Origin of the sequence: Streptomyces odontomachi (genome assembly GCF_024435355.1) — a bacterium.
GTDB lineage: Bacteria > Actinomycetota > Actinomycetes > Streptomycetales > Streptomycetaceae > Streptomyces > Streptomyces odontomachi.
The window spans coordinates 1-57,671 of record NZ_JAMJWG010000032.1; the positions used below are offsets into that span (position 1 = coordinate 1).

Sequence of the window (57,671 nt, forward strand, 5' to 3'; positions counted from 1 at the left end):
TCCAAATCGCCCTGCACCGGCTCCTGGAACACTGGGGCGTACAACCCGACCACCTCATCGGGCACTCCATCGGCGAGCTGACCGCCGCCCACTTGGCCGGCGTGCTCTCCCTGGAGGACGCCTGCACGCTCGTCGCCGCCCGCGGACGGCTCATGCAGGCCGCACCAACCGGCGGCGCCATGATCGCCATCCAGGCCACCGAAGACGAAGTCCGCACCACCCTCACCGACGACGACCGCCTCTGCATCGCCACCATCAACGGCCCACAAGCCGTCGTCATCGCCGGCGACGAGGACCGGGCCCTGGAACTCGCCGACCACTGGCGCGCCCAGGGCCGCAAAACCACCCGCCTCACCGTCAGCCACGCCTTCCACTCCCCCCACATGGACACCGTCCTGGAAGAGTTCCAGCAGATCGCCGAAGGCCTCACCTACCACGCCCCCCGCATCCCCGTCGTCTCCAACGTCACCGGAACCACGGCAACCGCCGAACAACTCACCTCCCCCCAGTACTGGACCGACCACATCCGCAACGCCGTCCGATTCCACGACGGCATCACCCACCTCCACGAGGCGCTCCGTACCACCGTGTTCCTCGAAGTGGGTCCCAGCACCACGCTGACCGCGCTCGTCGCCCAGTCGTTGCCCGCGGACGCCCCGGTGGCCGCCGCGGCGGTGCTGCGGCGGGGGCGGCCGGAGGTGGGGATGCTGGTGCAGGCCGTGCTCACCGCGCACGCGCACGGGGTGAGCCCGGTCTGGTCGGCGTTCCTGGGCGAGGGCGACCGCAGTGGTGGCCGGGTGGACCTGCCGACGTATCCGTTCCAGCGTGAGACGTACTGGATCGATGCGGTGTCCGGCGCCGCTGACGCGCTGTCCGCGGGGCTCGACGAGGCGGGGCACCCGCTGCTGGGGGCGGCGGTGGACCTGCCGGACGGGCGGGGCGTCGTCTTGACGGGGCGGCTGTCGCTGCGCACCCAGCCGTGGCTGGCCGACCACGCCGTGCTGGACACGGTGGTGGTACCGGCGGCGGTCTTCGCCGATCTGGTGCTGCACGCGGGCGCCCGGGCCGGCTGGGACCGCGTGGCGCGGCTGACGCTGGACGAGCCGCTGGTGGTGCCGGAGGAGGGCGCCCTCCAGATCCGGGTCACCGTCTCGGGTCGCGGCGACGGCGACGGTGGAGGTGGCGACGTGCGGCCGGCCGTCACGGTGCACGCACGCCAGGAGAGTGCGGAGGGCGCGGCCTGGGAGCGGTACGCCACGGGTGAGTTGGCTGCCGGCGTCGAGGCTCCGGGCGGCTCCGGGGAACCGGTGAGCTGGCCGCCCGCGGGGGCCACGGCGGTGGACGTGGACGGCGTCTACGAAGGGCTGGTGCGCGCGGGTGTCGGGCACGGTCCCGTCTTCCAGGGGGTTGATGCGGCGTGGCGGCGCGGTGACGAGGTGTTCGCCGCGCTGGAGCTGCCGGACGACGTGTCCGCCGCCGGGTTCGGGGTGCATCCGGCACTGCTGGACGCGGTGCTGCACCCGGTGCTGGTGGGCGCCGCGGGTGAGCGGCCCGGGCCGCGCCTGGCGGGCGAGGTGTCCGGGCTCACCGTGCACGCCACGGGTGCGTCGAAGGTGCGGGCCCAGCTGAGCCCGGCCGGTGCCGATGCGTTCGCCGTGCGGATCACGGACGAGTCGGGCGCGCTCGTGGCGAGTGTCGACGAGGTGCGGGTGGTGCCCGTGTCGGCGGAGCGGGTGCGGCGTGGCCGGGAGCGGCAGGACGCCCGGTTCCACCTGGAGTGGCTGCCGGTCACCGGGCCGGCCGACGCGTCCGGGGAGGCTGCTTCGGCCGGTTGGGCGGTGCTGGGGGACGACGGTGCGGGGGCCGGGTCCGGCCCGGACGTGCCGGTGTACGCGGATGTGGCGGCGCTGCGGGCCGCGCTGGACGCGGGCGCGCCGCCGCCCGCATGGGTGCTGCTGCCGTGGGACGGCGCGCACGCCGCCGACCCGGCAGCCGCCGCGCACACCGCCGCCCGTCAGGTGCTGGCGGCGCTTCAGGACTGGCTGGCGGACGACCGGTTGACGACGGCTCGGCTCGTGGTGCGCACCGCGGGTGCGGTCGCTGTCGCCGCCGGGGAGGACGTGGCCGACCTGGGCGGCGCGGCGGTCTGGGGGCTGGTGCGTTCGGCGCAGTCGGAGCACCCGGAGCGATTCGTGCTCGTGGACGTCGAAGACGCTGCCGATGCGGTCAAGGCGGCCGACGCGGGCGCAGGTGAGGTGCTGCACGCGGCGCTGTCCTGCGGGGAGCCGCAGGTCGCGGTGCGGGGCGGGGCGCTGCTGGCGCCGCGTCTGGTGCGGGCGCAGGCGCAGGGCGGGGAGCCGGTGCGGTTCGACCCGGAGGGGACGGTGCTGATCACCGGCGGCACCGGGCTGCTGGGCGGCCTCGTCGCGCGGCACCTGGTCGCCGAGTACGGGGTGCGGCATCTGCTGCTGACCAGCCGGCGCGGTCCCGACAGCCCGGCGGCGCAGCGGATCACCGCGGAACTGTCGGAGCTGGGCGCCGAGGTGGCGGTCGCGGCGTGTGACGCCGCGGACCGTGCGGCGCTGGAGAAGCTGCTGGCCGGGGTGCCGGGCGCGCATCCGCTGACGGCGGTGGTGCACTCGGCTGGGGTGCTCGACGACGCGGTGGTCACCTCGCTGACGCCCGAGCGTCTCGACGCGGTGCTGCGTCCGAAGGTGGACGCGGCCTGGAACCTGCACGAGCTGACCCGCGGTCTCGACCTTGCCGCCTTCGTGCTGTTCTCGTCGGCCGCCGGCACCCTGGGCAACCCTGGCCAGGCCAACTACGCCGCCGCCAACACCTTCCTGGACGCCCTCGCCCACCACCGGCACGCGGCGAAGCTGCCGGCGACGTCGCTGGCGTGGGGGCTGTGGGAGTCGGACGACGGCGGCGCGGCCACCGGGGCCGGTATGTCCGGGGAGCTGGACGGGGCCGCACGGGAGCGGATGGTGCGCGGCGGGATCGTGCCGCTCGGCGCCGACGAGGGCCTCGCGCTGTTCGGTGCGGCCCTGTCCGGTGGCCGGCCGCTGCTGCTGCCGGTGCGGCTGGACGTCACCGCGGTGGCTGCCGCGCTGCACGCGCAGGGCGGCGAGGCGCCGGTGCCGGCGCTGCTGCGCTCCCTGGTGCGGGTGCCGGCGCGGCGGGCCGGTGCCGGGGGGCCGTCGCTGGCGCGCCGGCTGGCCGGGCGGTCCGTGGACGAGCAGCGGGCGATGCTGCTGGAGCTGGTGTGCGGGCAGGTCGCCGCGGTGCTGGGGCATGCGTCGGCCTCGGCCGTCGACCCGGAGCGCGCCTTCAAGGAGCTGGGCTTCGACTCGCTGATCGCGGTGCAGCTGCGTAACCGCCTCGGCGCCGCGACCGGTCTGAAGCTGCCGGCCACGGTCGCCTTCGACTACCCGAACCCGGCCGCGCTGGTGGAATACCTGCTGGTCGAGGTCGCCCCCGCCGAGGACGCGGCGACCGAGGGCATGCTGGCCGGACTCGACGGCCTCGAGGACACCCTGCTGGCGCTCTCCCCCGACGACGAGGCGTATGGAAAGGTCACCGCGCGCCTGCGTCTGATGCTCAGGAAGCTGACCGACGCCGCCGACGCGGCGGCGGGCGGCCCGGTCGGCCACGCCGCTGTCGGCGGTGGCGACGACGATCTGGAATCGGTGACCGACGACGAGCTCTTCGACGTGCTGGACAACGAGCTCGGTATCTCCGGGATGGATGAGGTCCGATGAATGCTGTTTCGGGCGGGCAGGCCGCCACCGTGAACGAGGCGAAGCTGCGCGGCTACCTCAAGCGCGCCACCGCGGACCTCAAGAGGGCGAACCGGCTGCTGCGGGACGCCGAGGCCAGGGAGCACGAGCCGATCGCGATCGTCTCGACGAGCTGCCGCTTCCCGGGCGGCGCCGGATCGCCCGAGGAGCTGTGGCGGCTGCTGGCCGACGGCCGGGACACGATGGGCGCGTTCCCGGCGGAACGCGGCTGGGACACCGAGGCGCTGTACGACGCGGACCCCGAGGCGACCGGCAAGACGTATGCGCGTGAGGGCGCGTTCGTGCCGGACGCGGACTCCTTCGACGCGGAGTTCTTCGGGATCAGCCCGCGCGAGGCGCTCGCCATGGACCCGCAGCAGCGGCTGCTGCTGGAGGCGTCGTGGGAGGCGCTGGAGCGTGCCGGGATCGTGCCGGCGGCTCTCAAGGGCCGCCCGGTCGGCGTGTTCACCGGCACCAACGGGCAGGACTACGCGCGGCTGCTGCTCGGTCAGCTTGAGGCCGTCGAGGGCCACCTGGCGACCGGCAACTCGGCGAGCGTGGTCTCCGGCCGGGTGTCGTACGCGCTGGGCCTGGAAGGTCCCGCCGTCACGCTGGACACTGCCTGCTCGGCGTCGCTGGTGGCGACCCACCTGGCCTGCCAGGCGCTGCGCAGCGGCGAGTGCGAGATGGTGCTGGCGGGCGGTGCGACGGTGATGTCGACGCCGACCATCTTCACCGAGTTCAGCCGGCAGCGCGGGCTCGCCCCGGACGGCCGCATCAAGGCGTTCGCCGCGGCGGCCGACGGCACCGGCTGGGGCGAGGGCGTCGGCATCCTGCTGCTGGAGCGGCTGTCGGACGCCCGCAGGAACGGGCACCCGGTGCTGGCGGTGATCCGTGGCAGCGCCGTCAACCAGGACGGCGCCAGCAACGGCCTGACCGCCCCGAACGGCCCGTCCCAGCAGCGCGTCATCCGTGCCGCGCTGGAAGCGGCCGAGCTGACCACGCTGGACGTGGACGCGGTGGAGGGGCACGGCACCGGCACCACCCTCGGCGACCCGATCGAGGCGCAGGCGCTGCTCGCCACCTACGGCAAGGACCGGCCGGCCGACCGGCCGCTGTGGCTCGGCTCCATCAAGTCCAACATCGGGCACACCCAGGCCGCCGCCGGGGTCGCCGGCATCATCAAGATGGTCGAGGCGATCCGGCACGGCGTGCTGCCGAAGACGTTGCACGTCGACGAGCCGTCCCCGCACGTCGACTGGTCGACGGGCGCGGTGCGGGTGCTTCAGGAGTCCCGGCCGTGGCCGCAGGGCGACCGGCCGCGGTGCGCCGCGGTGTCGTCGTTCGGCATCAGCGGCACCAACGCCCACGTCATCCTCCAGGAGGCGCCGCCGGCGCCGGCGCCGGAGGCCGCCGAGACCGCGGACGGCGAGCCGGCCACCACCGACACCACCGCGGTCGACACGAGCCGGCCGCTCGACGTCGCCCCGGTGGTGCTGTCCGGCCGTACCGAGGAGGCGCTGCGCGCCCAGGCGGCCCGGCTGCGTGACCGGGTTGACGCCCAACTCGACCCGGCCGACCTGGCGTTCTCGCTGGCCACCACCCGTACGCAGTTCGCCCACCGGGCGGTCGTGCTCGCCGACGGGCACGAGGCGCTGCGCTCAGGTCTTGACGCGCTGGCCGCCGGTGAGGGCGCCGCGCACCTGGTGCAGGGCGTCACCGCCACCGCCGGCGGCACCGGTCGCGCGGTGCAGGCGGGCAAGGTCGCGTTCCTGTTCTCCGGGCAGGGCAGCCAGCGCGCCGGCATGGGGCGTGAGCTGTACGCGGCGTTCCCGGTGTTCACCCGCGCGCTCGACGAGGTGTGCGCGCTGCTCGACGGCCACCTCGACCGGCCGCTCAAGCCGCTGATGTTCGCCGAAGCCGGGAGCGCGGACGCGGCGCTGCTGGACCGGACGGTGTACACGCAGGCCGCCCTCTTCGCCTTCGAGACGGCGCTGTTCCGGCTCGTCGAGCACTGGGGCGTCACGCCCGACTACGTCATCGGGCACTCCATCGGCGAGCTGGCCGCCGCCCATGTCGCGGGCGTGCTGTCGCTGGCCGACGCGTGCGCGCTGGTCGCCGCGCGCGGCCGGCTCATGCAGGAGCTGCCCGCGGGCGGCGCGATGGTCTCCGTCCAGGCCACCGAGGCCGAGGTGCGGGCGCACCTGACGGCTGACGCGGCGGGCTGCGCAGGCCGCGTCGACGTCGCCGCGGTGAACGGTCCCGCCGCCACCGTGGTCTCCGGCGACGAGGACGCCGTCGAGGAGCTGGCTGCGCACTTCGCCGCGCAGGGCCGCAAGACCAAGCGGCTGACGGTCAGCCACGCCTTCCACTCGGCCCGCATGGAGCCGATGCTTCAGGAGTTCCGCGCGGTGGCCGCCGGGCTCCGCTTCGAGCAGCCGCGCATCCCCGTCGTCTCCAACCTCACCGGCGCCCTCGCCACCCCCGAGCAGCTGTGCTCGGCCGGCTACTGGGTCGACCACGTTCGGCACGCCGTCCTGTTCCACCAGGGCGTCCGGCAGCTGCCCGGGCTCGGCGTCGCGACCTGCCTGGAGCTGGGCCCGGACGCCACCCTCACCGCGCTCGCCCGCGCCTGCCTGGCCGAGCCGGCGGCCACGGACGAGGACGGCGCCGCGGACGCCGCGCCCGAGGCGGTCCTGCTCCCCGCCTGCCGCCGGGGACGTGACGAGGCCCGCACCCTCGTGGCCGCGCTCGCCGGAGCCCATGTGCGCGGCCACGCCGTCGACTTCGCGGCGCTGCTCGCGGGTGCACGGCCCGTCGAGCCGACCGCGCTGCCCACGTACGCGTTCCAGCGGCGGCGGTTCTGGCCGGACGTCACCTCCGTCGCCGGCGACGTGTCCGCTGCCGGGCTCGGCGCGGCGGGGCATCCGCTGCTGAGCGCCACCCTGTCGCTGGCCGACAGCGACGTGCACCTGCTGACCGGGCGGATCTCGCTGGCCACCCACCCGATGCTGGCCGACCACGTGGTCCTGGACACCGTGCTGCTGCCCGGTACCGCGTTCATCGAGCTGGCCCTGACGGCCGCCCGCCACATCGGCTGCGACGAGCTGGCCGAACTCACCCTCCAGGCCCCGCTGGCGCTGCCCGCAAAGGGTGCCGTGCAGCTCCAGGTGCAGGTGGACGCCCCGGACGAGGACGGCCGCCGCCCCCTCGTCATCCACTCTCGGCCGCACTCCGCGGGCGACGACACCGCCCCGGCGGCATGGACGTGTCACGCCACCGGTGTGCTCGCGCCGGGCGAGCCCGCCGCGCCCGACACCGACTTCGCCGTGTCCTGGCCGCCGGCCGGCGCCGAGCCGCTCGACGTGGCCGGGCTCTACGAGCACTTCGACACCGTCGGCCTCTCCTACGGCCCGTTCTTCCGCGGGCTGCGTGCCGCCTGGCGGCTCGGCGACGACGTGGTGGCCGAGGTGGCGCTCGACGACGACGGCACCGAAGCCGCCCGCTACGGGCTGCACCCCGCGCTGCTGGACGCCGCGCTCCAGGCCGCCGTGCTGCACGAGGACGGCGGCGAGGGGCCCCGCCAGCCGAAGCTGCCGTTCGCCTGGTCCGGGGTGTCCCTGCACGCCACCGGCGCCGGACAGCTGCGGGTACGGATCTCGGCCACCGGTCAGGACGTGGTGGCGCTGGCGGTCGCCGACGCGTACGGCAACCCGGTCGCCACCGTCGGCTCGCTGACCGCACGCCCGGTCAGCGCGGCCCAGCTGGCGTCCGTCAAGGCCACCGGGAACGACTCCCTGCTGCACCTCGACTGGGTCCCGGCACCCGCCTCCGACACCGCCCCCGACGCCCTGCGCTGGGCGGTGCTCGGCGAGGGCACCCCGGCGCCGGCCGGGGTCGCCGCCGACGCGCACCCGGATCTGGCCGGGCTGCGGGAAGCCGTCGCCGCCGGCGCCGACGTCCCGGACGTGGTGCTCGCCGTGCTGCCGTCCTGCGCCGGCGCGGACGACCCCGCCACCGGCGCCCACCTGGCCTCCGTGCGGGCGCTGAGCCTGGTGCAGGAGTGGCTGGGCAGCTCCGAACTGGCCGCTGCCCGGCTCGTCATGGTGACCCGGGGCGCCGTCAGCACCCGCTTCGCCGAGCAGCTCGCGGATCCGGCGAGCGCGTCGGTGTGGGGCCTGCTGCGCTCCACGCAGACCGAGAACCCGGACCGGTTCCTCCTGGTGGACGTCGACGGCGCTGCGACTGCCGGCGCCTCCTACGACGCGCTGCCCGCCGCCGTCGCGGCCGGGGAGCCGCAGTGCACGGTGCGCGACGGCGCGGTGTACGTGCCCCGGCTGGTCAAGGCGGGCACCCCGGCGCTGGTCGTGCCGCGTGACACGGCGCCGTGGCGGGTCGACGTCAGCACGCCCGGCACCGTCGACGCGCTCGCCGTGGTCCCGGTGGCGGAGCTCGACGAGCCGCTCGAGGACGGCGAGGTGCGGATCGCGGTGCGCGCCGCCGGCCTGAACTTCCGCGATGTGCTGATCGCGCTCGGCATGTACCCGGGCAAGGCCCTGATCGGCAGCGAGGCCGCCGGCGTGGTCACCGACATCGGGCCGGGTGTCACCGGCCTGGAGCCGGGCGACCGGGTGATGGGCCTGTTCAGCGGCTGCATGGCCAACGTCGCGGTCACCGACCACCGGATGCTGATCCGTATCCCGGACGGCTGGTCGTACGCGCAGGCCGCCACCACGCCGATCGCGTTCCTGACCGCGTACTACAGCCTCGTCGACCTCGGTGACCTCGGGCCGGGGCAGCGGATCCTCATCCACGCGGCCACCGGCGGCGTCGGCATGGCGGCCACCCAGCTGGCCCGGCACCTGGGCGCCGAGGTGTTCGGCACCGCGTCCACACCCAAGTGGGACGTGCTGCGCACGCTGGGCTACGACGACACCCACATCGCCAACTCCCGCACGCTCGACTTCGAGCCGGAGATCCTGGCCGCCACCGGCGGGCAGGGCGTCGACGTCGTCCTGGACTCGCTGGCGAACGAGTTCGTCGACGCCTCGCTGCGGCTGCTGCCGCGCGGTGGCCGGTTCCTGGAGATGGGCAAGTCCGACATCCGCGACCCCGCCGAGGTGGCGGCCGGTCACCCGGACGTGGCCTACCAGGCGTTCGACCTGATCGAGGCCGGTCCGGACCGGATGCACGAGATGTTCACGGCGCTCGTGGAGCTGTTCGACGCCGGGGTGCTGCGGCCGCTGCCGGTCGCCGCCTTCGACCTGGGGCGCGCACCCGAGGCGTTCAAGTTCATGAGCCAGGCCCGGCACACCGGCAAGCTGGCGCTGACCCTGCCGAAGGCCCTCGACCCCGAGGGGACGGTGCTGGTCACCGGCGGCACCGGCGCGCTGGGGTCCGTGCTGGCCCGGCACCTGGTGGCCCGGCACGGCGTGAAGCACCTGCTGGTGACCAGCCGCCGCGGCCCGGACGCCGCGGGCGCCGCCGAGCTGACCGAGGCGCTCACCGCGCTCGGCGCCGAGGTCACCGTCGCCGCCTGCGACGCGGCCGACCCGGACGCCGTGCGCGCCCTGCTCGACGGCATCCCGGCCGCCCGTCCGCTGACCGCCGTCGTGCACACCGCCGGCGTGCTCGACGACACCGTGGTGGGCGGGCTCACCCCGGAGCGGGTGCACACCGTGCTGCGCCCGAAGGCCGACGCCGCCTGGACGCTGCACCAGGCCACCCGTGGCCTCGACCTCGCCGCGTTCGTGCTGTACTCGTCGATCGCCGGTGTGCTGGGCGCCCCCGGGCAGGCCAACTACGCGGCGGCCAACACCTTCCTGGACGCCCTCGCCCACCACCGGCAGGCCGCGGGCCTGCCGGCGACCTCGCTGGCCTGGGGCCTGTGGGAAGAGGCCGGCGGGATGGCCGGCGGCGAGGACGACGTGATCCGCGAGCGGCTCGGGCGCACCGGTCTGCTGCCACTGCCGACGTCGGAGGCGCTGGCCCTGTTCGACGCGGCGCTGCTCGACCCGCGGCCCGTCCTGGTGCCGGCCGGGCTCGACGTGACCACCCTGCGGTCCGCCGCCGAGGCCGGCTTCCTGCCGCCCACGCTGCGCGCCCTGGCCGGTCCCGCCACGACACGCTCCCGGGGCCGCCGGGGCGCGCGGGGGCAGGCCGGCGCGCTGCACCGCCGGCTGGCCGGGCTCAGCGCCGCCGACCGCGCCCACCACCTGCTCCAGGTCGTCCGGGAGAACATCGCGGACGCCCTCGGGCACAGCACCGCGGACGCGGTTCCGCCGGACCGCCCGTTCCAGGACCTCGGCTTCGACTCGCTCACCGCGATCGAGCTGCGCAACCGGCTCGGCAACGCCACCGGCCTGACGCTCTCCGCCACCATGGTCTTCGACCACCCGACGGCCACCGCGCTCGCCGCGCACCTGGACGAACTGGTCGGGGACGGCGCCGAGACCGCGGCGGCCGGCCCGGTGGCCCGCAAGGTCACCGCGGACGACGGCGAGCCCATCGCGATCGTCGGCATGGCCTGCCACTACCCCGGCGACGTGCACTCCCCCGACGACCTGTGGGAGCTGGTCGCCACCGGCCGGGACGGCATCACGGAGTTCCCCACGGACCGCGGTTGGGATGTCGGCGCGCTGTTCGACCCGGACCCGGACCGCCCCGGCACCACCTATGTGACCAAGGGCGGCTTCCTGCACGACGCGGCCCTGTTCGACGCCGGGTTCTTCGGCATGAGCCCACGTGAGGCGCTGGCCACCGACCCGCAGCAGCGGCTGCTGCTGCAGACCGCGTGGGAGACCCTGGAGGGCGCCGGCATCCCGGCGAGCACCCTGCGCGGCAGCCAGACCGGCGTGTTCGTGGGCATGTCCACCCAGCACTACGCGACGACGCACGCGGGCACCCCGTCCGCCGTCGAGGGCTTCCTGCTGACCGGCACCACCAGCAGCGTCGCCTCCGGCCGCATCGCGTACGCGCTCGGCCTCGAGGGGCCCGCCATCACGGTGGACACGGCCTGCTCGTCGTCGCTGGTGGCGCTGCACTCGGCGGTCCGTGCGCTGCGCGGCGGCGAGTGCGACCTGGCGCTGGCCGGTGGCGCCGCCGTGATGGCGGCGCCGGGCATCTTCGTCGAGTTCAGCCGGCAGCGGGGTCTCGCGCCCGACGGGCGGTGCAAGCCGTTCGGGGCAGGCGCCGACGGCACCGGCTGGGGCGAGGGCGTCGGCCTGGTGCTCGTCGAGCGGCTCTCCGACGCCCAGCGCAACGGGCACCGGATCCTCGCGGTGGTACGCGACTCGGCGGTCAACCAGGACGGCGCCAGCAACGGCCTGACCGCCCCGAACGGCCCGTCCCAGCAGCGCGTCATCACCAAGGCCCTGGCGAACGCCGGACTCACCCCGGCCGACATCGACGTCGTCGAGGCGCACGGCACCGGCACCTCGCTCGGCGACCCCATCGAGGCCCAGGCGCTGCTCGCCACCTACGGGCAGCACCACACGGACGAGCAGCCGCTGTGGCTCGGCTCGATCAAGTCCAACATCGGGCACACCCAGGCCGCCGCGGGTGTCGCCGGCGTGATCAAGATGGTGCAGGCGCTCCGCAAAGGGGTGCTGCCCAAGTCGCTGGGCGCGAGCGAGGTCTCGCCGCACGTCGACTGGTCCGCCGGCGCGGTGCGGGTGCTGGACGAGTCCCAGCCGTGGCCGCAGACCGGCCGCCCGCGCCGGGCCGCCGTCTCCGCGTTCGGCATCAGCGGCACCAACGCCCATCTGCTGCTGGAGCAGGCACCCGACGACGGCACCGGCACCGAGGCGGACGGCGGGGCGCAGGCTCCGGCGGGCGTCGTGCCGTGGACGGTCTCGGCGCGTTCCGAAGAGGCGCTGCGCGCCCAGGCCGAGCGGCTCGCCGCACACGTGGCACGGCACCCGGAGCAGTCCCCCGCGCAGCTGGCGCACGCGCTGGTGACCACCCGGGACACCTTCGAGCACCGGGCCGTGGTGATCGGCGCCGACCGCGAGCAGTTCCTGACCGGTCTGCGGGCGCTGGCCGCCGGCGAGCCCGAGGCGGGCGTGGTGCACGGCACCGTAGCCACCGCGCCGGGCCGTACCGTGTTCGTCTTCCCCGGGCAGGGCTCGCAGTGGCCGCGGATGGCCGTCGACCTGCTGGACGCAGCTGGGCAGTTCCCGACGTTCGCCGAGCACCTGCACGCCTGTGCCGAGGCCATCGGCCGGTACGCCGACTGGGACCTGATCGACGTGCTGCGCGGCACCGAGGGCGCGGCGTCGCTGGAGCGGGTCGACGTGGTGCAGCCCGCGCTGTTCGCCGTGATGACCTCGCTCGCGCACCTGTGGATGGCGCACGGGGTGCGCCCGGACGCGGTGATCGGGCACTCCCAGGGCGAGATCGCCGCCGCCTACGTCGCCGGGGGCCTGACCCTGGACGACGCGGCACGGGTGGTGACGCTGCGCTCCAAGGCGCTGACGGTGCTCGCCGGGACGGGCGCGATGGCGTCGATCCCGCTGGCCGCCGACGACGTCGCCCAGCACATCGAGGGCACCGCCGAGTGGGCCGCCCGGATCAGCATCGGCGTCGTCAACGGCCCCCGTTCCACCGTCGTCTCCGGCGATCCGGACGCGGTGCAGGCCCTGGTGGACCGCTACCAGGCCGATGACGTACGGGCCCGGATGGTGCCGGTGGACTACGCCTCGCACTGCGCCCACATCGAGCCGATCCGCGACGAGCTGCTGGAGCTGCTCGCGCCGATCGCGCCGCGCACCGGCACCGTGCCGTTCTACTCGACGGTCACCGGCGAGGAGCTGGACACCGCCGGGCTCGACGCCGCGTACTGGTACACCAACCTGCGCCAGCCGGTGCAGCTAGCCAAGGCCACCGCCGCGCTGCTGGCGAGCGGGCACCGGCTCTTCATCGAGTCCAGCCCCCACCCGGTGCTCACGTTCGGGCTCGAGCAGAACTTCACCGTCCCCGAGGCGGCCGGCGTGGCAGCGGCGACGATCGGCACGCTGCGGCGCGAGAAGGACGGCCGCGTCGAGTTCCTGGCGGCCCTGGCGGGTGCGCACGTGCACGGCACCGCGGTCGACTGGGCGAGCACGCTCCCGGCCGTGCACCCGCACGCCGCCGCCCTGCCCACGTATCCGTTCCAGCGCAGGCGGTTCTGGCTGGAGGCGGCCGAGGCGGCGGGTGACGTGCGGTCGGCCGGTCTGGTCGGCACCGGGCATCCGCTGCTGGGCGCAGCGCTGCCGCTCGCCGACGGCGAGGGGCACATCCTCACCGGCCGGCTGTCGCTGCGCACCCACCCGTGGCTCGCCGACCACACGGTGCTGGAGACGACCGTCTTCCCGGGCACCGGCTTCGTCGAACTGGCCCTGCACGCCGCCTTCCAGGCCGGCTGCGACGGGCTCGACGACCTCACGTTGCAGACCCCGCTGGTCCTCACCGAGCAGGGCGGGGTACAGCTCCAGGTCGTCGTCGGCGCGCCCGACGGGACGGGGCAGCGCACACTGACCGTCCACTCCCGTCCCGAGGAGGCGTCCGCCGACGTGGCCTGGACCCGGCACGCGACCGGGCTGCTCACCGCGCCCGGCGCCGCGGACGGCGCGCCACGCGACACGGGCGCCGACCTGACGGCCTGGCCACCGCCGGGTGCCACGCCGGTCGACACGAGCGACGTGTACCAGCGGTTCGCGGGGATCGGTCTTGCCTACGGGCCGGTCTTCCAGGGCCTGCGGGCGGCCTGGCGGCAGGACGAGCGGTACTTCGCCGAGATCGACCTGCCCGAGGACACCGAGGTGGACGGCTTCGGGCTGCACCCGGCGCTGCTGGACGCCGCGCTGCACACGGTGGCCCTGTCCGTGGCCGGTTCGGGCGGCGCCGGGGGTGCGCTGCTGCCGTTCTCCTGGAGCGGCATCCGGCTGCACGCCACCGGCGCCCGGACCCTGCGGGTGCGGCTGGAGCAGGTGGGCGCCGCGGGCGACGCCGCGGTGGCGCTGGACGTGGCCGACGAGGCCGGGCGGCCCGTCGCCACGGTGGAAGCGCTGCGGCTGCGGCCCGTGGAGGCCGCCCAGCTGGCGCCCGCCACGCAGGCCGGGACGCTGTTCCGGCTCGACTGGGCCCCGACCGCCGCCGCGCAGGACGCGGCCGGCGACGGTGCCTGGGCGCTGCTCGGCGAGCTGCCCGTCGACCTCGCGACGGCGGGCCCGACCACCACGGTCTGCCCCGACCTGGCCGCCCTGCACAAGGCGGTCGAGGCGGGCGATCCGGCACCGGAGCTGGTGTTCGCCGCGCCCGTGCCGCAGCCGGGCCTCGCACCGGCCGCCGCGGCACGTACCGCGACCGGGGAGATCCTCGCGCTGCTCCAGGACTGGCTCGCCGACGACCTGCTCGCGACCGCCCGGCTCGTCGTCGTCACCCGCGGTGCGATCGTCGCACGGGACGGCGAAGATTCCCCCAGTGCCTCAACGGCCTGGGAGGTGCCCCCAGACCTGGCCGGCGCCGCGGTGTGGGGCCTGGTGCGCAGCGCCCAGTCGGAGAACCCGGACCGCGTCATGCTCCTGGACCTCGACGCCGTGGACGCGACGGACGGCGGCGACGGTCTCGCGGCCTCGCTCGCCGCGCTGCCGGGCGTGCTGTCCGGGGCGTTGGCCGCGGGCGAGCCGCAGCTGGCGCTGCGCGCCGGTCAGGCCTACGCACCGCGCCTCGCCAGGCCGGCCGGTGACGGCGGCACGGCAGGACGGGCCCGCGCGCTCGACCCCAAGGGCACCGTCCTCATCACCGGCGGCACCGGCACCCTCGGCGCCCTGGTGGCACGGCACCTGGTCGCCCGGCACGGCGTCAGGCACCTGCTGCTGACCAGCCGGCGCGGCCCGGGTGCGCCCGGCGCCCAGGAACTCACCGACGCGCTCACCGGGCAGGGCGCCCAGGTCACCGTCACCGCCTGCGACGCCGCGGACGCCGAGGCGCTCCGGCGGGCGCTGGCGAGCGTCCCGGACGCGCATCCGCTGACCGCGGTGATCCACACCGCGGGCGTCCTGGACGACGCGACCGTGCAGGGCCTCACGCCGGCCCGTCTCGACGCCGTGCTGCGGCCGAAGGCGGACGCGGCCTGGCAGCTGCACGAGCTGACGCGGGGGCAGGACCTGGCCGCCTTCGTGCTGTTCTCGTCGATCGCCGGCACCCTCGGCGCGCCGGGCCAGGGCAACTACGCGGCGGCCAACACGTTCCTGGACGCGCTCGCGCAGCACCGCACGGCCCAGGGCCTGCCGGCCACGTCGCTCGCGTGGGGCGTGTGGGAGGAGGGCTCCGGCATGACCGGACACCTCACGGACGCCGACAGCGGCCGGATGAACCGCGGCGGTCTGGTGCCGCTCGCGTCCGACGACGCGCTCGCCCTGCTCGACACGGCGCTGGCGGCGCCCGAAGCACCGCTGCTGCTGCCCGCACAGCTGGACACGGCTGCCCTGCACCGGCAGGCGGGCGCCGGGCTGCTGCCGCCGATCCTGCGCGGCCTGGTGCGCACCCCGGCGCGGCGCGCCGACGCGGGCGGGCCCTCGCTGGCACAGCGCCTGACCGGCCACACCGAGGCCGAGCAGCACCGTGTCGTGCTGGACGCGATCCGCGGCCAGATCGCTGCGGTGCTCGGCCATGACTCGCCGGCCGGCATCGAACCGGGCCGCGCCTTCAAGGAGATGGGCTTCGACTCGCTCATGGCCGTCGAGCTGCGCAACCGCCTGAACGCGGTCACCGGCCTGAAACTGCCGGCGACGCTCGTCTTCGACCACCCCACGGCGGATGCGCTGGCCACCTGGGTACGGGCGGAGATCGCCCCGGCCGAGGCGTCGGCGGCGGCTGCGGTGCTGGCCGACCTCGACCGTCTGGAGGCGGCGTTGGCGGCACTGGCCGACGGCGCGGACGGTGCGGACGGTGCGGCCGGTGAAGGGGAGAATGCGGCGATCGCCCGGCGGTTGCGGGCCCTCACGGCGCGCTTCGACGAGCCCCGGCACACGGTCGGCGGCGACACGGGCGACGTCCGGGAGCAGATCGAGGCGGCCTCGGCCGAGGAGATCTTCGACTTCATCGACAGGGAGTTGGGCGGCAGCTGACGCCACGGCGGACGCCGCTGCCGGGGCCGCACCCGGCCGCGGCGTCCGCACCGGCGACGTACCACCGGCTCACAGGGACTGGGAGAGATGACCAACCAGACGAACGAGCAGAAACTCGTCGACTACCTCAAGCGGGTCACCGCCGAACTGCACGACACCCGGCAGCGCCTCCAGGAGAGCGAGTCGTCCCGCCGCGAGCCCATCGCGATCGTCGGCATGGGCTGCCGCTACCCGGGCGGTGTGCGCAGCCCCGAGGACCTGTGGCGCCTGGTGGCCGAGGGCACCGACGCGGTCTCCGCCTTCCCCGGCGACCGCGGCTGGGACCTCGCGGGCCTCTACCACCCCGACCCGGAGCACCAGGGCACCTCGTACGCACGCGAGGGCGGGTTCCTCTACGACGCCGCCGACTTCGACGCGGAGTTCTTCGGCATCAGCCCCCGCGAGGCGCTGGCGATGGACCCGCAGCAGCGGCTGCTCCTGGAGGTCGCCTGGGAGACCCTGGAGCGCGCCGGCATCGACCCGCAGGCGCTGCGCTCCAGCCCGACGGGCATCTTCACCGGTGTCATGTACGGCGACTACGGCGCCCGGCTGATGTCGGCCGGCGCCGGCGAGTACGAGGGCCTGATCGGCAACGGCAGCGCGGGCAGCATCGCCTCCGGCCGGGTCGCCTACCAGCTGGGCCTCGAAGGACCCGCCGTGACGGTCGACACGGCCTGCTCGTCGTCGCTGGTCACCCTGCACCTGGCCGCCCAGGCGCTGCGTGCCGGGGAGTGCGATCTGGCGCTCGCCGGCGGGGTGACGGTGATGGCGACCCCGACGCTGTTCGTGGAGTTCAGCCGGCAGCGCGGCATGGCCCCGGACGGCCGCTGCAAGTCGTTCTCCGCGCAGGCGGACGGCGCCGGCTGGTCCGAGGGCATCGGACTGCTGGCGCTGGAGCGACTCTCGGACGCCCGGCGCCTCGGCCACCGGGTGCTCGCCGTCGTCAAGGGCTCGGCGGTCAACCAGGACGGCGCCAGCAACGGGCTCACCGCGCCCAACGGCCCGTCCCAGCAGCGGCTGATCCACGACGCCCTGGACGCGGCCCGGCTGGGCCCCGCCGACATCGACGTAGTGGAGGCGCACGGCACCGGCACCTCGCTCGGCGACCCCATCGAGGCGCAGGCGCTGCTCGCCACCTACGGGCAGCACCGCCCCGCCGACCGGCCGGTGCGGCTCGGCTCCGTCAAGTCCAACATCGGGCACGCCCAGGCCGCCGCCGGGGTCGCAGGCGTCATCAAGATGGTGCAGGCCATGCGGCACGGCGTGCTGCCGAAGACGCTGCACGCCGAGCAGCCCTCACCGCACGTCGACTGGAGCGCGGGCGCGGTCAGCCTGCTCACCGAGGCCGCACCCTGGGACGTCGCCGACCGGCCGCGGCGCGCGGCGGTCTCCTCGTTCGGCATCAGCGGCACCAACGCCCACGTCATCCTGGAGGAGCCGCCGGCACCGGACGGCGCCGAGAACGCTGCCGCCGAAACGGCGGGCGCCGACGCGCAGGGCGCCGGCGTGCCCGCACCCTGGGTGGTCTCCGCCGCCACCGCCACGGCGCTACGGGCGCAGGCCGAGCAGCTGACGGCGTTCGTCGCCGCGCACCCGGAGCAGTCCGTCGACGCCATCGGCCAGGCGCTCGCCACCACCCGCGCCGCGCTGCCGCACCGCGCCGTCGTCATCGCCGCCACCCGCGACGAGTTCACCCAGCGCCTCGGCTTCCTGGCCGCCGGCCAGCCCGCCGGCAACGTCGTCACGGGCACCACCGCACCGGGCCGGCTGGCCTTCCTGTTCTCCGGGCAGGGCTCCCAGCACCACGGCATGGGCCAGCAGCTCCACGCGGCGTTCCCGGTGTTCGCGCGCGCCCTCGACGAGGTGTGCGCGCTGCTGGACCCGCAGCTCGACGTCCCCCTCAAGCGGGTGATGTGGCCCGAGCGAGGCACACCCGAGGCGGCGCTGCTGGATGAGACCGCGTACACGCAGGCCGCCCTGTTCGCCGTCGAGGTCGCCCTCTTCCGGCTGCTGGCCCACTACGGCCTCGCACCCGACTACGTGATGGGCCACTCCATCGGCGAGCTGGCCGCCGCCCATGTGGCGGGCGTGCTGTCGCTGCCCGACGCCTGCACCCTGGTCGCCGCGCGCGGCCGGCTGATGCAGCAGCTGCCCGCGGGCGGCGCGATGGTCTCCGTGCAGGCCACCGAGGCCGAGGTGCGGGCCCAGCTCGCCGAGTACGAGACCCGCGTCGCCGTCGCCGCGGTGAACGGCCCGGCCTCCACGGTGCTCTCCGGCGACGAGGACGCCGTGCTCGAACTGGCCGCCGGGTTCGCCGAGCGCGGCCACAAGACGCGGCGGCTGCGGGTCAGCCACGCGTTCCACTCGCCGCGCATGGAGCCGATGCTGGCCGAGTTCGGCGCCGTCGCCGCGCGGCTCGCGCACGCCGCGCCGCGCATCCCCGTCGTGTCGAACCTCACCGGCCGGCTCGCCACCGGCGAGGAGATCACCGACCCGGCGTACTGGGTCGCGCACGCCCGGGACGCCGTCCGGTTCGCCGACGGCGTCGGCACCCTGCGCGCCGAAGGCGTCACGACCTGCCTCGAACTGGGCCCCGACGCCACGCTCACCCCGATGGCCGCCGCCTGTCTCACCGCGGCCGGCGACCAGGGTGTGACGGCGGTCCCGGTGCCCACGCTGAAGGCGCGGCGCCCGGAGACCCAGACGTTCCTCGGTGCGCTGGCCCACGCGCACGCCCAGGGCGTCACCGTCGACTGGGGCGCCTTCTACGGCGAACGGGGCACGGGCCGCGGTACACCGGTCGCGCTGCCGACCTACGCGTTCCAGCACCGCCGTTACTGGCTTGAGGCCCCGGGCCTCGGTACGGCCGACGCACCGGCGGCGACCGGCACGGGCGACGCCGCCGCGCACGGGTTCTGGGCCGCCGTCGAGCAGCAGGACCTCCAGGCGCTGGCCGCCGCCCTGCACCTGGGCGCGGAGGGCAGGGCCGCCCTCCAGACCCTGCTGCCGGCCCTGTCGACCTACCGGCGCCAGGACCGGCTGCACTACCGCACCGTCTTCGAACCCCTGGCTGCGCCCACGCAACGCACCCGCGGCACCTGGCTGCTGGCGTTCCCGGAGGGCACGCCCCCGGCGGACCTGGCCGCCGCCCTGACCGAGCAGGGCCTCCAGGTCGTGCAGCTGCCGGTGCCGACGGGCCCGGGTGACCTCGACAGCATCGCCGTGGACCTGCGCAAACACCTCACCGCCGAGGGCCCGTTCGACGGGGTGCTGGCGTGCCTGGGCACCGCTTCGGGGACCGACGCCGGTGCCGCTCCGGCCGTCACCGCCGCCCTGGCCCTCGTCCAGGCGCTGGACGAGGCGGGCGTCACCGCCCCGTTGTGGCTGGCCACGCGCGCCGCGTACGCGGCGGCACCGCAGGACCGGACCCAGGCGCCGGCGCAGGGAGAGGCTCACGCCACCGGCCAGTCGGCGCTCTGGGGCCTCGGGCAGGCGCTGGCCGCCGACCGCCCCCGGCAGCGGATCGGCCTGCTCGACCTCCCCGAGGCCCTGACCGGCAGCACCGCCCAGCACCTCGTCACCGCGCTCGCCTGCGCCGACGGGGAGACCCAGGTGGCGGTGCGCACCCCCGGCCTGTTCGCGCGCCGGCTGGTCCCCGCGGCCGTCCCGCACGGCCTCCAGGACCCGGCCGAGCGCTGGCGGCCGACCGGCACGGTGCTGGTCACCGGCGCCACGACCGCGCTGGCCGGCCGGCTCGTCCGCTGGGTGGCCGAACACGCCGGCACGCACGTCCTGTTGCCGGTCAGCGAGGCGGAGGCCGCGCACCCGGCCGTGGCGCGGCTGTGCGTGGACCTCAGGAGCCGCGTCACCGTCGCACCGACACCCCTGACCGACCGTGCCGCCCTGGCCGAGCTGCTCGCCGCGGTCCCCGCCGACCGCCCCCTGTCTGCTGTGCTGCACCTGGCCGCCGCCGGCGACGGTCTTCAGCCGCTCGCCGCCGACCAGGTCGCCCGCGCCGTCGACGACGCCACGACCGCCGTCCACCTGGACGCGCTGACCCGCGGGAGCGGATGGGGGCACCTCCCACGCCCGTCAGGGGCAGTGGGGGACGACGGCACCGCCGGCTCGGCCCCCCTGTTCGTCGCCGTCTCCTCCCTCGCCGGCGCCTTCGGAGTACCGGGCCTCGGCAACCCCGCCGCCGGCCACGCGCTGCTGGACGAGGTGGCCGCCCGGCGGGCGGCGGACGGGGCGCCGGCGCTGTCGCTGCGGGTCGTGCCGTGGGACGCGGAGGACGGTGCCGGGCAGCACGACGTGCCCGGCACCGCTGACCAGCCCATGGACACGTCAAACGCCCCGGCCGCGTTCGCCGCCAGCATCCGTCCCGCCCCGCCGGAGGCCGTCGTGGCGCTGCTGGAACGGGCCCCGGAGCTGGCGGGACGGTCCCTCGTGGTCGCCGACATCGACTGGGAGCGTCTGGTGCCGCAGCTCGGCATCGACCAGACGCCCGCGCTGCTGCGCGGCGTCCCCGCGGTCCGCCGCGTCCTGGACGCGGTGGGCGCGGCGGCGGCCCCCGAGACCCTCCACCTGGCCGGCCTCGCCGCCGAGGACCAGCTGGCCGCGCTGCTGGACCTGGTCCGCGGCCAGTCCGCCGCCGTGCTGGGCCGCCCGGGCCCGGAGTCCGTCGACGCCGACGACGACTTCCTCAGCATGGGCTTCTCGTCGTTCACGGCGCTGGAGCTGACGACGCGGCTGCGCACCGCCGGGGTGACCGTGTCTCCCACCGCGCCCTTCGACCACCCGACCCCCGCCGCGCTCGCGCGCCATCTGCTCGCCGAGCTGACCGGCACCGACGGCGATGCTGCCGCCGCGGCTCCCGCGGCCACCGCCGACACCACGTCCCACGAAGGAGTTTCGTCATGACCGATCCCGTACTCATCGCAGGCGCTGGACCCGTTGGACTGATGCTGGCCCAGGAGCTCGGTCTGGCGGGCGTGCGGACGGTCGTCCTGGAGCGGCAGCCGGAGCCGAACGAGCGCTCCCGGGGCATGGCGATCAACTCCGGCGTCGTCGAACTCCTCGCCCAGCGCGGTCTGATGGAGTCCCTGTCCGGCGACGGCTTCGAGTTCCCGCGCGCCCACTTCGCGCACATCTTCCTCGACCCGGAGCGGCTCGGCGCCCGGCACCCGTACACCTTCGCCGTGCCGCACTCGAAGGTCGAGCTGCGGCTCGCCGAGCGGTCCGAGAAGCTGGGCGTCGAGATCCGGCGCGGTACCGAGGTGATCGGCCTGGACCAGGACGAGTCCGGTGTCACGGTGCGCGTGAGGACTTCCGACGGCGCCGAGGACACGGTGCGCGGCGCCTACCTGGTGGGCTGCGACGGAACGCAGAGCGCGGTGCGCGAACTGGCCGGGATCGACTTCCCGGGCGTGGACAGCGACTTCCACGGCATCATCGGGGACGTCTCCGTCGAGCCCGGCGACAAGCTGTTCGAGCTGCTCGGCTTCCACCAGAAGGACGCCGGCTTCTTCACCGTGGCGCCGGCCGGGCCCGACCTGCTGCGGGTGACCACCGGCGAGTTCGAGATCGAGGCGGACGGCGACGCGCAGCTCACCCGCGACGACCTGTTCGACTCGATGGAGCGGATCACCGGCATCCGGCTGACCACCGGTACCGCCCTCTGGCTCGACCACTGGTACGCGCCGACCCGGCAGGCCGCGCAGTACCGCAGCGGCCGGGTGTTCGTGGCCGGTGACGCGGCGCACGTGCACTTCCCGCTCGGTGGTCAGGCGCTCAGCACCGGCCTGGAGGACGCGGTCAACCTCGGCTGGAAGCTGGCCGCCGCCGTACAGGGCCGGGCCCCGGCCGGGCTGCTGGACACCTACCACGGCGAACGGCACCCGGTGGGCGCCCGCGCCTGCGCCAGCACCCGGGCCCAGATGGCGCTGATGCACCCGATGGACAAGGTCACCCCGTTGCGGGACATCATCGCCGAACTGGTGCAGATGGACGACGTCAACGAGTACCTGGTGAGGATGGTGGGCGGCCTCGACGTCCGCTACCCGTTCACGTATCCCGACGACGCGAACGCCTCCGACCCCGCGGACCCCGCCGGGTCACACCCCCTGCTGGGCGCCCGGATGTCCGACGTCCCGCTGCTGACCCCGGACGGCGCGACCTCGATGGCGCGGCTGCTGCACGCCGGCCGCGGCGTCTTCCTCGACCTGTCCGGCACGGGCGCGCTGAGCAGCGCGGTCGACGGCTGGACGGACCGCGTCGCCGTCGTCACCGCCGAGCCGACTCCGGAGATCCCGGCGACGGCCCTGCTGGTACGCCCCGACGGCCGCGTCGCCTGGGCGGCGGCGGAGGGCCCGACGACCACGCCGACCGGTGCCCTCCGGGCGTGGTTCGGCGAGCCGGACAAGTCGGAGGACTGACGTCCTCGCGCGCCTGGGGCACACGGTGCCCATTCGGGGGTGCCCCAGGTGTGCGACCGCCCCCCACCGGCCGGTGGCCCGGCCACGACAGGTCCAGCCCCTTCCGCCCGGTGACGACCTGACGGTCTCATCGTGGCTGGTCGCGCAGTTCCCCGCGCCCCTTTAGGTACGACGGCCCCCGGAATGGCGCCGCAGGCGCCCACAGAAGGGGCGCGGGGAACTGCGCGAGCACCCCCCACCGGCCGGCGGCCCGAACACGACAGAAACAGCCCCACCCGCCCGGTGACGACCCGCAGGGCCGCGTCGTGGCCAGTCGCGCCCACGCGGCAGAGCCGCAAATCAACACACCCGCGCCCCTATCAGGTGGGCCGGGGTCCCCGGAATGGCGCCGCAGGCGCCACTTAAGGGGCGCGGGGAACTGCGCGAGCAACCACCCACCGGCCCGGTGGTCCGGACACGACAGAAACAGCCCCTCCGGGACGGTGACGACCCGCAGGGTCGCGTCGTGGCTGGTCGCACCCACGCGGCAGAGCCGCAAATCAACACACCCCGCGCCCCTTACAGGGCGCACCCCGCGGAGCCGCACTAGCTCCCGTACTGCTTGGTGTCCGGATGCTCGATGAGCAGGACGTGGGCCGTCGCCTCCGCGACGGGGCGGTGTCGGACACCCCGGGGGACGACGAACAGCTCACCCGGCGCGAGCAGCACCGCGTCCCGGCCCTCCAGGTCGATCCGGACGCTGCCGTCCCAGCACAGGAAGAGCTCGTCCTCGTCGTGGTGGTGCCAGGGGAACTCGCCCTCGACGCGGGCGACGCGTACGACGGTGGTGTCGTTCACCATCGCGAGGTTGTGCTGCTGGAAGGGCCCGGGGAGCCCGGCGATCGCGTCGGGCACCGACACCGCGGCGGCGGGCCGGCTCGGGTCATCGTGCTGCTGCGGGTTCTCGTGTTGCGTGGTCATGCCGTGATCCTCACCGTCCCGGCGACGGGATCACAGGGCCAATCCGCCACAAGTGGCCCCGCCGGCCTGACGGGGCGCCGTCACGGGCGCCACCGTCAGCACGGACGAAGGGACGTCAGCAGACCGCGTACGAGATCGCGTACGTCGGCGGCTGCTGGGTGACGTCGCCGATGGTGATCGTCGCGAAGCCGGTCTTGCCCTCGAACTCGCCGCTGATGCCGGTCACGTGGAAGACCTGCGTCATGCCGCGCATCATCGCGTTCACGTCGATGAGGCCGTTGTGCTCGTAGCTGCCGTTGACCAGTTCGACGGTGGACTTGTGGAACTGCCACATGTGGGGCTCGGTGACGACGACGACCGCGTTGCTCGAGGACTTGCCGAGTTCGGTGCCGTCCGCGTCGAGGATGGCGTCCTCGTAGTGGACGGAGTGCGCCGGGCCGCCCTTGCCGTCGTCGTTGATGGTGAGCTTGAGGATCTTCTCGGTGAGGTTGTCCTTGTACACGCACTTGGCCAGCGCGTCCTCGACGCTGTCACGGCCGGGCACGTAGCGGCCCGCACGGGTCGCTGCGGCCACCGCGAGGCCGCGGATGTCGACCGGGCCGGGGTCCTCCGCCTTCCGGAATAGGGCGCCGGACTTGATCGAACGCTCGTCGATCTGGGCGGTGTTCTCTGCGCTGTTTTCGGCCGTCATTTCAGCTCCACATGTGTTTACTCAGGTTCGCCGGTCACCCAGCTGGCCTGGTTTTCCGGCTGGGGTCCGGGGGCCCGCGGCGGCAGCCGCTGATGTCGCAGCCCCCGGGAAGACGCAGCACTGTCCGGGAATTCCCGGTTTCCTGCGGGAGGTTTCCGCATTCCTCGCACCCCAACGGTCTACCGTCCGGCTAAAGCGCAGCCAACGCCCGCCTTTGGGATTCCCCCGTGCACACGAGAGCCGCGGGAAGGCCGGGAAGAAGGCCGGGAACACGGGCGCAGGAACACCGGAGCGGGAAGGTCCGGAACGGCGGGGAGATCAGGAACGGCGTGGAGCGGCGGGAACGGCGGGGAACGGCCGGAAGGATTCGACCGCCGCTGCACACCACCCCCTGTCCCCTACCCGAGCGAAAAGGACCGGACTAGAGCGGCTTTAGCCGGCTGCCCGAGGATGGCCGGGAGTCGCCGCTGACATAGAAAGGCGCAGGGATGCACTCGCCCGACATCCATGTCCGCTCGGTCGGGACCGCCCTGCCGGGCCCCGCGATCGACAACGCCACATTGGCGAAGCGATTCCGTATGCCCAGCGCCTGGGAGCAGTGGATCGACGCCTTCGTCGGCACCCGGCAGCGGCACTTCTCCCTCGATCTGGACACCGGCGAGATCCTTCACACGCCGGCCGATCTGGGCGAGCAGGCGGGCCGCCGGGCGCTGGAGTCCGCGGGACTCGCCCCGTCGGACGTGGATCTGATGGTGATGGGCACCTCGTCGCCGGAGAAGCTGATGCCGGCCACGGTCAACGTCATCGCCGACCGGCTCGGCATCAACGCCATCCCCGCCTACCAGTTGCAGTCCGGCTGCACGGGCGCCTTCCAGGCCCTCGACGTGGCGCACCAGATGCTCCAGACCGGCCGGCACCGCACCGCCCTGGTCATCGGCACCGAGTCCTGCGCCAAGCACTTCGACGTCACCCAGGACGTCGCGGCCCTGCCGCCCGGGGAGCAGATCAACGGTGTGCTGTTCGGCGACGGCGCCGGCGCCGTGGTGCTCAGCACCGAGCCGGGGCCCGACCCGGTGGTGTTGCGGCATGTCTTCTGCACCCTGGTCGGCCTGGGCCGCGAGCCGGGGCAGACCGTCGAGTGGTTCGGCCGCGCCGACAAGCACTCCGACCGGCCGCCGGTGGTGGAGGACTACAAGGCGATCGAGGAGTCCGTACCGGAGTTGGCCGCCGACGTCCTCGCCGAGCTCCTCGAGGAGCTGGACTGGAAGGAGGACGAGGTCGACTACCTGCTGCCGCCGCAGCTGTCCGGCGTGATGACCGCCAAGATCACCGCCCGGCTCGACGTGCCGAACGCGCACGAGGTCAGCTGTGTCACCGAGACCGGCAACACCGGCAACGCCCTGCCCTTCTTCCAGCTGGAGCGGGCGCTGCCCCGCATGATCTCCGGGGACCGCGCGATCGGCATCTCCGTCGAGTCCAGCAAGTGGATCAAGGCCGGCCTGGGACTGGAGAAGATCTGATCCGCGATGCCGACGACTGACAGCTCCGCGCCCGACCGGCACCCGGCACAGCCGCCCGGGTCCGAAGGCGCCCCCGCCGGCGCCCAGGCGACCGGCACGACGGTGGCCGACCTGCACCGCGCCGGCCGCCTCGTCAAGGAGTACCCGACGGTACGCGGCCTGCTCACCGGCCTGAGCGAGTCCGAACTGCTCACCGCCGGCCAGCTGCTGAGCCGTCTCGACCCGGACGACGTCCGCGCGTCGCACCCCGCCGTGCCCCAGGTGAGGATCGCCGTCACCGGGCACGGCACCCTCGCCCAGCTGACCGCCCCGCTCACCGCCGAGCTGGCCCGGCACGGCCTGCTGTCCCGGATCCACCTGTCCGACTTCGACTCGTACGTCTTCGACCTCGGCGACACGGACAGCGACCTGTACAAGGGCGAGCCGGACCTGGCGCTCCTGGTGCTCGACCCGATGGTGGTCTTCGACGAGGTGCCGGTGCCCTGGCGGCCCGAGGACGTCGAGCGGACCGCCGCCGAGAAGTGCGCCCTCATCGAGCGTCTGGTGGCACGGTTCGAGTCCGCCGGGCGCGGCACGCTGGTGCTCAACACCCTGCCGCTGCCGCGCCGCTTCACCGCCCAGCTGGTGGACCACCGCTCCCGGGCCCGGCTCGGCGCGGTGTGGCGGGAGTTCAACACCCGGCTGCTGGCGCTCGCCGAGACGCATACGGCCGTCGTCACCATCGACCTGGACCCCCTGCTCGCGGAGGGCGTCCCGGCCGTCGACGCCCGCCTCAGCCTCTACGCCAAGGCGCACCTGTCGCCGGCGCTGCTGGCCCGCTACGCCCGCGAGATCGGCCATCTCGCCCGGAACGTCACCGGCCGCACCAAGAAGACCCTCGCCGTCGACCTGGACGGCACCCTGTGGGGCGGGGTGCTCGGCGACGACGGCATCGAGGGCATCGAGATCGCCGACGGCTACCGCGGCGCCGCCTTCACCGCCTTCCAGAAGGTGATCAAGCAGATCGGCTCGCAGGGCATCCTGCTCGCCGCGGTGAGCAAGAACGACATCGAGCCGGTCACCGAGGTCTTCCGCGACCACGCGGGCATGACGCTGCGCCCGGACGACATGGTCCGGATCACCGCCAACTGGCGCCCCAAGCCGGACAACCTGTCCGAGCTGGCCCAGGCCCTCAACCTGGCCGTCGACAGCTTCGTCTTCGTCGACGACAGCCCCTACGAGTGCGGCCTGGTGCGGCACGCCGCACCGGACGTGGCGGTGGTGCAGGTCGGCCTGGAGCCGGCCCAGCACATCGAGGCGCTGCTCGCCGACGGCTGGTTCGACAGCCGTGAGCTGACCGCCGAGGACCGCACCCGGGTCGTGAAGTACCGCGACGAGCTGGTCCGCAAGGACTTCCTGGACAGCTTCGACTCGCTGGACGAGTACCTGCGGCAGCTGGACGTGCGGGTGCGGCTGGCCGCGGTCACCGACGCGGACGTGGCGCGGGTCTCCCAGATCACCCAGCGCACCAACCAGTTCAACCTCACCACGCGGCGGCTGCAACCCGCCGACGTGCGGGCCCTGATGGCGGACCCGGCGGCGCTCACGCTGGCCATCCACGCGGCCGACCGGTTCGGCGACAACGGCACCGTCGGCGTGATCCTCGCGCACCGCGACGGCACCACCCTGCACCTGGACAACTTCCTGCTGAGCTGCCGGGTCTTCTCCCGCGGCATCGAGCAGGCGTGCCTCGCCGCGGTCCTGCGGCACGCCCGCGCCACCGGCGTCACCCGGGTCACCGGCACCTACCGGCCGACCGCCAAGAACCACAAGCTCAAGGACTTCTACCCGCGGGCCGGCTTCACGCCGGTGGACGGCAGCGGCGGGCCGGACGCCGAAGGCGACGGGGACGGGGACGCCGAAGACGTCGCGAACAAGGCCGTCTTCCAGCACGACCTCACCGAGATCGCCGCGCCGCCGGAACACATCCACCTGACCGAGAGCTTCGGGGAGAACGGTTCGTGATGACCATCGACGACTTCGTCGCGCTGCTGCGCGAGGACATGGGACTGCCCGTCACGGCCGACGACATCGGCCTGGGCCTCGACGAGGTGCCGGGCTGGGACTCGGTGCACCTGCTGTCCCTGCTGACCTTCCTGGAGCGCCGCACCGGCCGCGGCCTGCCGCTGGCCGACGTGCTGGAGGCCGGCAGCCTGAAGGAGATCTACGCGCTGGCGGTGGCGGAATGAGCCGCCCCGGCACCCCGGTGGCGCAGTCCCCGATCGCCCGGGAGCGCCGCCACACCCTGCACTTCCTCGACGGCATCCGCGCCTTCTCGCCGGTCTTCCTGGACACCGAGGTCGACATGGCCCGGGTACGCGAGCACCGCGCCGCCGCCCGCGAGGCCGGCCACCGCTACTCCACGCTCACGTACGTCCTGCACGCGGCGGCCCGCGTGCTCGCCGCGCACCCGCAGGCCAACTCCGCGATCCGCGGCCACCTGCGGACCACGGTGGCGTCCTACGGCCACGCCAACGGCAAGGTCACCCTGGACAAGACGGTGAACGGGCAGCGCGTGGTGCTCTCCACCGTGCTGCACGCCCTGGAAGAAGCGTCCCTGGACGACATCCAGGCCCGTATCGACCGGCTGAAGGACGGCGACCCGGCCGACATGCCGGAGTTCGCCGGCGCCCGGCTGCTCCAGAAGCTGCCGTGGCTGCTGGGTTCGCTGGCCTACCGCCAGGCGGCCCGGTCGCTGGCCCGGCGTGCCGACACCATGGGCACCTTCGCCGTCACCTCGCTCGGTCACCGCCCGGTCGACGGCTTCTCCTCGGTCGGCGGCGCCACGATCACGCTCGGCCTCGGCCGCACCCTGGACCGCCCGGTGGTGCGCGACGGCGAGATCGTGGTCGCCCCCGTGCTACGGCTGAACCTGACCTTCGACCACCGGGTCATCGACGGCGCCGAGGCCGCGGACGTACTCGCGGAGATCAAGGACGCCCTGGAGTCCTTCGAGGCCCCCGAGCCCGAGGCCACGACAGCAGCGCCCGCAGAGACCGACGCCACGGCCGACGCCGACGCCGGTGCGGGGCGCGAGAAGGAAGGCGCGGCCCGGTGAACGACCTCACGGAGCTCAAGGAGTACGTCCGGGTACACGCCCGCGGCCAGCGCATCGACGGCTACCAGGCCGTGCTGGACGCCATCCGCACCGACGAGGGCGACGGGCCCGGCTCATGGGTCGGCGAGTGGAGCCGCGCCGCACAGGAGCAGCAGGACCGTGGCCGCCCCCTGGAGGCCTCCCGCCGCTACGCCATGGCCCGTTTCCCGTACGTCGACGGCCCCGCCCGCGAGGAGGCCGGGCGGCGCTGCGTGAGCGCGCTGGACAGCTGGCGGGCCGGCCGCGGCATCGAGCCGCTCGAGGTGGAGCTCAAGGGCGGCCGGGTGCGCTGCTGGACGAGCGGCCTGTCCGCCACGGAGCCGAAGCCGCTGCTGGTCGTGATGGGCGGCATCGTCACCGTCAAGGAGTCCTGGGCGCCGCTGCTGACCAATGTCCGCAAGCTCGGCATGGCCGGCATCGTCACCGAGATGCCCGGCGTCGGCGAGAACACCCTGCGCTACGGCGCCGACAGCCACCGGATGCTCGCCGACCTGCTGGACGCGGTGGCCGACCGTGCCGACGTCGCCCAGACGCACGCCATCGCGCTCAGCTTCAGCGGCCACATGGCCCTGCGCTGCGCCGTGGACGACCACCGGATCCGGAGCGTCATCACGGTCGGCGCCCCCGTCGGCCCGTTCTTCACCGACGCCGGATGGCAGGACACGCTGCCCCGGATCACCGTCGACACCCTCGCGCACCTCACCGGCAGTCCGGCCGGTGAACTCCCCGGCGACCTGCCCGACTGGGCGCTGACCGGGGAGCAACTGGCCGTGCTGGACATCCCCGTGCACTATGTCGCGAGCCTGCGCGACGAGATCATCCCGGCGGCCGACATCGCCCTGCTCAAGGAGCACGTGCGCACCCTCGACCTGGTCGAGAAGGACGATGTGCACGGCTCGCCGAACCACACCGCCGAGACCCAGCTGTGGACCGTCGCCTCCCTGATGCGGGACCGCGGCATCCGCAACCTGCAAAGCGGGCTGATCAACCTGATGCTGCGGCTACGCAGCCGCCGGGGCCGGTCGGCCGCCTGAGCCGCCCGGCTGCCTGACGTCCAGGAGAACGGCTGTCAGGCGGACGGGCTCGGGCCACCCCCGGCCGGGGGATGGGACCCGGGTCGTGCCTTCGGGCACGGCTCTGGCCTCCGGCCGGGGGCGCCCATGACGCACCAACCGGGGGCGCTCAGGACGCACCCGAAGGGGCGCGGGGAACTGCGCGCCCAGCCACGACGAGACCGTCAGGTCGTCACCACCCCAAAGGGGCTGTTTCTGTCGTGCCCGGACCACCGGCCGGTGGCCGGTTGCGCGCGCAGTTCCCCGCGCCCCTAGGGCAATGGGGTGGCCGTCGGCCGTCGAGGACCGGGCTACGAAGCCCGCAGCTCCAACTGCCCCCCGTCATCGACGAGAATCGCCTGGTGCAGATCGCGCAACGCGCGACACGGCTCGAGCCCCAGCTCGTCATTGAGCACGGCGCGAGCCGACTGGTACACCTTCAGCGCGTCCGCCTGCCGCTCGGAGCGGTACAGCGCCAGCATGAGCTGACGGTAGAACGACTCACGCAGCGGGTTCTCCGCGGTCAGCGGGTAGAGGCGGCCGACGAGTTCGCGGTGCCGGCCGAGCTGGAGGTGAGCTTCGCCGAGCATCTCCAGGCACTCCATGCGCGACTCCATCATCCAGGTGACGAAGCCGTCGATGATCGGGCCGTTGCGCAGGTCGCCGAGGACGGGCCCGTACCAGAGGTTGAGCGCCCGCTCGAGGCAGTCCGAGGCCTCGTCGAAGTGCCGCTCCTTCATGTGGCTGCGGCCCTGGTTCATCAGCTTCAGGAACTCGTGGAAGTCGATCTCGTCGGAGCCCTTGCGCAGCAGGTATCCGGGCGGCTGGGTGACCACCGGGTTCTTGTCCTGTTCGGGGCGGGCCAGGAACTTGCGGACCTGCGAGATGTAGACGTGCAGTCCGGCGCTGGCCCGGCGGGGCGGGCAGTCCGCCCAGATCTCCGTCATCAGCTGGTCCGGCGCCACGACCTGGTCGGAGCGGATCAGCAACACCGCAAGGACCGTCTCGATCTTCCGTGCGGAGATCGACGAGCAGTCACCGTTGTCGTCCCGTACCCGAAGGGGTCCCAGAATTTCGTACTTCACGCTGCGCTTCCCTTGAAAGTGGTGGTACGGGGTGCCTGTGTCAGGACACCTGAGATCGTGTCGGCCAGTTCGGCGCGATGCGCGTCGAGATAGAAATGGCCGCCAGGGAAGACCCGCATGTCGAATTCCCCCGTGGTGTGTGCTGCCCAGGACTTCGCCTCGTCGGTGGTGGTCTGTGGATCGTTGTCGCCGACGAAGGCGGTGATGGGGCAGTCGAGCGTCTCGTCCGTCGTCCAGGTGTAGGTCTCGATGGCGCGGTAGTCGTTGCGCGTCACCGGCAGGATCGCGGCGAGCAGTTCGGGATCGCCGAGGAAGCGCGGGTCGGTGGCGCCCACCGTGCGCAGTTCGGTGATGAGGCCCGCGTCGTCACGCTTGTGGACGTCCCCGTCGCGGTGGCGTGAGGGTGCACGGCGGCCCGAGGCGAACAGGTGCACCGGCGCGGTGCCCGTCGTCCGCTTCATCCGCTGTGCCACCTCGAAGGCCACGATCGCGCCCATGCTGTGGCCGAAGAAGGCATAGCGACGCCCGTCCCCCTGGGCGAGCGTCCCGGTGAGAATCTCGTGGACGATGTCCGCGATATCCGCAATGTTGTCGATCAGCGGCTCGAGCCGCCGGTCCTGCCGTCCCGGGTACTGCACCGCCGCCAGTTCGACATGCGGGGCAAGTGCCTGCGAGTACGGGAAGAAGTAGCTAGCGGATCCTCCTGCATGCGGGAAGCAGAGCAGCGTTACATCGCTCTCCGGCCGGGTATGAAAGCAGCGTATCCACCGGTCTTCCTCCCTACTGTGTGTCGAAATCAACCCGTTCCTCCGTTCTTGAACCGCATTCCCCTCCGCGTCATGCGGCAGCCGCCCCGGGATATCTGAAGTCCGGCGTGGAAGCCTGCCCTCAGGATCGAGCGGCGGCTTCCGGATCGTAAAAAGCGCCGATGGGCCGGCGAAACCCCTGAAGGGCCCCTAACTAAGGCGCTGCCCACCCCTATGAGCAGGGGCTTAGGCCCGCTTGTCGCCATGCGTTTCGCAAGCGAGTGCCGCATTTGGGCGTGAAGTCGCAGGGGCCGGGCGCCGGCGATAGGGGTGGGGGGAGCGGGCGCCGGGGAGTCAGCAGTGCGTCAAGGGGAGTACGCGGCGCGTCAGAACGGTCCCGCGATTTGCCGTGGTTTCGCCGGCGGTTCCCCATTCCGGTGCGGCGCCCAGCGCGCGGCGGGCAAGGGAGCGCCCCCTACCAGGGGAGGGGGAGGTAGGGGGCGAGTCGGAAGGAGCCGGGTACGGGCGGCAGGGGGCGGGGTTTCGAAACTCGGCCGACTGCTTTCGCGCTCCGCGTCCTGGGGTTCCTCTGCGGGCCTGCCGTGGGCCTTCTGTGCGCCTTCGTCCTAGAGCCAGCCGCGGCGTTCGGCGATCTGGACGGCTTCGATGCGGTTACGGGCCGCGGTCTTGCGGATCGCGGCGGAGAGGTAGTTCCGCACCGTGCCTTCGGACAGGTGGAGCCGGGCGGCGATGTCGCCGATGGTGGAGCAGTGGGAGGCGGCGAGCAGTGCGTCGTGCTCCCGGGGGGACAGGGGGCTGGGGCCGGCGCTGAGCGCGGCCGCCGCCAGGGCCGGGTCGATGACCCGCTCCCCCGCCAGGACCTTGCGGATGGCGGCGGCGAGTTCCTGTGCCGGGCTGTCCTTGACCAGGAAGGCCGAGGCTCCTGCCTCCATCGCCCGGCGCAGGTACTGCGGCCGGCCGAAGGTGGTGAGGATGATGATCCGGCAGTCCGGCAGGGCGTCGCTCAACTCGACCGCGGTGGCGATGCCGTCCTTGCCCGGCATCTCGATGTCGAGCAGGGCCACGTCCGGGCGGTTCTTCCGGGCCACGGCGAGCGCCTCGTCGCCGTTGGCGGCCTCCCCCACCACCTCTATGTCCTTCTCCAGGTTGAGAAGGGTGGCGAGGGCGCCGCGCAACATGGCCTGGTCCTCGGCGAGCAGTACGCGAATCATGTCGGCGAGTCCAGACGGTCGTTGGGTCGCAGCACGGGCCCCCGCCCACTTGCCCTGGACAGGTCGCTGACGCTGCTCGCGGTCACGATATGCCTCGCGTCCACGGGCGGGCCGGTCAGCGGCGGTGTGTCGTCGGCTGTCCTTCGCCCGCGGCCTGGGCCTGGTCTTCCGGGGTCCGCTTGCCGTGCACGTACCAGTAGACCACCGCGCCACCCAGCAGGATGACGCCCCAGCCGACGGTGCGCGAGTAGATCAGGAAGTCGCCCGTCGACATCGTCAGTGCGAAGACCACGTGCACGGCGGCGTGCGCCAGGCAGGTGATGCCGATCAGCGCGGTGACCGTGCGGGAGACGGTGATGGCCTTCGGGGGAAGGTCCTCGAGCTTCTTGCCGCCGGCCGTCACCATCATCAGGTGCAGCGGCTTGCCCATGCCGATCGAGACGAAGCAGGCGATGCCGATGATGCCGGTGATCATCGCCTCGTTGAACTTGATGGGCGTGGAGGAGCCGCCGTAGAACAGCGACAGGATCACGGCCGCTCCGAAGCCCACCACCGCCAGCACCCCGATGGGGTCGACGCGGTGCTTGAACATCATCACGTACAGCGTCCGCAGGACCGGGATCGCAAGGACGATGCCCAACGCGAGGGTGTCGTTGGACACGAACGGGTGGATGGCGAAGTATCCGCCGATCGGGACGATCAGGTTGATGAGACAGCTGAGCAGCAGCTTCTTCAGGTTCGGGCGCTCCGCCGGCGAACCGGACTGCTGCGGGCTGGTGGCCTCGGGTGTCATGCGGTCGTACTCCCTTGTCTGGGGGGCGAACTGGCCAGGCCCGCTCATCCGTTCGGCTTCTTGGCCAGCATCGCCATCCGGGCGCCGCACAGGACGATCAGCAGACCACCGATGATTTCCGGAATCAGACTGTCACGCACGAGTCCCAGGACAAGGAGAAGAACGCCTGCGATCGCTCCGATGAGAAACCTGATGCTGTTGCTGTTCATGTCTTCCCTCTGGTGTGAACGGTATGCGTACTTGTGCTGTCTGGGGGTGCCCGGGTCAGGTGTACATCCGACACGAATGTGTGCAGTGAGATCTGTCCCGGCGGTGTTTCCTGCTCACCACTATCCAGCCGAATCGCGGGCCGCGTTAGTGCGGGCCGTCATTGATCGGCGATGACATTTGTCAGTGGGGCCCCCACTGCCTCAAGGGCGCGGCTGGTACCCCCGGTGATGCGGGTGACGGGCCCGGCGGCCGGGGCATCGACGCCTGGTCGAAGGCCGCCTGGGGCACCGGTCAGCTTACCGGTGCCCCGTAGGCCACGTCAGTCCCGCGCGCCCGTCAGGTGAGCGCGCGTCTCATGTGCCCGGTCAGCCCCGGGCTCGCTTCACGAATTCATGGATCGACTCGACCACGTAGTCGATCATTTCGTCCGTGATTCCGGGATACACCCCGACCCAAAGGGTCCGCTCCGCAATCACATCGCTGTTCGTGAGGTCCCCGACGATACGGTAATTCCGCTCCTGGTAGGCCGGGTGGCGGGTCAGGTTTCCGGCGAACAGCAGACGGGTGCCGATTTTCCTCAGGTCGAGGAAGTCGACGAGTTCCCGGCGGGCGAAGGGGGCGTCCTCGGCCACCGTCATCGGGAAGCCGAACCAGCTGGGGTCGGACCCGGGGGTCGGCTCGGGCAGGTGCAGGCCCTCGATGCCGTCCAGGCCGTCCCGCAGCCGGCGGAAGTTGTGCTTGCGCTTGGCGGTGAAGTCGTCGAGGCGCTTCAGCTGGCTCAGGCCCAGGGCCGCCTGGGAGTCCGTCGCCTTCAGGTTGTAGCCCACGTGCGAGAAGATGTACTTGTGGTCGTAGCCCTGCGGCAGGGTGCCCATCTGCTGCTTGAAGCGCAGGTGGCAGCGGTCGTCCTCACCGGGCTCGCACCAGCAGTCCCGCCCCCAGTCCCGCAGCGACTCGATGATCCGCGCGAGGACGACGTTGTCCGTCATCACCGCGCCGCCCTCACCCATCGTGATGTGGTGCGCCGGGTAGAAGCTGACGGTGGACAGGTCCCCGAAGGTGCCGGTGTTGTGGCCCTGGTAGGTGGTGCCGACCGCGTCGCAGTTGTCCTCGACGAGGAACAGGTCGTGCTCGTCGCAGAGCTCCCTGACCTCGGCGACCGGGAACGGGTTGCCGAGCGCGTGGGCGATCATGATGGCCTTGGTCTTGGGGCCGATCGCCGCGGTGATCTTCTCGAGCGAGGTGTTGTGCGTGCTCAGGTCGATGTCGACGAAGACGGGGACGAGACCGTTCTGAAGGATCGGGTTGACCGTGGTCGGGAACCCGGCGGCGACGGTGATGACCTCGTCGCCCGGCTGCAAGCGGCGGTCCTCCAGCAGCGGCGACGTCAGCGCGGTCAGGGCCAGCAGGTTCGCCGACGAGCCGGAGTTGGTCAGGTGGACCTTGCGGACACCGATCTTGCGGCCGAAGGCGAACTCGAACTTCCGGGCGAAGTGCCCCGCGGCGATCCGCAGATCGAGAGCGGCCTCGACCATGGCCACGCGGTCGTCCTCGTTCAGCACCGCACCGGAGACGAGAATCGGGGTGCTGCCCGGGACGAAGGGCTTGGTCTCGAACTGCTGGTGGTAGGTGCGGACGCTGTCGAGAATATCGTCCTTGTGAGCTCCGCTCACGATTTCGACTGTTCGCATGCTCTCTCGTCCGTTCGGCGTGATCGGCGTGATGGGAAAGTGCGGGAGTCCTCTGCTCCGAGGCTCCGGGGAGCTCCGAAGGTGACTGGGCCAGGCGGCCGAGGACCCGTGCGCCGGAAGGCCGGGCGGCCGGCCCGGCGGACAGGCACCTGCCGCACCGAAGTCGACTGACGCGGCAGGACGTTGCACGGTGTCGGTGGCGCACTCCCCCTGGCTACGGGCGTCTGCGGGGACGACGGCGGCAGCCATGTCGCCTCGTGGGTCACGTCTTGACGCACAATCGGCCGGACCCGAGTCCACCAGGCAGCACTAAAGTATGGGCAACGCAGCGACAAGGCTCGGGCGCCGGATCCGCCACCGGACACCACGGCCGCGCACCCCCGGTCATCGGCGGGCTCCCGAGGGGCGGCCGCCCGTCGCCGCAGAGGCGCCGTACGGGGCTTCGACGGCTACGGTGAGATGCGTGAGTGAGTCACGAACGCACGCCCAGGGCCGTGAGGCCGCCCCCGTCCCCCGGTCGCGCCGACGGCTGGCGCAGGCCGCGCTGCTGTGGCTGGCGCTGCCGATGGTGGACGTGGTCCAGGCGGACACCACCGCCGTGGCCAAAGTCCTCTCGATCGCCGCCCTGGTGGTCTTCGGGGCCTGCTTCTCGGCGGTCGCCATCGCCATGACCAGTTCCGAGAGCCCCGACCCGACCCGGCCGGTCTGGGTGCTGATCACCAGCGTGATAGCGGTGCTGGCCCTGATCATGCCGCTGCTGCGCCGCGACATCGAGTGGACCTGCCTCCAGGTGTACTGCACGTACGCGCTGGCCTCGGTGCTGCCGCTGCCGCTGGTCGGACGCGGCATCGGGGCGGGCGTGGCGATGACCATGATGCAGAGCGTGGCGCGCGGGGACTCCACCCACGAGGTGCTGGGCACCGCGCTGACCGTGCTGGGCATCAGCATGACGGCGTTGGGGCTGCGCAAGAGCCGGGTGCTGGTGCGCCGGCTGCACGACGCCCAGGGCGAGGTGGCCCGGCTCGCGGCCGTGGAGGAACGCCTGCGCATCGCCCGGGACCTGCACGACCTGGTGGGGCACAGCCTGTCGCTGATCGTCGTCAAGAGCGAGCTGGCCGGCCGGCTCGCGCAGGCGAACCTGCCCGCGGCCGGCCAGGAGATCGCCGACGTGGAGCAGGTGGCCCGCCAGTCGCTGGTGGAGGTGCGCGACGCGGTCACCGGCTACCGGCAGCGCAGCCTCATCGAGGAACTCGACGACGCACGCTCCGCGCTGGCCGCCGCCGACGTGGACACCGCGCTGCGGCCCTCCGACACCCCGCTGCCGGACGAGATCGACCAGCTCTTCGGCTGGGCGGTGCGCGAGGGCGTCACCAACGTGATCCGGCACGCCCGGGCCACCCGCTGCGAGATCACGGTGCGGCTGGCGGAGCGTACCGGCACCGCGACCCTGGACATCGTCGACGACGGGCTGGGCCCGGAGGCCGACGACGACGGCACCGGCAACGGTCTCGCCGGGCTCGGCGAGCGGGTCGAGGCCCTGGACGGCCGCATCACGACCGGCCCGAACCCGAAGACCGGGCGGGGCTTCCGCCTGACGGTGCGGGTGCCGCTCCCGGTGGCCGAGGCCGACGGTGCCGAAGGCGACGACGCACGGCTGGTTCAGTCGCCGCCGGCCGACGCGTCGCCGCACGCGCCGGCCGGACTGTGACGGCGGTCCGCGCCAGCGGTTCGTCAGCACGGAACGCCACCGGCCCGGAGGGGGCTGTTCCTGTCGTGTCCGGACCACCGGCCGGTGGGGGCTGGTCGCACAGTTCCCCGCGCCCCTCGGTAGGCGCCTTCGGCGCCCCGCCGAACCCCCCTCCTACCAGGTGACCGGCAGCTTCTGCACGCCGTAGACGTGCATGGCGTCGCGGGTCTCGATCTCGCTGGTGGAGGCCGCGAGACGGAGCTGGGGGAAGCGGCGCAGCAGGGCCGGCAGGCCGATCCGCAGCTCGGTGCGGGCCAGGTTCTCGCCGATGCAGCGGTGCATGCCGTGCCCGAAGGCGAGGCTGGTGCTCTCCGGGCCCTCGACGTCGAAGGCGTCCGCGTCGGGGAAGCGCTTCGGGTCGCGGTTGGCCGCGGTCAGCGAGATGGTGACGGACTCGCCGGCCGCGATCTTGTGCCCGCCGATCTCGGTGTCCTCCAGCGCGACGCGCACGATGAACGGCGCGACGGACAGGTACCGCAGGAACTCGTTGGCGGTGGCGTCGGTGACGGGGCCCTTGATGACCGCCTCCCGGAGCGAGTCGCGCTCCAGGACCAGGTAGGTGCTCAGGCCGAACAGCTGGGCGGTGGTCTCGTGCCCGGCGATGAGCATCAGCATCATCATGCCGGCGAGTTCCTGGTCGGTCAGGTCGCCGTCCTGGACGAGCTCGCTCAGCAGGTCGTCGCCGGGGTCCGTGCGCTTGCCCTGCACCAGTGCGTACATCAGCTCGCTGGTGGCCCGGCTCGCGGCGGCCGCCTGGTCCTTCGGGATGTCCGGGTTCAGGACGTCGACGCGGAGCTGCTTGAGCTCCTTGGCGATGTCGGGCGAGGCGCCGAGCAGTTCGGAGATCACGCGCACCGGGACCGGCATCGCGAACTCCTGCATGAGGTCGACCGGGCCGCCCTTGGCCTCCATGGCGTCCAGGCACTCGGTGATGACCTGCTCGATCTGCGGCTCCAGGTCCCGCACCCGGCGCGAGGTGAACGCCTTGCTGAGCGGCTTGCGGTAGCGGGTGTGGTCCGGCGCGTCCATGCCGATGAACATGCCGGGGACCGCCTTGCTCGGCGGCAGCGGCATCGGCACGGGGAAGCTGCGCAGGTCGTGCCGCGAGCTGAACAGCGGGCTGCCGAAGACCTCCCGGCCGAGCGCGTACTCGGTGACGAGCCAGCCGACGGTGCCGTCCGGATAGGTCATCCTGGCGATCGGCTGTTCCTCGCGCACCTTCGTGAGCCCGGCGGGGGGATCGAAGGGGCAGTGCCGGGTCACCGGATATCCGTCCAGGACCTGCTCACTTGACATGGTCGACTCCTTAGTCAGGAAATTCCGAGCTCTTTGTCGATGAAGTCGAAGACCTCGTCGTCGGTGGCGGATTCGAACGTGGCGGAGACGGATTCCGCGGCACTCTGGCCGCCCGTCTGCGGTTGGTTGTCGCCGAGCTTCAGCAGGACCGTCTGCATCCGGTTGATGATCTTCGACCGCATGTCGGGGGTGACGGCGCCGAGGACGGACTCCAGGCCGTCCATGGCCATCGACACGGGGTCGGCCGGCGCCGGGGCCTGCGGGTGCAGGTTCTCCTGGAGGAAGCCGGCGAGCGCGGCGGGCGCGGGGTAGTTGAAGATCAGCGTGGACGGCAGGCGCAGGCCGGTGGTGGCGGTGAGCCGGTTGCGCAGCTCGATGGAGGTGAGCGAGTCGAAGCCCATCTCCAGGAAGCCGCGGTCGGCCTCGATGCGCTCCGGGGAGCGGTGCCCGAGGACGTGGGCGACCTGCCCGCGTACGAACTCCAGCAGCATCCGGTGCTGTTCGGCCTCCGGGCGGCCCACCAGCTTGCGCCGCAGGTCCTCGACGTCGTCTCCGGCGGCGAGCGGGGCGCGCCCGACCGGGGTGCGCACCAGGCCGTGCAGGACGCCGGGCAGGCTGCCCGACTCGGCCTGCGTCTGGAGCTGCGGCATGTCGAGCCGGGCCGCCACCACGGCGGCGCGGCCGGTCTCCAGGGCGGCGTCGAACGCGGTGAGGCCCTCGGTGGCGGCGAGCGGGGCGAGACCGGCGCGTGCCAGCCTGACCCGGTCGGTGTCCTCCAGGCTGCCGGCCATGCCGCCGTCCTGCCCCCACAGGCCCCAGGCGAGCGCCAGGCCCGGCAGCCCTGCGGCGCGCCGGTGCGCGGCGAGGGCGTCCAGGAAGGCGTTGGCCGCGGCGTATCCGGCCTGTCCCGCGGTGCCGAAGGTGGCGGCGGCCGACGAGAACAGCACGAACGCGCCGAGCGGCAGCCGGAGTTCCTCGGCCAGCCGGTGCAGGGTCCACGCCGCGTCGGACTTGGCGCGGGCCACGGTGTCGATCTGGTCGGCGGTGAGCTTGAGGACGGTGGCGTCCCCGAGCACGCCGGCGCTGTGCACCACGCCGGTGACCGGACGGTCCGCGGGCACCGACGCCAGCAGGGTGCGCAGGGCGGCTTCGTCGGCGACGTCGCAGGCCTCGATGCGGACCTCGGCGCCGGCCGCCGTCAGCTCCCCGGCCAGCTCGGCTGCGCCTTCGGCCGCCGCGCCGCGCCGGCTGGTCAGCAGCAGGTGCCTGACGCCGTGCCGGGCGACGAGGTGGCGGGCGAACCGGGCGCCCAGGGCACCGGTACCGCCGGTGACGAGGACCGTCCCGGAGGGGTCGAACGTCGACGCGGATGCGCCGACAGACGCAGTCTCGGGTGCGCCGTCGGACGCGGTGACGCGGGCGAGTCGCGGCGTCAGGACACCGCCGTCGCGCACCGCGAGCTGGACCGCGCCGTCGGGCAGTTCGTCGGCGTGCGAGGCGGCGGCCAGCAGCGCGCCGAGCTCGGTTCCGGCGAGCCCTTCGAGGACCGTCTCCTCGTCGACGTCGACCAGCAGCAGCCGGCCGGGGTGCTCGGTCTGCGCGGAGCGGATCAGGCCCCACAGCGCGGCGCCGGGCAGGTCGCGCACCGGCTCTCCCGGGCGGGCGGCGACGGCGCCGCGGGTCAGCACCACGAGCCGCCCGTCGACGTACCGTTCGTCGGTGAGCCAGGCCTGGATCAGGGCCAGTGCCCGGCGGGTGACGGCGCGGGACGCTGCCGCGACGTCGGCGCCGTCGGTGCCGTCCGTGGCACGGTCGGCGCCGTCCGGCAGGAACGCGGCGACGGCCAGCGCCGGGGCGCTCTCGCCGGCGTCGACGGCGGCCCCCAGCGCGGCGACGTCCGCATACGGGCGCACCGCGAGGTCACCGGCGCCCCAGGCGGGGGTACGGCCGCCGAGGTCGCCGAGCACGGCCCAGGGTCCGGCGGGCTCGGCGGCGACCGCGCCGTCCGAGCGGGCCGGCACCCAGTCCAGCTCGAAGAGCGTGTCGTGCCGTCCGGTGGCGCGCTCCAGCTGGCCGGCGGTCAGCGGGCGGATCACCAGCGACTCGATGGAGGCGACCGGGCGGCCCTCGGTGTCGGTGGTCGTGACGGACACGCTCTGCGCGCCGGTGGACGTCATGTGGACGCGCAGCGTGGTGGGCGCGGTGCCGCCGACGGCGTGCAGTTGGATGCCGCTCCAGGAGAACGGCAGCGGCACGTGCCGCTCGCCGCCGTTGGCGCCCGCCGCGTCCTTCTCGTCCGCCTCGACGGCCCGCAGGAACACCGCGTGCAGGGCGGAGTCCAGCAGCGCCGGGTGGATGCCGTAGGGCTCGTCGCCCAGGCCGTCGGGGAGGGTGACCTCGGCGTGTATGTCGTCGCCGACCCGCCATGCTGCGCGCAGTCCCTGGAAGGCCGGCCCGTAGTCGAGGCCGCGTTCCAGCAGGTGCTTGTAGAGGTCGTCCACGCCGAGCGGCACGGCGCCGGGCGGTGGCCAGGAACCGCTCTGCGGGCCGGCCGGCTCGGCCGGTCGGGGTGCGAGGGTGCCGGTGGCGTGGGTGGTCCAGGGGCTTTCCTCGCCGGTGACCGCGGCGCGTGAACGGGCGATCAGCTCGCGCCGCCCGGACTCGTCCGGCGCGCCGGCCAGCAGCTGGAGCTTGACGGCGCCCTGCTCCGGCAGCAGCAGCGGGGCGCTGAGCGTGAGGTCCTCGACGATGCCCCCGCCGACCCGCTCGGCGGCGTGCAGGGCCAGGTCGACGAGCGCGGTGCCGGGCAGCAGCACGGTGTCCATGACGCTGTGGTCGGCCAGCCAGGAGTGCCCGGCGAGCGACAGCGAAGCGGTGAACAGCCAGCCCCCGTCGGGCAGTTCGGCGGCGGCACCGAGCAGCGGGTGCCCCGCCTCCTCCAGCCCTGCGGCACTGGCGGTGCCGGTGGCCTGGGGAGCGTCCAGCCAGTACGGACGCCGCTGGAAGGCGTAGGTGGGCAACTCGGTCGGGGCGGCGGGGTCGACGGGGTCGGCCTCGGCGGGCGGGGCGCCGAGGAACTCGTTCCAGTCGGGGCTGACCCCGGCCGTATGCAGCGCGAGCACGGCCCGGGTCAGGCCCTGTGCCTCGGAGTGGTCGCGGGGCAGCGCCGCGGCGACGGCCGGCACGGTGGTGGCCTCGGCGAGGGTGTCCTTGACCAGGTTCGCCAGCACCGGGTGCGGGCCGAGTTCCAGGTAGACGCCGGTGTGGTGCGCCTGGTGCAGATGGGTGACGCCGTCGTGGAAGCGGACGGTGCTGCGGATGTGGTCGGTCCAGTACTGCGGCGACATCAGCTGCTCGTCGGTGGCGGTGGTGCCCGTCACGTTCGAGATCACCGGGATGCGGGCCGGGTGGTAGGTGAGCCGCTCGGCGATGGTGCGGAAGTCGTCCAGGACGCTGTCCATGTGCGCCGAGTGGAAGGCGTGGCTGACCGCGAGGCGGGTCGTCTTGCGGCCCTTCTCGCGCCAGTGCGCCGCCAGCTCCAGCACCGGTTCCTCGTCACCGGCGAGCACGGTGGAGGTCGGCCCGTTCACGGTGGCGATGGTGACCCGCGGGTCGTCGGCGACGAGGCTGCCCCGCACCTCACGCTCGGACGCCTGGATGGCGACCATCGCGCCGCCCGCCGGGGCGGCCTGCATCAGGCGGCCCCGTGCGGTCACCAGGGTGCAGGCGTCCTCCAGCGAGAGCACGCCGGCGAAGTGGGCGGCGGTCAGCTCGCCGATGGAGTGGCCGATCAGCCGGTCGGGGCGCAGGCCCCAGTGCTCCAGCTGCCGGTACAGGGCCACCTGGATCGCGAAGAGGCTGGTCTGGGTGTAGCGGGTCTGGTCCAGCAGGGCCGCTTCGGGGGTGCCGACAGCGGCGAACATCAGCTTCTTCAGGGGCACGTCGAGGTGCGGGTCGATGTGCGTGCACACCTCGTCGAGCGCCGCGGCGAAGACCGGGAACGTCTCGTACAGTTCCCGTCCCACGCCGGGCCGCTGGCTGCCCTGCCCGGAGAAGAGGAACGCCACCTTGGGGCGCGCCGTGCCGCCACCGGGCACCGTGCCGCGCAGCACCGCCGGGACGTCCTGGCCCTGGGCCAGCGCGTCGAGCCCGGCGAGCAGGTCCTCGCGTGCGCCGGGCGTGCCGCTGACGGCGGCGCGGTAGGCGAAGTGGGTACGGGTGGTGGCCAGTGCACGGGCGACGCTCGCGGCGTCCAGGTCGGGGCGTGCGGCCACGTAGTCGCGCAGCCGGCCGGCCTGGGCCTTGAGGGCGTCCTCGGTCTTGGCGGAGAGCACCCAGGGGGTGGTCGGCGCGGGGCAGACGGGCGCCGCCGGCACGTGACCCGGCTCGCCGGGCTCGGGCTCGGGTGCCGCTTCCAGGATCACGTGCGCGTTGGTGCCGCTGATGCCGAAGGACGACACCGCGGCGCGCCGCGGCCGTCCGTTGTCCGGCCACGCGGTCGGCTCGGTGAGCAGCCGGACGGCGCCCGCCTCCCAGTCGACGTGCGGGGAGGGCTCGTCCACGTGCAGCGTCTTCGGCAGCACGCCGTGCCCGATCGCCTGCACCATCTTGATCACACCGGCGACGCCTGCGGCGGCCTGGGTGTGCCCGATGTTGGACTTGATGGAGCCGAGCCACACGGGCTGGTCGGTGTCCGCACGGTCCTTGCCGTAGGTGGCGAGCAGCGCCTGGGCCTCGATGGGGTCGCCGAGCGAGGTGCCGGTGCCGTGTGCCTCGACGGCGTCGACGTCGGCCGTCGTCAAGCGGGCACTGGCGAGGGCGGCCTGGATGACGCGCTGCTGGGACGGGCCGTTGGGGGCGGTGAGGCCGTTGCTGGCGCCGTCCTGGTTGATCGCGGAACCGCGCACCACGGCGAGCACCCGGTGACCGTTCTTGCGGGCGTCCGAGAGCCGCTCGACGAGCAGCAGCCCGACGCCCTCGGAGAACCCGGTGCCGTCGGCGGCACCGGCGAACGCCTTGCACCTGCCGTCGGGCGAGAGCCCCCGCTGCCGGCTGAACTCCACGAACGTCGCCGGGGTCGCCATCACCGTCACACCACCGGCCAGCGCCATGTCGCACTCACCACTGCGCAGCGCCTGGCTCGCCAGATGCAGCGCCACCAGCGACGACGAGCACGCCGTGTCCACCGTCACCGCAGGCCCCTCGAGACCGAAGGTGAAGGAGACCCGCCCTGAGGCGACGCTGCCGTGGCTGCCGTTGCGCAGGTAGCCCTCCAGCTCGTCCGGCACCTCGCGGATCCGGCCGCCGTAGTCGCCGTACATGATGCCGGTGAAGACGCCGGTACGGCTGCCGCGCAGGGTGTCCGGGGTGAACCCGGCGTGCTCGAAGGTCTCCCAGGCGACCTCCAGCAGCAGCCGCTGCTGCGGGTCGGTGGCGAGCGCCTCACGCGGGTTCATGCCGAAGAAGTCCGCGTCGAAGTGGCCGGCGTCGTGCAGGAATCCGCCGTGCCGGGTGGTCACCTTGTGCGGGCGCTCCGGGTCGGCGTCGTACAGCTCCTCGATGTCCCAGCCGCGGCCGCGCGGGAAGTCGCCGATGGCGTCGCGGCCGTCGGCGATCAGCCGCCACAGGTCCTCGGCGGAGTGCACGCCGCCGGGGTAGCGGCAGCCGATGCCGACGATCGCGATGGGCTCGTCGGCGCCCGCGGTGACGGTGGCGACCGCGGTCTCCTCGCGGACGCCGGTCAGCTCGGCGCGCAGGTGGCGGGCGAGCGCCGCCGGGGTGGGGTGGTCGAAGATCAGGGTGGCGGTCAGCCGCAGTCCGGTGGCGCCGGAGAGCCGGTTGCGCAGCTCGACCGCGGTCAGGGAGTCGAAGCCCAGCTGCTTGAAGGCCCGGTCGGCCTCGATGCCACCGCCCTGGGCGTGCCCGAGCACCGCGGCGACGTGGGTGCCGATCAGCTCCAGCAGCATGCGGTCCTGTTCGGCCGGGGCGAGCCCGGCAAGACGCTCGGCGAGACCGCCACCGGCGGCGGCAGCGCCTTCGGGGCCCGCGGCCACCCGTCGCACGGGGGTGCGCAGCAGCCCGCGCAGCAGCGGCGAGAGGTCGCCCGCGAGCGCCTGGCCGCGCAGCGCGACGGGGTCGAAGCGGGCCGGAACGAGAGCAGCGTGGTCGGCGCGGCCGGCGCCGAGCGCCGCGTCGAACAGCGCGAGGCCCCGCTCGGAGCTGATCGGCAGCACCCCGCCGCCCAGCATCCGGGCCCGGTCGCCGTCGCCCATGTGCGCGGTCATGCCGCTGGCCTGCTCCCACAGGCCCCAGCCGAGCGAGCTGGCGGGCAGCCCGAGGGCCCGGCGGTAGTGGGCGAGGGCGTCCAGGAAGGCGTTGGCGGCCGCGTAGTTGCCCTGCCCGGCGCTGCCGAGGGTGCCGACGACCGAGGAGAACAGCACGAAGTCCGTCAGGTCCAGGGCGCGGGTGAGCTCGTGCAGGTGCCAGGCCGCGTCCGCCTTGGGGCGCAGCACGCCGGCAAGACGGTCGGCGTCGAGCGAGCCGATGACGCCGTCGTCGAGCACGCCCGCGGTGTGGATGACGGCGGTGAGCGGGTGTTCGGCGGGCACGGCGGCGAAGAGCGCGGTCAGCGCTTCGCGGTCGGCGGCGTCGCAGGCGGCGATCGTCACCGAGGCGCCGTGCGCGGTCAGCTCCGCCTCCAGCTCCAGGGCGCCCTCGGCGTCCCGGCCGCGACGGCTGGTCAGCAGCAGGTGCCGGGCCCCGTGCTCGGCCACCAGATGCCGGGCCAGCAGGCCGCCGAGCGTGCCCGTGCCACCGGTGATCAGGACGGTGCCGTCGGCGTACGGGTTGGTGGCGGCGGCCACGGGCGCGTCGCCGGCCTCGGAGACGGTGGTTTCGGCGGTCGCTTCCGGTGCGCCCGCCGGTTCCAGGGCGGCCCGGGCGAGCCGCGGGACGTACACGGTGCCGGCGCGCAGCGCGAGTTGCGGCTCGCCGGTGGCCAGGGCCCGGGTGACGGCGTCGCCGGCGGCGGCACCGGCGGCGCTGTCGAGGTCGTCGAGGTCGAGCAGGACGAAACGGCCCGGGTGCTCGGTCTGCGCGGTGCGCACCAGGCCCCAGACGGCGGCGGTGGCCAGGTCCGGCAGGTCTTCGGAGCCGGGCACGGGCACCGCACCACCGGTGACGACGACCAGCGTCACGTCGTCGAACTCGGGCCGTCCCAGCCAGTCCTGGAGCAACGTCAGCGCTTGCGCGGTGGCGGTCCTGGCGGCCTCGGCCGGGGTGCCGTCCTCGGTCGGGGCGATGGCGGCGAACACCACGTCCGGCGTGGTCGCCCCGGCCGCGACGGACGCGGCCAGCGCGGCCAGGTCGGCGTGCTGGCCGACCTGGTCCGTGGCGGTGGCGCCGGGGAGCCGGTGCGCGACCGTGTCACCGAGCACGGCCCAGGCGCCGGGTACGGCCGGCTGCCGGGTGGCCGGAGCGGTCGACGGCTCAGCGGCCGGCGTCCAGTCCAGCCGGTACAGCGCCCCCTGCCCGTCCTGACCGCGGCTCTTGGTGATCTTCTCCAGGGGTGCGCCGCGCAGCGTCAGCGAGTCCGCGGTGGCGACCACGGCGCCGGAGGGGTCGGCGATGGTGAGCGCGACGGTCTCCTCGCCGGTGCGCGTCCAGTGCACCCGGCCGGCGGTGAGCCCGGTGGCGTGCAGCGACACGCCGGCCCAGGCGAACGGCAGCCGGATGGTGCCGGCGTCGCCGCGCAGCAGCCCGCTCGCGCCGAGCGCGTGCAGGGCGGAGTCGAGCAGCGCCGGGTGGATGCCGAACCGCGCCCCGTCCGCCTGCTGCTCGTCGGCGAGCCCGACCTCCGCGTAGAGGTCGTCGCCGGCCCGCCAGGCGGCCCGCAGGTTGGCGAACGCGGGCCCGTAGTCGTAGCCCTGGGCGCCCAGCTGCTCGTACAGCTCGTCGACGGCGACCGGGGTGGCGCCCTTCGGGGGCCAGGCGGTGAGGCCCTCGCGGGGGGCGACGGTGGGGGCGGGGGCGAGCATGCCGGTGGCGTGCCGCAGGTACGGCTCGTCCTCGTCGGCATGCTCCGGGCGGGAGTGGACGGTGACCTGGCGGCGGCCGGAGGCGTCGGCGGGGGCGACGCTCACCTGGATCCGTACCCCGCCGCCCTGCTCGGTGAGGACCAGGGGTGCCTCGATGGTGAGGTCGTCGACGTGGTCGCAGGCCGGGTTCGCGGTGCGGCCCGCGGCGTTCAGCGCCAGCTCCACGAAGGCGGTGCCGGGCAGGACGACGGTGCCGGCGACGGCGTGGTCGGCGAGCCAGGGGTGGCTGCCGAGTGCGATGCGGCCGGTCAGCACCAGCCGGTCGTCGTCGGCGAGTGCCACCGCCGCACCCAGCATCGGGTGATCGGCGCCGGACAGGCCGAGCCCGGCGGCGTCGGTGGCCGCGGCGACCGGCTCCAGCCAGTGCCGCTCGTGCTGGAAGGCGTACGTGGGCAGGTCGGTGCGGCCGAAGCCGCGGCCGGCCAGCACCGGCCGCCAGTCGACCCGCACGCCCCGCACGTGGGCTTCGGCGAGCGAGGTGGTGAACCGCTGCCAGCCGCCCTCGTCACGGCGCAGCGAGCCGACCACGCAGCCCCGGGCGCCGTCCGCGACGCCGGCCGCGTCGCCCCAGGCGTCCAGCGTCTCCTGGACGCCGACGGTGAGCACCGGGTGCGGGCTGGCCTCGATGAACGCGCGGTGTCCGGCGTCCAGCAGGGCCCGGGTGGTCTCCTCGAAGCGGACCGTCTGGCGCAGGTTGCGGTACCAGTACTCGGCCGTCATCTCGGTGGTGTCGAGCAGGGCGGCGGTGACCGTGGAGTAGAACGCGGTCGTGGCCTGCCGCGGCCGGATGCCGGACAGCACGTCCAGCAGATGGTCGTGGATGGCTTCGACGTGGGAGCAGTGCGAGGCGTAGTCCACCGGGACCTTGCGGGCGCGGAAGCCCTCGGCCTCGCCGGCGGCGACCACCTCGTCGATGGCGTCGGGGTCGCCGGAGACGACGGTGGACGCCGGACCGTTGATGGTGGCGATGTCCAGCCGGCCCTGCCAGCGCTTCAGCAACTCGGCGGCGCGCTCGGCGGGCAGCGCCAGGGAGGCCATGCCTCCGGTGCCGGCCAGCGCCACGAGGGCCTTGCTGCGCAGCGTGACGACGGCGGCGGCGTCCTCCAGGGACAGCGCACCGGCGACGCAGGCGGCGGCGATCTCGCCCTGCGAGTGGCCGACGACCGCGTCCGGTTCGACGCCGAAGGACCGCCACAGTGCGGCGAGCGAGACCATCACCGCGAACAGCGCGGGCTGCACCACGTCCACCCGCTCCAGCGAGGCCGCGCCGGGCGCGCCACGCAGCACGTCGACGAGGTCCCAGTCGACGTGCGGCGCCATCGCCGCCGCGCAGGCCTGCATCCGGTCGCGGAAGACGGGGCTGGTGTCGAGGAGTTCGACGGCCATGTCGGCCCACTGGGAGCCCTGCCCGGGGAACACGAACACGGTGCTGAGCCCGGTGCCGCCGGACTCGCCCGCGACACCGCTGACCAGGCCGGGCGCGGTACCGCCGGCGGCGAGGGCCCGCAGGGCCTCGGCACGGGCGTCCTGGTCGGCGGCGACGATCACGGCACGGTGGTCGAAGGTGGTGCGGGTGGTGGCCAGCGAGAGGCCGATGTCGCCGGCGGTGGGCGCGGAGGCGCCGTCGGCGCCGTGCACCAGATCGTGCAGCCGGGCCGCCTGGCCGGCGAGGGCGTCAGCGGTGCGCGCGGAGAGCAGCCAGGGCAATACGGCGGCGGTGTCGGGGGCGCCGGCGGGCGGCTCGTCCTGCCCGGCCACGGGCACCGTCTCGGGGGCGTCCGGGGCCTCTTCGAGGATGACGTGGGCGTTGGTGCCGCTGATGCCGAACGACGAGACGGCGGCGCGCCGCACCCGGTCCTCACGCGGCCACGGCTGGGCCTCGGTGAGCAGCGACACGGCGCCCGCCGACCACTCGACGTGCGGGCTGGGGGCGTCCACGTGCAGCGTCCTGGGCAGCACGCCTTGCCGCAGCGCCATCACCATCTTGATGACGCCGCCGACGCCGGCAGCGGCCTGCGCGTGACCGATGTTGGACTTCAGCGACCCCAGCCACAGCGGACGGTCCGCCGGGCGCCGGCCGTAGGTGGCGATCAGGGCCTCGGCCTCGATCGGGTCGCCCAGGCTGGTGCCGGTGCCGTGCGCCTCGACGGCGTCGACGTCCCCCGGGGACAGCCGGGCGCCCGCGAGCGCCTGGCGGATCAGCCGCTCCTGGGAGGGCCCGTTCGGCGCGGCGAGACCGTTGCTCGCGCCGTCCTGGTTGATCGCGGAGCCGCGCAGCACGGCGAGCACCGTGTGCCCCTTGCGGTGCGCCTCCGACAGCCGCTCCAGGACGACCATGCCGACGCCCTCGCCCCACGAGGTGCCGTCGGCGCCGGCCGCGAACGCCTTGCAGCGGCCGTCTCCGGCGAGCCCGCGCTGCCGGCTGAACTCGACGAACATGCCGGGCCCTGACAGCACCGTGGCGCCACCGGCGAGCGCCAGCGAGCAGTCGCCCTGCCGCAGCGACTGGATCGCCAGGTGCAGCGCGACCAGCGACGACGAGCACGCCGTGTCCACCGTCACCGCGGGCCCCTCGAGACCGAGGGTGTACGCGATCCGGCCGGAGGCGACGGAGGTGGTGGAACCGGTCAGCAGGTAGCCGCCGAGGCCGTCCGGCGCATCGTGCAGCGCCGGCACGTAGTCCTGTGCCGTGGCGCCCACGAACACGCCGGCGGGCGCGCCGCGCAGCGTGTCCGGCACCATGCCGGAGCGCTCCAGCGCCTCCCAGGAGACCTCCAGCAGCAGCCGCTGCTGGGGGTCCATGGCGACGGCCTCGCGCGGGCTGATCCCGAAGAAGGCCGGGTCGAACCGGTCGGCCTCGTAGAGGAAACCGCCCTGGTCGAGGTAGGTGGTGCCGTTCCGCTCACCGGACGGGTCGTACAGCGCGTCCAGGTCCCAGCCGCGGTTGTCCGGGAACGGTCCGATGGCGTCCTCGCCGTCGTGGACGAGCCGCCACAGCTCCTCGGGCGAGGTCGCCCCGCCCGGGTAGCGGCACGCCATGCCGACGATCGCGATCGGCTCGTCGGGCTCGGCCTGCGCCCGCGCCGAGTTCCCGGCGGACAGGGACAACCGTGCCGCCGCGTCCACCGCCTCATGGCGTTCCGTCATCCTGGTGAGCAGGTGGCCGACGAGTTCGCCGGGCGTCGGGTAGTTGAAGGTGAGCCCGGTCGGCAGCCGCAGTCCGGTGGCCTCCATGAGGCGGTTGCGCAGCTCGACGGCGAGCGACGAGTCGAACCCGAGGTCCTTGAAGGCCCGGCCGCCGTCGACCGCGTCGGGCGTGAGGTGCCCCAGCACGACCGCGACGTTCGTGCGGACCATCTCCAGCAGCGCACGCTCACGCTCGCCCGGGGCGAGCTCCGCCAACCGCCCGGCGAAGGGCGACGCCATCTCCTGTGCAGCGGCAGCAGGCACGCCGTCCGACTGCCCGGCCGGCGCGGCGACGGGCGCAGCGCCACCGGCACGCACCTCGCCCTCCGCCGGGAACTCGGGCCAGTACGACTGCCGCTGGAAGGCGTACGTGGGCAGCGCGACCCGGCGCGGCCGGTACGGGGCGAGCAGCCGGTCCCAGGCGATGTCGCGGCCGTGCGCGTGCAGCCGGGCCAGTGCGGTGAGCAGCGTCTCGGGCTCCGGCCGCTCGGGGTGCAGGGTGGGCACGAGCAGCGGCGCGGTGCCGTGCGCCGTGACGTCCTCGCCCAGGCAGTCCTCGGCCATGCCGGTCAGCACCCCGCCGGGGCCGAGCTCCAGGTAGGCGGTGACCCCGTCGTCGTGGAGGCAGCGCACCCCGTCCAGGAACCGCACGGCCTCCCGGGCGTGCCGCGCCCAGTAGGCGGGCGAGCCCAACTCGTCGGCGGTCGCCAGGCGACCGGCCACGTTGGAGACCACCGGAATCCGCGGCGGCGCGTAGTCGAGCCGCCCGGCGACCTCGGTGAACTCCGCCAGCATCGGGGCCATGCGCGGCGAGTGGAAGGCATGGCTCACCCGCAGCCGCTTCACCTTGCGGCCCTGCGCCTCGAACCGCCCCGCCAGGTCGAGCGCGGCGTCCTCGTCGCCGGAGACCACCACGGACGCGGGGCCGTTGACCGCGGCGATCGCGACCCGCTCGGCGACCGGTCGGCCACCGTCAGCGGACAGCTCCTCCAGCGCGTCCAGCACCTCCGCCTCGGAGGCCTGAACGGCGACCATCGCACCGCCCGCCGGCAGTTCCTGCATCAGCCGCCCACGCGCGGCGACCAGCGCACAGGCGTCCGCCAGGGACAGCACCCCGGACACGTGTGCCGCGGTGATCTCCCCGATGGAGTGCCCGATGAGCAGGTCGGGCCGCACGCCGAAGCACTCGACGAGCCGGAACAGCGCGGTCTCGACGGCGAACACGGCCGCCTGCGTGTACCGCGTCCGGTGCAGCGCCCCCGCACCGTCCTCCGGCGCGCCGTCCGCCCCGAAGACCACGTCCGCCAGCGCCCGGTCCAGGTGCGGATCGAGGTGCCGGCAGACCTCGTCGAAGGCCTCGGCGAACACCGGGAACGCGCCGTACAGCTCGCGCCCCATACCCGCGTACTGGCTGCCCTGCCCGGTGAACAGCACGGCGAGCCGGCCCGGTTCGGCAGCGCTACCGCGCACGAGTCCCGCTCCGGGCTCACCGGCGGCAAGCGCACGCAGCCCGCTCAGCAGCGCCTCCCGGTCCGCGCCGAGGACGACACCACGGTCGTCGAAGGCGGTCCGGGTGGTGACCAGGGACCACGCGATGTCTGCGGGGTCCGCGTCCGGACGCCCGTCAAGGTGCGCAGCAAGCCGGGCGGCCTGCGCCCGAAGGGCGGATGGGCCACGCCCGGAGAGCACCCAGGGGATGACGGGGTGGCGCTCCGCGCCCCCCAGGGGCGCGGGGCGAGACATTGTGCGGCTCCGCCGCGTGGGCGCGACCGGTTGGGACGAAACCGATGGCCCGTCACCGGCATCAAGGGGCTCCCCCTGCCGCACACCCCCCACCGGCAGGTGGTCGGAATCACCCCTGGCACCGACCGGCGCCTCCGTCAGAATGACGTGACAATTCGTCCCACCCATCCCAAAGGAGCTGACCCCTGCGATCAGGGGCCGCCCCTCCCGGGGCCACGGGCCCCGCACCCGCTGGACGCACAACCCGAGATCGTCCAACGGAATCGCCGGATTCGGCGTCTCGAAGTGCAGGCTCGCGGGCAGTTCGCGCTCCCGGATGCTGAGCACGGCCTTGAGCAGCCCGACGATGCCGGAAGACCCTTCCAGGTGGCCGACGTTGGTCTTGGCCGACCCGACCACGAGCGCACTCCCGGCCGTCCGGCCGGCCCCGTACGCCGCACCCAGCGCACGCGCCTCGATCGGGTCGCCGACGGCCGTGCCGGTGCCGTGCAGCTCCACGTACTGCACGTCCTGCGGGTCGACCCCGGCCCGGCGGCAGGCTGCGCGGATGACCTCTTCCTGGGCGTCCGCGCTGGGTACCGTGAGCGCGTCGGTGGCGCCGTCGTTGTTGAGCGCGCTGCCGCGGATGACGCAGTGGATCGGATCGCCGTCGGCGAGTGCGCGGGTGAGCGGTTTCAGCACGACGAAGGCGCCGCCCTCGCCGCGCACGTAGCCGTTGGCGCGTGCGTCGAAGGTGTAGCTGCGGCCGTCCGGGGAGAGCGCGCCGAACTCGGCGGTCATCGCGGTGGAGTCCGGGCCGACGATCAGCTGCACGCCGCCGGCGAGCGCCATGTCGCACTCGCCGCTGAGCAGGCTCTGGCAGGCCATGTGCACGGCGGTCAGCGACGAGGCCTGTGCGGCGTCGACGGTGAGGCTGGGGCCGCGCAGGCCGAGGGTGTAGGAGATGCGGTTGGCGATGATGCCGCGGTTGGTGCCGGTCAGCGAGTGCTGGGTGTAGCCGCTGCCGTGCCGGGCGAGTTGGACGGCGTAGTCGTCGGCGATGGCACCGACGAAGACGCCGGTGCGGCTGCCGCCGAGGGCGCGCGGCAGGAGCGCGGCGTCCTCCAGCGCCTCCCAGCCGAGTTCGAGCATCAGGCGCTGCTGGGGGTCCATCTGGACGGCCTCGCGCGGCGAGATGCCGAAGAAGTCCGCGTCAAACGCGTCGATGCGCTCCAGCAGTCCACCGCGCAACGCGCGCCGGCCGTCACCGGCGTCCGCCGCCCCGGCGCCGTCCGCCGTGGTGTCCGGCTCCGTGGTGTCCGGCTCCGCCGTGGCGTCGGTGGCACCGGCGCCCCACCGCTCCCCCAGCGTCCCCGTGACACCGCTGGTGCCGTCGGCGAGCAGCCGCCAGAAGTCCGCGGGGGTGGGCGCCCCGGGCAGCCGGCAGGACAGTCCGATGACCGCGAGTGCGGTGTCGGGCGCCGGCACGCCGCGGTCTGCGGCCTGCTCCTCGTCCTCCGCCGTCACCTTGTGCTCGTCAGGAAGCATCACCTTGTGCCGTCCTCCTGTTTCCCTCCGCCCGGCGGAACCCTCCGCCCCGGCGGACCCATACGACCAGCGGAACTCATGACTGCCTGCTACGGCCGACCGCCTGACACGGTCCGAGGCTGCACCGACCGCTCCCCCCGGTGCGGCCGGTGCAGCCGGTGTGCGGCCGGCCGTCCCTGGAGGCGGCCGGCGGTGCCGGTGCTGGCCGGGGGTCGGCCGGCGCCGGCGTACGGGGTGGTCAGCCGACCACCAGGGCCGGCGACGTGGCCGCCGGGTCCGCGCCGTCCGCGGTGGGGTCCTCCACGTCGGTCAGCAGCCCGACCAGGTGGCCGGCGACCGCGGAGACCGTGGGCTTCTGCCAGAGCAGCGTGGCGGGCAGGCTCTGCCCGAACCGCTTCTCCAGACGCCGCCTGACCATGATCGTCAGCACCGAGTCGAGCCCCTGCTCGACCAGCGAGCGCCCCGGGTCGAGGTCGTCGACCTGGAGCTTCATCTCCATGGCGACCTGTTCCCTGACCTGCTCGACGAGGCGGGCGTGCAGCTGCTCGGGGGTCAGCCCGGACAGCTCGTCCGCGTCGTCGGCCGCCGCGACCGCGGCGTCGGCGTCCTCGGCACGCACCTCGCTGAGCACCGGGAGACCGGCCTCGTCGGCGCCGGCCGGGGCGATGCGCAGCACCGCGTACGGGCCGGGGCCGTGGCTCTCGGCGTACTCCCAGGCCGCGAAGGCCTGGTCGCCGGAGATCGCGGCGGCGGCCGCTTCCGACGTGCCGTCGCCGTCGGCCGCCGTCTCATCCCGCCAGGGGGCGAGGCCGAGGCTGAGGGTGTGGTCGCCGGCGGTGCTGCCGCGGTGCGCGGCGAGACAGTCGAGGAAGGCGGCGGCCGCCGCGTCGGCGCCCCGTGCGGGCTGCCGCAGCAGCTGTCCGCAGGACGAGAAGAGCACCAGGAAGTCCAGCTCGCCCGCGGGGAAGAGGGTGTGCAGCACCCAGGCGCCCGCCACCCGTGGCCGCAGCGCGGCACGCAGCGCGACCTCGTCCAGTTCGGCCACGGCGCCGGCGTCGGCCGCCGGGGTGACGTGCACGATGCCGCGGATCGGCGGCAGCCCCAGCAGGTCGGGCTCGCGCAGCAGCTTCGCCCGGTCGGCGTCGGTGATGTCGAGGGGCAGCGGGGTGACCGTCACGCCGCGTGCCTCCAGGGCGCGTACCCCGTCGATCCAGCGGCGCTGCGCGTCGTCGGCCGGGCTCGCCCACACCGAACGCTGCGGGAACGGGCCGTGGTCTGCGAGGACGATACGCCGTGCGCCGCGGTCGGCGAGCCGCGCGGCGGCGTCCAGGCCGAGCGTGCTGAGGCCGCCGGTGACGAGGTAGGTGCCGTCGGGGCGGCACTCCACCGCGGTGCGCGCCTGCTCCGCCGCGGTACCGGTCCGCGAGGTGCCCCGGCCGGCCTTGACCAGCCGGGCGACGCGCGCTTCGCCGTCGCGCAGGGCGATCACGTCCTCGCCGGGCGCCGCCGCCAGCACGGCCAGCAGCGTCGCCGCGGTGCCGGCCGGGTCCGACGACGGGTCCACGTCGATGACGCCGCCCCACAGGTCGGGGTGTTCAACGGCGACGACCCGGCCGAGGCCGGCGAGCGGGGCGAGCGGCAGCGCCGCCTCCTGCTCGGCCTGCCCGGCGCCGCTGGTGAGGCACCACAGCCGCGGCATGGCGTCCGCAGGGAACTCCGAGACCATCCGCTGCACGGTCCTGACGAGCAGCCAGGCGGCCTCGGCGGCGGCCTGCGACGGCGGCACCGCGGGGTCGTACCCGGGCGCCAGCAGCAGCAGGTCGGTCGGTGCTTCGGCGCCGGTGGCCGGCGTGGCGAGCATCTCCGGTACGGCGACCGTGGCGCAGGTGTGCCCGGCCTCGGCCCAGCGGCCGGTCAGCTCGGTGGCGAGCTTGCTCTCGGCGCCGACGACGAGCAGGCGCCGGAACGCGGCATCCGCGGTGGCGTCCTCGTCGGCGGCGAGGGCGGCGAGGTCCAGGGGTCGCCAGGCGATCTCGTGGACGAGCTGGCGGGGGTCGGCGGACAGCGAGTGGTCGTCGCCGATGACCGCGTAGACCAGGCCGTCCATCCGGGCCACCACGCGGCCCTCGCCGTCCATGACGGCGACGTCCACGGCGTCGTCCCGGTCGGCACGGACCGCGATGTCCATGGTGGCGGTCGCGGGCGGCGCGCCCTGCACGGTGACCTCGCCGACCTCGACGACCATGCGCAGGACGGGATCGCCGGGGTAGGTCACGGGCGCCAGGGTCATCATGGCGTCCAGTACCGGGGCCCAGGTGGTCTGCTCGGTGGGCGCGAAGCCGACCCGGCCGCGCAGGATGCCCTCGTCGCCGCGCCGGAGTTCCTCGATGGTCCACTCGAAGCCGGTGGACGGCACGCCGACGGCGCTCAGGCGCTCGTGCACCAGGCCGGTGCTGACCTGCTTCAGGCCGGCGTCCGAGACGATCGGCGAGCCGGCCAGCGCACGCGGCGCCGTGGCGTTCGCCGGCAGGTCGGCCTCGGCGTGCGTCCTCCACTCGGCGCCGTCCGCTCCGGCGGCCCGGGACGACAGCCGCAGCGCGCCGCCCTCGTGCACGATCTGCACCTCGCGGCGGCCCGCGGTCATCAGCGGCGAGCGCATCGAGATGCCGGTCAGCGTGGGCGGTGCGGTGATGTCGTCGGTGATCGCGCCGTAGAAGGAGGTGAGGAAGACGGCGGCGGGCACGATCTCGACGTCGTTGATGCTGTGGCTGCCCGGGTAGGGGCGGTTGTCGTCGTCCAGCCAGGTGCGCCAGAGCTTCACCTGGCTGCCGGCGACGGAGGTGCCGGCGCCCAGCAGTGTGTGCGAGGCGGGGTCGTGCGGCCGGCCCTCGGCGCCGCCGCCGTAGTCGGGCACCCGCCACAGGGTGCGGTGCCGCCAGGGGTTGGGGGGCGTGGTGACCAGGTCGCCGGAGGGCTGGAGCCGGTTCCAGTCGACGTCGATGCCGTGGCAGTGCGCGGCGGCGATGGCGGCGAGCAGGCTGTGCTGCTCGGGGGTGTTGCGGCGCAGCGTCGAGCCGACGAAGCAGTCCGCGTCCTCGATGCCGGCGTCGGACAGCGTCTCGTTGATCGAGTACGCCACGACCGGGTGCGGCGAGACCTCCAGGAACGTGCGGTGCCCGTCCTCGGCGGCGGCGCCGACGGCGCCCGCGAGGCGCACCGGGTTGCGCAGGTTGGCCGCCCAGTAGCTGCCGCCCGCGTACACGCCGGTGCCGCGCGGGTCGGCGAGGGCGGTGGAGTACACCGGGAGTTCGGGCTCCCGGAACGTCAGGTCCTCGGCCGCCGCCGTCAGGTCGGCCAGCAGCGGGTCCATGTGGGGGCTGTGGAAGGCGACGTCGGAGGCGACCCGGCGCACCACCAGGCCCTCGGCCTGCCATTCGGCGATCAGCTTCTCGACGGCACCGGGGTCACCGGCGACGACGGTGGAGGCGGGCGAGGAGGCGATCGCCGCGGTCAGGTCGCCGGCGCCGGCGAGGCGCTCGGCCACCTCGTCGAAGCCGAGGCCGACCATGGCCATGGCGCCCTGCCCGGCGACCTGGCGCAGCAGCTTGGAGCGGCGGCAGATCAGCCGGGCGCCGTCCTCGATGCCGAGCGCGCCGGAGGCGACGGCGGCGGCGATCTCGCCGACGGAGTGGCCGATGACGGCGGCCGGGGTGACACCGTAGGACCGCCAGACCGCGGCGAGGCCCACCTGCATCACGAAGATCATGGTCTGGATGCGGTCGACGGACTCGAAGTCGCCGTCGGTGAGCACCTGGCGCGGCGAGAAGCCGATCTCCTCCTGGAAGATCCCCTCCAGGGAGTCGACGACCTCGGCGAAGACGGGCTCGTGGGCCAGCAGGTCGCGCCCCATGCCGGTCCACTGGGAGCCGTGTCCGGAGAACACCCACACCAGGCCGGTGCCCAGGTCGGCCGGCGGCGCGCCGAGCACCAGCCCTTCGGGCTCCTCCTGGTCGGACAGGAAGCGCAGCTTGGAGGCGAGGTCGCCCCAGCTGGTGGCGGCGATCGTGGCGCGCTTGTCCAGGTGGGAGCGGCGCAGCGCGAGGGTGTGGCCGAGGGAGTCGAGCGGGACGTCGGCGTGGTGCTCGGAGAGCCAGTCGGCGAGGTTGCCGGCCTGCCGTTCGAGGGCCTCGTCGCTGGCCGCGGAGAGCGGGTAGAGCCGCGGCTGCGGCATGCTGCCTGCGGCCGGCTGCGCGCCCTGGTCCGCCTTGCCGGTCTCCGCCCGCCGCGGCGCCTCTTCGAGGACGACGTGGGCGACGGTGCCGCCGTAGCCGAAGCCGGAGACGCCGGCGCGGCGCGGGGCCTCGTCGGCGGCGGGCCACGGGGTGTTGTCGGTGACGACCTTCAGGCCCGAGGTGGCCCACGGGATGTCCGGGTTCAGCTCGGTGAAGAGCGGGTTGGCGGGGATCTCGCCGTGCTCCAGCGCGAGCACCGCCTTGATGACGCTGGCGATGCCGGCGGCGCCTTCCAGGTGGCCGATGTTGGCCTTCACGGAGCCGATCAGGCAGGGGTCTTCGGGGCTCCGGTCGGTGCCGTAGACG

General features: G+C 74.0%; 21 protein-coding genes (1 of these 21 running past the window's edge). 10 read left to right on the forward strand and 11 right to left on the reverse strand.

All coding sequences use genetic code 11. From position 1 onward, the window contains the following. The 4 genes from NQO67_RS39325 to NQO67_RS39350 form a co-directional block, all read left to right on the forward strand. Positions 1-3,761: SDR family NAD(P)-dependent oxidoreductase (locus NQO67_RS39325; protein ID WP_255955314.1), on the forward strand; the 3,761-nt coding region annotated here is incomplete at its 5' end. After that, a complete protein-coding gene (locus NQO67_RS39330) occupies positions 3,758-15,889 on the forward strand; it encodes a type I polyketide synthase (protein WP_255955316.1) in 12,132 nt (4,043 codons plus the stop codon). The genes NQO67_RS39325 and NQO67_RS39330, both read left to right, overlap by 4 nt. A gap of 78 nt (positions 15,890-15,967) precedes the next feature. Next, entirely contained in the window at positions 15,968-20,848 is a 4,881-nt protein-coding gene (locus NQO67_RS44055) for a type I polyketide synthase (RefSeq protein WP_374119278.1), read from the forward strand. Continuing rightward, entirely contained in the window at positions 20,845-22,362 is a 1,518-nt protein-coding gene (locus NQO67_RS39350; RefSeq protein WP_255955318.1) for an FAD-dependent monooxygenase, read from the forward strand. Before NQO67_RS44055 ends, NQO67_RS39350 begins: the two co-directional genes overlap by 4 nt. 585 nt (positions 22,363-22,947) lie before the next feature. Here NQO67_RS39350 and NQO67_RS39355 read toward each other — a convergent pair. After that, positions 22,948-23,322, reverse strand: coding sequence for a cupin domain-containing protein (locus NQO67_RS39355; protein WP_255955319.1), 375 nt, complete (start codon positions 23,320-23,322; stop codon positions 22,948-22,950). Positions 23,323-23,437: 115 nt separating this feature from the next. Next, positions 23,438-24,013 (reverse strand): allene oxide cyclase barrel-like domain-containing protein, encoded by a 576-nt coding sequence (locus tag NQO67_RS39360; protein WP_255955320.1) that lies wholly within the window; start codon positions 24,011-24,013, stop codon positions 23,438-23,440. Positions 24,014-24,501: 488 nt separating this feature from the next. Between NQO67_RS39360 and NQO67_RS39365 the strand changes: the two genes are divergently transcribed. Genes NQO67_RS39365 through NQO67_RS39385 form a run of 5 tightly spaced genes read left to right on the forward strand, consistent with a single transcriptional unit; the run spans position 24,502 to position 29,703 of the window. Continuing rightward, a complete protein-coding gene (locus NQO67_RS39365) occupies positions 24,502-25,533 on the forward strand; it encodes a 3-oxoacyl-ACP synthase III family protein (RefSeq protein ID WP_255955321.1) in 1,032 nt (343 codons plus the stop codon). A gap of 6 nt (positions 25,534-25,539) precedes the next feature. After that, positions 25,540-27,537 (forward strand): HAD-IIIC family phosphatase, encoded by a 1,998-nt coding sequence (locus tag NQO67_RS39370; protein WP_255955322.1) that lies wholly within the window; start codon positions 25,540-25,542, stop codon positions 27,535-27,537. After that, entirely contained in the window at positions 27,537-27,761 is a 225-nt protein-coding gene (locus tag NQO67_RS39375) for an acyl carrier protein (protein ID WP_305126833.1), read from the forward strand. Before NQO67_RS39370 ends, NQO67_RS39375 begins: the two co-directional genes overlap by 1 nt. Then, positions 27,758-28,630, forward strand: coding sequence for a 2-oxo acid dehydrogenase subunit E2 (locus NQO67_RS39380; RefSeq protein ID WP_255955325.1), 873 nt, complete (start codon positions 27,758-27,760; stop codon positions 28,628-28,630). The genes NQO67_RS39375 and NQO67_RS39380 overlap by 4 nt, the downstream gene beginning before the upstream one ends. After that, a complete protein-coding gene (locus NQO67_RS39385) occupies positions 28,627-29,703 on the forward strand; it encodes an alpha/beta hydrolase (protein WP_255955326.1) in 1,077 nt (358 codons plus the stop codon). The genes NQO67_RS39380 and NQO67_RS39385 overlap by 4 nt, the downstream gene beginning before the upstream one ends. 329 nt (positions 29,704-30,032) lie before the next feature. On the opposite strand, the gene NQO67_RS39390 is transcribed toward NQO67_RS39385, so the two are convergent. The 6 genes from NQO67_RS39390 to rfbH form a co-directional block, all read right to left on the reverse strand. Continuing rightward, entirely contained in the window at positions 30,033-30,806 is a 774-nt protein-coding gene (locus tag NQO67_RS39390; protein ID WP_255955327.1) for an AfsR/SARP family transcriptional regulator, read from the reverse strand. Then, positions 30,803-31,606, reverse strand: coding sequence for a thioesterase II family protein (locus tag NQO67_RS39395; RefSeq protein ID WP_255955328.1), 804 nt, complete (start codon positions 31,604-31,606; stop codon positions 30,803-30,805). Before NQO67_RS39395 ends, NQO67_RS39390 begins: the two co-directional genes overlap by 4 nt. A 572-nt stretch (positions 31,607-32,178) precedes the next feature. After that, entirely contained in the window at positions 32,179-32,784 is a 606-nt protein-coding gene (locus tag NQO67_RS39400) for a response regulator transcription factor (RefSeq protein ID WP_255955329.1), read from the reverse strand. Positions 32,785-32,899: 115 nt separating this feature from the next. Then, a complete protein-coding gene (locus tag NQO67_RS39405) occupies positions 32,900-33,625 on the reverse strand; it encodes a VC0807 family protein (protein WP_255955330.1) in 726 nt (241 codons plus the stop codon). Further along, positions 33,622-33,786: a hypothetical protein gene (locus tag NQO67_RS39410; protein ID WP_255955331.1), complete on the reverse strand. Its 165-nt coding sequence runs from the start codon at positions 33,784-33,786 to the stop codon at positions 33,622-33,624. The genes NQO67_RS39405 and NQO67_RS39410 overlap by 4 nt, the downstream gene beginning before the upstream one ends. A 366-nt stretch (positions 33,787-34,152) precedes the next feature. After that, a complete protein-coding gene (gene rfbH, locus NQO67_RS39415) occupies positions 34,153-35,460 on the reverse strand; it encodes a lipopolysaccharide biosynthesis protein RfbH (RefSeq protein ID WP_374119277.1) in 1,308 nt (435 codons plus the stop codon). Between the two features lie 481 nt (positions 35,461-35,941). Here rfbH and NQO67_RS44460 point away from each other — a divergent pair, with 481 nt between their 5' ends. Beyond that, positions 35,942-37,186 carry a sensor histidine kinase gene (locus NQO67_RS44460; RefSeq protein WP_255955334.1) on the forward strand — a complete coding sequence of 415 codons (1,245 nt, stop codon included), beginning with the start codon at positions 35,942-35,944 and terminating at the stop codon, positions 37,184-37,186. Between the two features lie 153 nt (positions 37,187-37,339). Here the strand turns inward: NQO67_RS44460 and NQO67_RS39425 are convergent, their stop codons facing one another. From NQO67_RS39425 to NQO67_RS39435, 3 genes are all read right to left on the reverse strand, one after another. Continuing rightward, complete coding sequence (locus NQO67_RS39425) at positions 37,340-38,521, reverse strand: cytochrome P450 (RefSeq protein WP_255955336.1); 1,182 nt, start codon at positions 38,519-38,521, stop codon at positions 37,340-37,342. Between the two features lie 14 nt (positions 38,522-38,535). Further along, positions 38,536-53,073: a type I polyketide synthase gene (locus NQO67_RS39430; protein ID WP_255955357.1), complete on the reverse strand. Its 14,538-nt coding sequence runs from the start codon at positions 53,071-53,073 to the stop codon at positions 38,536-38,538. Positions 53,074-53,311: 238 nt separating this feature from the next. Beyond that, positions 53,312-57,671, reverse strand: the 3' portion of a protein-coding gene (locus NQO67_RS39435) for a type I polyketide synthase (RefSeq protein ID WP_255955337.1). The gene runs 959 nt beyond the window's last position; only the last 4,360 of its 5,319 coding nucleotides appear in the window; its start codon lies beyond the right edge, outside the window; its stop codon occupies positions 53,312-53,314.

Bases quoted from the DNA above. Each gene is read 5' to 3' on its own strand.
- NQO67_RS39330 (WP_255955316.1), top strand. From the start codon at position 3,758: ATGAATGCTGTTTCGGGCGGGCAGGCCGCCACCGTGAACGAGGCGAAG.
- NQO67_RS39350 (WP_255955318.1), top strand. From the start codon at position 20,845: ATGACCGATCCCGTACTCATCGCAGGCGCTGGACCCGTTGGACTGATG.
- NQO67_RS39355 (WP_255955319.1), bottom strand. From the start codon at position 23,322: ATGACCACGCAACACGAGAACCCGCAGCAGCACGATGACCCGAGCCGG.
- NQO67_RS39360 (WP_255955320.1), bottom strand. From the start codon at position 24,013: ATGACGGCCGAAAACAGCGCAGAGAACACCGCCCAGATCGACGAGCGT.
- NQO67_RS39365 (WP_255955321.1), top strand. From the start codon at position 24,502: ATGCACTCGCCCGACATCCATGTCCGCTCGGTCGGGACCGCCCTGCCG.
- NQO67_RS39370 (WP_255955322.1), top strand. From the start codon at position 25,540: ATGCCGACGACTGACAGCTCCGCGCCCGACCGGCACCCGGCACAGCCG.
- NQO67_RS39375 (WP_305126833.1), top strand. From the start codon at position 27,537: ATGACCATCGACGACTTCGTCGCGCTGCTGCGCGAGGACATGGGACTG.
- NQO67_RS39380 (WP_255955325.1), top strand. From the start codon at position 27,758: ATGAGCCGCCCCGGCACCCCGGTGGCGCAGTCCCCGATCGCCCGGGAG.
- NQO67_RS39400 (WP_255955329.1), bottom strand. From the start codon at position 32,784: ATGATTCGCGTACTGCTCGCCGAGGACCAGGCCATGTTGCGCGGCGCC.
- NQO67_RS39405 (WP_255955330.1), bottom strand. From the start codon at position 33,625: ATGAGCGGGCCTGGCCAGTTCGCCCCCCAGACAAGGGAGTACGACCGC.
- NQO67_RS39410 (WP_255955331.1), bottom strand. From the start codon at position 33,786: ATGAACAGCAACAGCATCAGGTTTCTCATCGGAGCGATCGCAGGCGTT.
- NQO67_RS39425 (WP_255955336.1), bottom strand. From the start codon at position 38,521: ATGTCAAGTGAGCAGGTCCTGGACGGATATCCGGTGACCCGGCACTGC.
- NQO67_RS39430 (WP_255955357.1), bottom strand. From the start codon at position 53,073: ATGCTTCCTGACGAGCACAAGGTGACGGCGGAGGACGAGGAGCAGGCC.